Genomic DNA, 56475 nt, shown 5'->3' with positions numbered 1-56475 from the left:
GTTGTCGATGAGCTCGACCTCCTCACCGCAGACCGGGAGGAACACGTCGACCGACGGCACCCGCGCCGGCGACCAGTCCCGCACGGTCCGGCGGTGGCTCGCGAGGTCGACCCGGCGGCGGAAGGTGGAGGTGCGCAGCGCCAGCAGCTGCTCACCGACGAAGGCGATCAGCGGGACCAGGAAGACGATGGTCCAGTAGGTGTTCTGCGCCATTCCGTAAAGGCTGATCGCGACACCGATCATGGCGATCGCCTGCGCCCAGAAAAGCCATCGGTGCTGACCTCCGGCGAGGTATTCGTCGCGTTCGGAATCCGACGGCGGGGTGAGCCAGCCCATCGTTCCCTGCCACGCGTCCGCCCGGATGACCGAGGCCGTTCTTTCGCCGTCGATCTGAAGTGTCACGAATATCACCAACAGTGTTTCTCTGGAAAGCGCCGATTCGATGTCGAAGCTTTCCAAGAACGCTGCTCCCGCGCATCGGAGAGCGGGACGGCGATACGGTGCCGGAACGGGGGAGGGCGGATAACGGATTCGAGATGTTCCCGGGTGCGGGGGAGCGCCCGAGAAATGGCGTGGAATGAACGCTTGACCGATTTTCGTGAATGCGGAGCGGGTCACCGCCGATCACGGGGAGTGAGAATCGCCGTGTGACCCGCCCCACGCATCACCGTGGCGTGAATCGCACATTCCCGGAGCCGGCTGCAAAGGCCGTCACTCCATTCGCCGGAATCGCGCGGCGCCGGGTTACCCGGTAAGCACCGGCCGGCAATGCGATCCAGCGGTCACGTCGACCGGCACCGCCGCCGTGACGGTGAGCCCGGCGGCGGCGCGCCGGGTCGGCACCGAGCCGGACGCGTGATCCAATCCGGTCACCGGCGGCGCTCGCGGGACTCGCCGCGCCGAGCAGGACGCCGAGCACCGTCTCGATCACGTCGGCCGCGGACTGCGCGCCCCAGCCGTGCTGTAGTCGCCGCCGGACGGGTCCCACGCCTCCCCGGCGAACGTGCCGCCCTGGTCGAGCAGCCGAGGTCTCGGGGCAGCGACGCGCTGCAGCCGCCGCCGACCGGCTGCTGCCCATTGCTGTCGGGAGTGCGGCGCGGGCAATAGGCGGCGTCTGAGGGAGACGAGGCGAGCCGGCGGCGGTTGGGTGGCCGGGCGGCTGGGCGGGTGAGCCGGCCGCGGCGGGGCGGGCGGGTCGGCGGCGGCTGGGCGGGCGGTTGGTGGGGACTTCGGACGATGTGGCGTGGGAACGTATGCAGGAAATTTGCAGGTTGTGTCATCGAGGGTCAGCTGCCGATATGCTGGCGGCCAACGATTCGCACTGACGAGGGAGAAAGCTCGGTGCGTACGACCGTGCACGACGTCGCGGACGCCGCGGGGGTGTCGGTGTCCACCGTGTCGCGGGCTCTCACGGGTGGGAGTGTCAGCCCGGCCACGCGGGCGACGGTGATGGCCGCCGCGGAGCGTCTCGGCTACCGGCCGAACCGGACGGCGCGCGGGCTGATCACCGGGCGGACCGGCAACTACGGGCTGATCGTTCCGGACCTGCGGAATCCGTTCTTCGCCGACATCGCGAAGGGGGTGAGCGCGCGGGCCCGGGCCGTCGACTGCGGCGTGTTCATCACCGACACCGACGAGGACGTGTCGGCCGAGCTGGAGGCGCTGGCCACGCTGGGCCGGAACACCGACGGCGTGCTGCTGTGCTCGCCCCGCGCCACCGACGCCGAGCTGCTCGAGGCCGCCGACCCGGACACGACCGTGCTGGTGCACCGGCAGGTTCCGGGCATGCTGTCGATCGCCGCCGACATCGCGGCCGGCACCCGCCAGGCGATGGATCATCTGCGGGCGCTGGGTCACCGCCAGATCGCGTTCCTGGCCGGCCCGGACGAGTCGTGGGCCGGGCACCAGCGGCTGTCCGCGCTCGGCGACTACGAGATCCTGCGCTTCGGTTCGGTGGCGCCGACGTTCGAGGGCGGCGTGCTCGCCGGTGACCTGGTGCTGGCGAGCCCGGCCACGGCGGTGCTGGCCTACAACGACCTCGTCGCGATGGGCCTGCTGCACCGGCTCGCGGCGCGGGGTGTGTCCGTTCCCGATCAGATGAGTGTGGTCGGCTACGACGACATCAGCCTCGCCGCGATGAGCCATCCGCCGCTCACCACGGTCGCCGTTCCGAAGGGCAGGGCGGGTGCGGCGGCCTTGGAGCTTCTCCTGCGCCGGGTGGGTGGCGCCGGCAAACCCGCAGCATCCGTACGGGAACGCGAGGTCACCCTCCCGACCGGCCTGGTCGTCCGCGGATCGTCGGGCGTGGCCCAGGGTTGACGACGGGCAGATCGGCTCGCTGAGGCGACTCTTCGTTTCGTGTCTTGTGTGGAGTGTTGTGTATACGCAACACTATGGGAGTGGCAGACAAGACAGCCGTGCACAATCGGCTCGCGGTCGTCCGGGCGGAACGGGGCATCTCCCGGGCCGAGCTGGCGCGGGTCGTCGGCGTGAACCCGCAGACCATCGGGTTCATCGAGCGCGGCGACTACGGGCCGTCGCTCGAGGTGGCGCTGCGGATCTGCGGCCACTTCGGGCTGCCGATCGAGGCGGTGTTCGCGCTGACGCCGTTCACTCCGATGTCCGCCCAGCTCTACGGCGACAAGACGCGCCGTGACACGCAGACGGGAGAGCAGAGATGACCAGCCGGCAGGAGCTCCGCGCCGAGATGGACGCCCGCATCCAGCAGCAGCGGGAGGCGCCCCTGCCGGGCTGGCTGGCCAGCCGTCCCCGCCGCCGGCTGCTGGCCGTGGTGCCGCCGGTCGCGGTGCTGGCCTGCGGGATCGTGACGGCGACCCGGCCGGACGACACGCTCGGCACGGTCCTGCTCGCCCTCACCGCCGTGCTCGCCGCCGCCGGGATCCTGACGCTGCGCCGGGCGAGCCGGCTGCTCGACGCCGTCCCGGACCGGCTGCTCGACGAACGGGAGATCGGCGAGCGCAACGCCGCCCACCGGGTCGCGCACGGGGTGACCGTCGGGCTGTTCGCCGTGCTGTTCCTGCTCGCCGTCGCCGACGGGCTGGCGGGCAGGTCGAGCGGGTCCGAGCTGATCCCGGGCGACAACTGGATCCAGGTGATGGTGACCGGCATGCTGGTCGCCACGATGATCCCGGCCGCGGTCATCACGTGGCGCCGCCCCGACCCGATCGGCCCCGAGGACTACTAGGGGGTCGGGCCAGGCGTTCCACTTGCGCTTCTCCCGGGAACGCCCGCCCCCGCCGGCCCTAGCGTGCCGACTTCAGGTCCAATCCGCACCCCAACTCAACACGCGACCGCCACACCACCGCCGCGTGTTGACTTCGGGTCCAATCCGCACCCCAACTCAACACGCGACCGCCACACCACCGCCGCGTGTTGACTTCAGGTCCGGTCCGCGCCCCAACTCAACACGCGATCACCGCGGCCGGCGGGGCGCCGTGCAGCACGCGACCCCGGGCGCGGGCCTCGGACAGCTCGGTGGGCAGATCGGGGTCGGCCGGCACGTCGCGGGAGAACTCGCCGTGACCGAGATACAGCTCCACGGCGGGCGCGCGGGACGGCCGGCCCGCCACCGCGGACGTCACCACGTGCAGGTCGATCGGGTCGCTCAGCAGCTCACGCAGCGCCGCCGCCTGCGCGTCGGTGACCCCGCCGTCGACGATCGCGAGCAGGTCGACGTCGCTGCGGCCGGGCCGGAAACGACCGGTCGCCAGCGAGCCGTGGAGGATCACCGACCGCGCCGAAGCACCCAGCACGGAGGCGATGGTGGAGGCGACGGTGGAAGCGAGCGCGAGCATCGCCCCAGGCTAGGTGACGGCGCCGAGCTGCCAGGGGACGAACTCGTCGCGGCCCAGATCCAGATCCTCGCTCACCGTCGGCCTGCCGGACGCCACCTCCAGCACCGCCTCGAAGATCCGGGTGCCGACCTCCTCGACGGTCGCGTCGCCGGTGGCGATCGGGCCCGCGTTCAGGTCCATGTCCTCGCGCATCCGCTCGTACATCCCGGTGTTGGTGGCGACCTTCAGGGTCGGGACCGGCTTGGTGCCGAGGACCGAGCCGCGCCCGGTCGTGAAGCAGACCACGGTGGCCCCGCCGGCGACCAGGCCGGTCACCGACACCGGGTCGTAGCCGGGGGTGTCCATGAAGGTGAAGCCGGAGGCGGTGACGCGCTCGGCGTACTCGTAGACCGCGGTCAGTTCGGCGGTCCCGCCCTTCGCGACCGCGCCGAGGGACTTCTCCAGGATGGTGGTGAGGCCGCCCGCCTTGTTGCCGGGCGACGGGTTGTTGTCGAGGGTGCCGCCGCCGGCCTCCACGTATTCGTGCCACCACGCGATCCGGTCCAGCAGCCGGCGCCCGACGTCCTCGGTGACCGCCCGCCGGGTCAGCAGGTGCTCGGCGCCGAACACCTCCGGCGTCTCGGCCAGGATCGTGGTCGCGCCCTGCGCCACTAGCAGGTCGGAGGCGTACCCGAGGGCCGGGTTCGCGGTGATCCCCGAATAGCCGTCCGAGCCGCCGCAGTTGAGCCCGAGCACGAGACGCGACGCGGGGATCGGCACGCGGCGTCGCTCGTCCAGCCGCTCGATCAGGGCGCGGACCGCCGTGACGCCGGCCCGCACGGTCGCCCGCACGCCGCCCTGCTCCTGAATGATCAGGCGTTCGACCAGGGTGTCGGCCGGCGCCGGCAGGTCGTCGAGGAGCGCGTCGACGGCCAGCATCTCGCAGCCGAGCCCGACGGCCAGGATGGCGCCGACGTTGGGGTGGGTGGCGTATCCGCGCAGCGTCCTCCGCAGGATCCGGCCGCCCTCGCTGGCCGGCACCATGCCGCACCCGGAGTCGTGGGTCAGTGCCACCACGCCGTCGACGTTCGGCCAGGCGTCCATGATCGGTCCGCGGAACTGGTCGGCGATCATGCGGGCGGTCGACGCCGAGCAGTTGACCGAGGTCACGATGCCCACATAGTTGCGGGTTCCGGCGGCGCCTCCGGCGCGTTCAAACCCGTCAAAGGTACGGGGGACCGAGGCGCGCGGCGGCCGGATCCGCTCGGTGCCGAACTCGTAGGTCTGGCGCACCGCGTCCATCGCCAGGTTGTGCGTGTGCACGTGGTCGCCCGGGTTCACCGGCACGGTGGCCCGGCCGATGGTCTGGCCGTATTTGCGGATCGCGGAGCCGGGGGACTTCGCCCGTACGGAGATCTTGTGGCCCTGGGGGATCGCGGCCGTGACCGGAACTGATAGCGCGCCGTGCGTCAGGGTGAGACCCGGCGGCAGGTCGCGCAGGGCGACCGCCACGTCGTCGTCGGGGTGGAGCAGCAGCGCGTGCTCGGCGAGCGGCGAGGCGGTCACGCGGCACCGGCCTCGGAGATGGCGGGCACGGCGCCGGCGTGGGGCGGCGAGGCTGGGGCGGTGCCGGCTTGAGGCGGAGAGGCCGGGGCGGTGCCGGCTCGAGGCGGAGAGGCCGGGGCGGCGCCGGGCTTCGGGTAGGCGGCTCGGGGCAGGTCGTAGGCCAGGTCGCGGGCTGTCTCGAGGGCCTCGTCGAGGTCGAGGCGGTGCTCGGCGACGAGGCGGGCGAGGTGGCCGGCGTCGATGCGGCGGGCCAGGTCGTGGCGGGCCGGGATGGAGAGGAAGGCGCGGGTGTCGTCGACGAAGCCGGCCGTGTTGGCGAATCCGGCGGTGTCGGTGACGGCCTCGCGGAAGCGGCGCATGCCGTCGGGGGTGTCGAGGAACCACCACGGCGCGCCCAGCAGCATGGCCGGGTAGACGCCGGCGAGGGGCGCGAGCTCGCGGCTGAACGCGGTCTCGTCGACGGTGAAGACGATGACGCGCAGGTTCGGGTGGTGTCCGAAAGCGTTCAGCAGTGGCCGCAGCGGACGGGCGTAGGGGGTGTGTACCGGGATGTCGTAGCCCACGTCCGGCCCGCGGGCCGCCAGGACGGCCGGGTCGTGGTCGCGCAGCACGCCCGGGTGGATCTGCATGGTGAGGCCGTCCTCGGTGGACATCCGGGCCATCTCGAACAGCATGTGGGCGAGGAAGGCGGCCGCCTCGGCATCGGTGATCGTCCGGTCGAGCGCGGCCCGGAAGAGCCGGCGGGCGTCGGCGATGTCGAGCGGGGTCGTGTCGGCGCTCAGGTGGCCGTGGTCGGTGGCCCGGGCGCCGGCGGCCTTGAAGACGGCCCGCCGCTCCTCCAATGCCGTGATATATCCGTCATAGGCGGTGATGTCGCCGAGTTTCCGCAGCTCATCCGGCCATCCGGGCTTCGCGACGTCGAGCAGCGCGTCGGGGCGGAACGTCGGCACGATCCGCTCGCCCCACCCCTTCCCGGCCAGCTCGCGGTGCTCGGCCAGGGACGCCGTCGCGGCGTCCGTCGTCGAGATGATCTCGATGCGGAACGCGTCGAGGAGGGCGAGCGGGCGGAACCGGGGCTCGGCGAGTTTCGCGCAGAGCCGGTCGTAGATGTCGTCGGCGGTTTCGGCGCTCAGTTTCGTGGGGATGCCGAAGACCTCGGCGAGCTCGTGCTCCAGCCAGAAGCGGGTCGGCGTGCCGCGGAAGAGCCGCCAGTGCGCGGCGAACGTCCGCCAGATCGCGCGCGGATCGGTCTCCACCGGCCGGCCGTCGCGGCGGGGGACGCCGAGCGCGTCGTGCGGCACGCCGCGGGAGAGCAGCATGCGTACGAGGTAGTGGTCCGGCGTGACGAACAGCGCGGCCGGGTCGGCGAACGGCTCGTCGGCGGCGAAGACCGCGGCGTCGACGTGACCGTGCATCGAGACGATCGGCAGGTCACGGGTGCTCGCGAAGATCTCCCGGGCGAGCGGGCGCAGCACCGGGTCGGCGGGGAGGGCGCGGTCGGGGTGCAGGGGGCTGTCGGACATGGTCTCTTCCCCGGCTCTGGAATTTGTGGGAACGTTTGCAGGCGCATCATCACACGGGCCCGGCGGGCGCGTCCACCATGGAAGGGAGCCTCGTCATCGAAGGGCAGCTCAGGCCGGTACGGGTCCTGCAGATCGGCGCCGGCAACTTCCTCCGAGCCTTCGCCGACTGGATGATCCAGAAGGGCAACGCATCGGGGGTTCTCGATCACGGGGTCGTCGTGTTCAAGGTGACATCCTCCCCGTCGGTGGTGTCGGCCGAGCCCTTCCGGGTCGTCCTCGACGGGGTACGCGACGGCGAGCCCTTCACCGAGATCACCGAGGTCGACGTGATCCAGGAGGCGGTGGACGCGTACGCCGACTGGGAGCGGTGCCTCGCCGTGATGCGGGGACCGGACCTGCGGCTGGTCGTCTCGAACACGACCGAGGCCGGGATCGTCTACGACCAGGGGGACGACCCGCGCGCCACGCCGCCGGAGACGTTCCCGGCGAAGATGGCGGCGCTGCTGTTCGAGCGGTGGCGGCACTACGGCGGGGATCCGGAGCGGGGGCTGCTGTTCCTGCCCTGCGAGCTGACCGAGAACAACGGGCAGGTGCTGCGCTCGGCCGTGCTGCGGCACGCGTCCGCCCTGGACCCGGCGTTCGCCTCGTGGGTCGGGACCGCCTGCCGGTTCTACGACACGATCGTCGACCGGATCGTGCCGGGGCGGGACGGATCGGACATCCGCGGGGAGAGCTACGCGCTCTGGGCCGTGGAGGGGGACACGGTCCTGCGTGAGGAGTTCCCGCTGGATCGGGCCGGGTTGCCGTTCGCCTTCGTACCCGACATCGGGGTCTTCCGGGAGAAGAAGGTGCGCATCCTGAACGGGTCGCACACCGCTCTCGCCGCCGTCGGCCCGCTGCTGGGATGCACGACGGTGAGCGGCGCGGTCCGGCACCCGATCGCCGGCGAATATCTGCGCAGGCTGCTCGACACCGAGGTGCTGCCGACACTGCCCGCCGACGCCCCGGCGTTCGCGGCCGCCACCGTGGAACGCTTCGGCAACCCGGCGCTCGAGCACCGGCTCGCCGACATCGCGCTGAACGCGCTGTCCAAGTGGCACACCCGCAACCTGCCGGTCGTGCTCGATCGGTGGGAGGCGGGGGAGACCGCGCCGCTGACCGTCTTCGCCCTCGCGTGCCTGCTGCTCGGGCAGGAGGGCGAGTTCGGCGACGGCTATCCGGTGCGGGACTCGTCCGAGCCGTCGTTCCTGGCCGGGCATCCCCGGCTCGCCGCCGAGGTGGCCGGGCACATGCGCGCCATCCGCGAGGCCGGGCCGGTCGCGGCCCTGGAGAAGGTGATCCGGTGAAGATCCTCGAAGGCCATCCCGTCATCCCGGTCGTCGTGCTCGACGACGCCGCGCACGCGGCCGGCCTCGGTCGTGCTCTCGTCGAGGGCGGCGTTCCCATCGCAGAGATCACTTTGCGTACGCCGGCGGCCCTCGACGCGATAGCCACCATGGCGCGGAACCGTGACCTGCTGGTCGGGGCGGGGACCGTGCTCACCCCGGAGCAGGCCACCCTCGCCGCCGAGGCGGGCGCCCGCTTCGCCGTGTGCCCGGGACTGTCCCGCCCGGTGGTGGAGCGGTGCCGGATGCTCGGGTTGCCCGTACTCCCGGGGGTCGCCACCGCGACGGAGGTCCTGGCCGCACTCGAGAGCGGCCTGGAGGCCGTCAAGTTCTTCCCGGCCTCCACCTCGGGAGGCGCGCCGGCCGTCGCCGCGCTCGGCGCCGTCTTCCCGGACGTGCGCTTCGTGCCGACCGGCGGGATCACCGCGGCCGGCGCCGGCGACTATCTCGCGCTGCCCTCGGTCCTCGCGGTCGGCGGCTCCTGGATGGTGCCGCGCGCCGTGCTCGCCTCCGGCGATCTCGATCAGATCCGGTCGCTGATCGGAGGGGTGCGTGACGTCGCTGCCGCTGCGGGACGCTGACACCTGCCGATACGACCTGGTCAGCCTCGGCGAGGTGATGCTTCGCCTCGATCCGGGCGAGGGCCGGGTACGGACGACGCGGACGTTCCGGGTCTCCGAGGGCGGCGGCGAGTACAACGTGGCCCGCGCCCTGCGCCGCGTCTTCGGCATGCGGACCGCGGTCGTCACGGCGCTCGCCGACAACGAGGTGGGTCGGCTCGTCGAGGACTGCATGCTGACCGGCGGGGTGGACACCTCACTCGTGCGCTGGGTGCCCTACGACGGGGTGGGCCGGTCGGTCCGCAACGGCCTCAACTTCACCGAGCGCGGGTTCGGGGTGCGCGGCGCCCTCGGGGTGTCCGATCGTGGTCATTCGGCGGCGTCCCAGATGGCCCCCGGCGACGTCGACTGGGACCATCTCTTCGGCGTGCTCGGGGTCCGCTGGTTCCACACCGGCGGGATCTTCGCGGCGCTGTCGGCGTCGGCGCGTGCCGTGGTGGGGGAGGCGGTCGAGGCGGCGCGGAGGCACGGGACGATAGTGTCCTATGACGTGAATTATCGGCCCAGTCTGGACAACGGTTCGCTGGGGTTGCCGGATGTCGACGTCGCGATCGGCGTTCCCGATGTCCGGAAATTTCCGGACTTGTCGGTTGCGGCGACCACCACCCGTCGCGTCCTCAGCGCCAGCCGCAACGATTTCGGCGCCGTGGCCTGGTCGCCCGCCACCGGCGTGGTGCGGGCGACCGAGCGAACCGGCCTGGAGGTCCTCGACCGCGTGGGCTCCGGCGACTCCTTCGCCTCCGGCCTGATCTACGGCCTGCTGACCGGCCGCCCGCTCGAGATCGCCCTCGAATACGGCGCGGCCCACGGCGCCCTGGCCATGACCACCCCGGGCGACACCTCCATGGCCACCGCAGCCGAGGTGATGGCCCTCGCCGGGGGCGCCGGAGCCGCGGTCCGGCGGTGACGCCCTATGCGCGGGGCCGCAGCCACCCCACCGTGATCAGCGCGAGCGCCGCCGCATACGTACCCATGACCAGCACCCCGTGCCCCGGCACCGTCGTCCCGGCGGCGTCCAGCCCGATCAGCAGGTCGGAGATCAGGAACAGCACGCCACCGGCCGCCACCAGGCGATTCACTCCGGCCGCGGCCGCCGCCATCGAGGTCAGCGCCAGGCTGTAGAGCAGCACCGGCACGCGCAGCGCGCCCAGCTCGTCCCCGAGCACCACATTGGCCGGCACCCAGAGCAGCGCGAAGACGGCCACCGGCACCGGCCGCGGCCGGGCCCGCTTCAGGAACGCCACGATCAGGCAGATCTGGGCGCCCAGGAAGAACCCCATCCCGATCAGAAAGGCAACTTCTCCGGGTACGAGCAGAGCCACGTCCCCGAGCGTCGCGAACCCGAGCGCCACCACGACCAGATCGGGCTTACGGTGCTGGAGGAGGTGCCCGATCAGCAGTGGCGCGAGCAGCGGCTTGGCGATCCACTGGAGCCAGGTGATACCGGCCGCCACCGCCACGATCTCGACGGTCGCGGCCATGACGAACAGGGTCAGTGGCAGGCTGCGCGTGGCGGCGCCGGTCGGCCGATCGGTCATGGTGCTCACGCGGCCGGCTGCCAGCCGGGACGGCCGAGGACGTAGCCGGCCCGGCTCCGCCACGTCCGTGCCGACTTCACGTCGCGCCAGATGGCGGCGTACTCATGGGTGGCGACCTTCAAGGGGTTATAGGTGTCGATGTTGGTGGTCAGGCCGAATCGGACACGCTCGCCCTCCGGCTCGAACGTGCCGAACAGCCGGTCCCAGATGATCAGGATGCCGCCGTAGTTGCGGTCCAGGTAGGGATCGTTGGAGCCGTGGTGCACCCGGTGGTGCGACGGCGTGTTGAAGAACCACTCGATCGGCCGGGGCAGCCGGTCGACGCGCTCGGTGTGCAGGAAGAACTGGTACGCCAGGCTGATCGACTGCTGCAGGAAGATCATCCACGGCGGGAAGCCGAGCGCCGCGAGCCCGAGCCAGAACGGCAGCGCGGTCATCGGCGTCCAGCTCTGCCGCAGCGCCGTCGAGAAGTTGAAGAACTGGCTCGAATGGTGCACGACGTGCCCGGCCCAGAGCACCCGCACCTCGTGGTGCAGCCGGTGGAACCAGTAGTAGGCCACGTCGTCGGCGAAGAACAGCAGCACCCACACCCACCAGTCGGTGGGGTCCAGCTTGAGTGGGCTCAGCACGTACAGGCCGGCGAACAGCACCGCGGTGAACAGCTTCCACGGCACGCCGATGATCTGGCTGCCGAGGCCCATCGACAGGCTCGTCGCGGTGTCGCGGGCCTCGTAGCCGCGCTCCTCGTCGTCCGGCAGGAACCGGAACGACAGCACTTCCATCACGATGAGCAGCAGGAACGCCGGGACGGCGTAGAGGACGGCGGGGATCATCGGCTTCCGATCTCGTCGGTTTCGGTCACGGGGGCGGGGTTGGCCAGCAGGGCGCGCGCGGCGCGTTCCGCGCCCGCCGCATCGCCCGCGGCGATCAATCGGGAGAGGGTGCGGTGGGCGGCCACGTCCAGCAGTTCATGGGTACGCTCGTCGGCCGGCATCCCGCCGACCGCGAGCTCCCCGCCGGTGAGGCTGTTGAAGGCCAGCAGGTACGCGATGTTCCCGGACGCCTCGACGATCCGCCGCCAGAACGCGAGATCCGCCTCCGCCATGGCGGCCAGGTCGGGCGCCGCCGCCGCGTAGTCGCCGGCGGCCCGCTCGATCGCCTCCCGCCCGTCGGCCGTCGCCCGCACCGCGCACAGCCGGGCCGCGTCCGCGCCGATGCAGGCGCGCATCTCCATGACGTCGCGCCCGAGGGTGGCGACGGGCAGCACGTCGGTGCCGGCGCTGAGCGCGAGGTCGAGCCCGGCGTTGCTGCGCCAGTCGAGGACCCGGGTGGCCCCGCCCTGGCTCACCTTCACGAGGCCGAGCTGCTGCAGCCGGCGCAGCGCCTCCCGCACCGCGTGCCGGTTCACCGCGAACGTGCCGGCCAGGTCACGCTCGCTGGGCAGCGCGTCCCCCGGCGCGTACCGCCCGCGCACGACGGCGTCCCGAAGCCGCCCGAAGACGTGGTCGGAGACCGATTGCCGGGGTGCCGGATCGAAAGTCATGAGCGGCAGTGTGCCCCGTCACACCTCAACCCGTCAACTGGTTGGACCAGTTGCGGTTGCCGGTCTCGCCACGGCGGGTCTCACCGGCCCGAGGGCCTGGATCGGCGACATCCCCGACCCGGCATCCGGCATGATGGGACCGAACTGCCAGCGGCGCGCAGTTGTTCCTGGCCGACACCCACTGGTACACCGTCGGCGAACCCGACGACGCCGAGATCCAGATCGCCGTCGGTCTGCTCCAGGTGCCCGGCACCAAGCAGGAGGGTCTGGTCGGCGCGGTCGCGGACTACTTCGAGCACCCGGAGCACGACGACCGGGTCGGCGTCTGCCTCACGCTGCGCGGCCGGACCTGGTCCAACGTCGGCCTGTCCTATCGCATCACCGTGCTGTGCCCTCGGCAGCGCGCCCGGCGATAAAGACGCCCCTGCGATCTTGGACGTTCCACCACCGTTTTCGGTGGCGAAACGTCCAAGATCACCAAGCGGGTCACGCAGTTGGTCTCAGTACTCATGCTCTGAGCTTTCAAGTTATCGGCGGCAGAACAGTGCGTTGTCGAACGAGCCGGTAGTAGACGGATGGCATGGTGGGGTCATGCCCGAACGCCAACGTCAATCAGCGGCCTACCTGTCGTCTTCGAGGATTGGTCGGCGCCGAGAGCTATTTCGCACCGCAGAGCTCAACGCGGCGGGCTGGGCCGCCCTTACGGGCTTCTGCGTCTCCGGAGCCGCAGCCGGGTTGACCATCAGCCGTTTCACCGGCATCCCGAACTGGATCACCATGCCCGTCGGCGGCTTCACCGCCTTTGCTGTCGTGCTCGCCGCCGACCGCAGCAAATGGGCCAACATGCACACCACCTACACCTGGACCGACAACCTTGCAGAGGTCGAACGCATCGCCACAGTGCTCCAACGAGTCGGGGTCAGCGTCTTGGTCGTCGTCAACGGCACCGATTGGCCCTCACTGGACTACCGCAACGGCGACCGGCGACACGTCGACCGAGCGTTCCGTGACGCCGGCCTTCCGCCGCCGAGCTGACCAAATTCAGCCCAATTACGAAACCTGACGTTCTCGCTGGGCGCACGTCTCCCAGCGTGCGCGACTCGCGGGCAGATCCGGATACCGCATGCCGGGCGAACCGGGACCCTGCGGCTGGCTAGAGAAACAGTTGAGGCAACGGCGAGTCCGGTTCCAGGCTTTGCCCCTCCCGTATTGACCCATTCACAGAGCCGGCCGGGATCGGCGGGAAGATTTCTTCATCGCCTTCGCGACTGGTGACGATGGAGTAGCCATTCGAGGTGGCGATCGGTGTGGCGCCGATCGGCGACGTCACCCCTTGAACCAGACGGTCGATGTGTGCCTTCATCATGTCGGGAAACTCGGAGAGATTCATCGAGCAAATCGGCCCGGCGGTCGCCGGTGGCTGGATCGGCGACCGACCACAGCAGGAGCCGGGCATCGCCGCCAAAGAGGTGAGGTTCCCGCACTGACGGGAACTCGTCCAGCAAGGACGGCAGCGCGACAAGCGCGGTTGCCAGCGCGGGAATTTGGCACGCCACATGGCCGATGACATCCTGCCGTTGGGCAGATCCTTGTACCGAACCAGGATGCCGGATCACGCAACGTAAACCGGACACCACGACTTGAGATGACACCAGTACCACATCGGCGTGGAGAGCGTGAATCACGAGTCGGCGAGAGCCCCTGGTAATGCTTACCGCATCATCATCCGATGACCTACTACTGGGACCTTGAGATGGGACCGCTTCGTCCAGTGCTGGCCCGGATCGGGCGGCGGGAAGGACTGGCCCTCGCGATACGGGTAATCGGTTGGACTGTCGAGCGCATGGAGCCGATCAAGACGGTTGCTGCACGTGACTGGATCACCACAGCGATGGTCGCCGGGCGCGAGGCGGTGGCCGCAGGCAGAGAACGCCCCGAATTCCCGGTCGAACTCGTCTCGTCGTTCGGAGAGGTTCAGGCCGACGCAGACGACGAAGCTGGGGTCCACAGCGTTCTCACCGCGCTCATTGCCTGCGAAGAGGCGCCCGCGGGTCTGAGTGGCGAGGTGGTTTACGGCATTCTCGACTTCTGCTATCAGGCCATCCGAGATCGTGAAGAATTGCCCGAGTGGAACCCGGAAACAGAGTCCAGCAACTGGCGTTGCACGGAAGCGATCGCCTTCGAAAAGCGATGCATCAGAGAAGCCCGAGCGACCTCTATCTGAGGCGGATCCCTAAACAAGTGCGCACTCTCATCGGCACGGTCGCGAGTTGATCTCGACTACGTTCCGGAGGCCATGAAGGCTGCCAGGATGTAGTTCGGGTGTCGGTCGAGGTTCTTGCGGGCGCGGTCGTATCGGATGGTGGTGCGTGGGTCGGCGTGACGGGCGGCGATCTGGACGTCGCGGAGGCTGACGCCGGCGTCGAGCATGGTGGTGACGAAGGTGTGCCCTCTCTTCGCAGAGGGCGTGTGCAGTGGCGTCGTGTTGCTAAACGAGCAGGCTCGCCGGAACCCCCGGGTTCGCCAGGGACATTGGCCGCTGTGTTGCGTTTCCAGCCTCTTCGAGTGATGCAGTTCACGGACGGCTGTTGCGCGAAGTCGGTTGATAGCTTGATCGACATGACGTTGAGCCGTGCGCTGGACGCGTTCCGCCTTGAGGCCGAGAGTCTTTCTCGGGCGGTGGCAGGTTTGTCCGAGGAGGAATGGCACCTCCCGACGAGGTGTGAGCCGTGGACGGTCCGGGAGCTGTTGGGTCATGTCCGGGTGGTGATTGCCTGGCTGCCGGGCATGCTGACTGCTGCCGAGCCTGCGAGGGCCGAGGTCTCCGCGATCGACTACTACCGGCCGGACGACCGTTTCGCCGGGACGACCAATGCGGCCCGGATCGGTTTGGCGCAGGATCATGCGGCCGGGTTGGGTGGCGGTGCCGCGCTTGTCGCGGATTTCACCGCGACATGGCAGTTGGTGGATCGGCAGTGCCGCGCTGAGCGGGAGGATCGGGTGGTGCGCACTCGGCATGGGGACGCGATGTTGCTGTCGCAGTTCCTGCTCACTCGGGTGGTCGAGATCGCCGTCCACGGTCTCGACATCGCCGACGCGCTGGGGCAAGCACCTTGGCTGACTCGGCAGGCCGGAGACGTCGTGATGGAGCTGCAACTCGGCTCGGATTGGATGAATGCGATCCGCGAGCTGGGTTGGGACCGACTTACCTTTCTGCGTAAGGCAACCGGACGGCAGTCGCTCGGATCGGCGGATGCTGCGCGGGTGGAACAGCTCGGCATCCGGTGGCTCACGCTGGCATGAGGGCGAGTCGGTCAGCGCTGCGGTGGTCATCTGCACGGCCCGATGACGGCTGTCCGTCCGGCGGGCAGGTGGGTCACACGGCTGTTGCCGCTGGCGATCTCGCGGAGCCGGACAGTCTCATCGTGTTGCGCAGCGAGGCGAGCGAGCGCCTGGCCGCGAAAGTCGGTGAGGTTCGCGATCGTTCGATCGGCCTCGGCCAACCGTGGGCTAGGTACCTCGACCTGTCTCGAAACGGCACAGCCGTGCTGACCGATACGGCCCATCGTGTCATCGATGCGAAGCATTGGCCGATGACCTCGAGAATGTCGCACTGCCGTGGTTCAGCACGACACGTGACCCGCACGCGTTGCAAGACGCTGTACCGGACGGGCTCCTGCGACCGCGGGCCTGCGCCCAGGACCTGCTCGAGTTCCTGATCAGTCAGAACCTCACGCTCGAGGCCGATATGCTGATCCGCCGCTACCTGTCCAGCAGTCCTACGCACCGGGCCTCCTTCGAAGAGGGGCGCCGACTCGCCCGTTCCGGCCAGCGCCCGGCCTGGCACAGTTCGCCGGCATTAGGCTGGAGTTGCGAGGTCCTTGGCCTGACCGCCACCCTTTGACCGCCGCGTGATCCCCCACCACGTGAATCCATAGCGGCGCGCGAGCCGCCCAGCCCATACTTTCAGCGGATCAGATCAGTCGCGAGCGGGTAACGCAATGCGCAAATGCCTGATCAGGCCTGCCTCACGACCACCTGCCCGATCTGTGCAAGAAACTCCTGAATGCTAGGCGCGACCATCTTGAATTCGTCGAACCAGGAGGCCGTGGTCGACCTCCACACTCGCCCACTCCCCGTTACCGCGAACAGGTGACCTCCGCCGTCACTTCCAAACACGAGCGCCGGCCACTCGTCGTCGATCCGAACAGCTCCGTACTCCTGGAAGTGCTCAGCGACTGTCGAAGCCGAGTGGATGAAGTATCCGTTGCTGAGGTCAGGCAAGGACGCCTCGTGGACCACCCAGTAGAGCGTGGTCAGGTCGGAGGGGATCGGGGTGAGGTCGATCAGCGAGTCTGTCGCCGCATGGCTCTCATCCGTCGCGAGGGTGACGGCATTCTCCCCAGGAGGGTATCCGTGCTTCTCCGAGAACGACGCCATGAGAACTTCAAGTGTCGCCGAAGTCTGTTCACACCAGCCAACTAACCACTCCGCATCGAGCCGCTTGCCAGACACATTCATCCCTTCGATGCGGGCACGGCGCCCACCAAGATTCGTAAGATCGTAGTGAAGAGTTGGGGCCATTGTTCCGAGGCTTTGCCTCCCTGACGCGGCGCACTCTCATCGGCAAAGGAGTGCGTTCGCGTTGGGGCCGGCGCAGCAGGCCACATGCCACGCAAAGGCAAACAGCCGGTCTTGCGATCCCGCCTCCGGGACTACCGCAGACAAACCCGAGTCAACTTCCGCAGCTGCGCGCCGGCTCGCACCGTGGAACTGCAACGAGAAGGAACACGGGCTCGGATCCACCGGCTCGCGCCGCTCTCCCGCTCCACGACAGCCTTCCCATCCAGCACGGGGACGCGGCACCTCGGGAGCCTCGGCGGCCGGCACCGGGAGCGCGCCGCCCCGGCAGGCGCGGGTCCAGCAGACGTAGCACCGCGCCGATGACCACCGCCATCACGACGACCATGCCCAAGTTGATCAGGACGGTCGACAGGCCAAGATCGGAAACATCCGTCAGGGGCATCAAACCACCCCACAGTCAAGCAGCCACGGACGATGCCGCCGCCGGCAACCCCGAACTCCAGCAAAGATCGCGAATGGCGGCTGCCCGTCCGGGGTCTCCAGCACGGCGGCGAGCATCGACAGCTGGAAATGTTTTCGTAATAATGTTAACGAATACGCGTCTCGTGTCACCCCTCGCAGCAGATCGGACCACTCGTACGAGAGGACGTTCTCAGTGACAACGAATGCAGGTTTCGCGGACCGAGCGCTGCGCAGCCGCCGGCGCCTCCTGGTCCTCCTCACCGCGGCCGTCACCGCACTCGCCGGCAGCGTGGTCGTCCAGCAGCAGCCCGCACACGCCGCGTGGAACCTCGTGTGGGCCGACGAGTTCAACGGGTCCGGCGCGCCCAGCAGCGCCAACTGGAACTACAACGTCGGCAACGGCCTCAACCCCGGCCTCAACGCCTTCGACGGCTGGGGCAACGGCGAGTGGGAGTGGTACCGCCCCGAGAACTGCACCCAGTCCGGCGGCAACCTCGTGATGCGCGCCAACTGGCTCACTACGCCCATCACGGTCAACGGCCGCAACTTCTACCAGACGTCCTGCCGCATGACGACGGACACGAAGCGGTCCTTCCAGTACGGTCGCATCGAGGCCCGCATGGCGCTCCCCACCGCCGCCGGCTCGTGGCCGGCTTTCTGGATGCTCGGTGACTCGTGCGACGAGACGTCCACCAGCGCCTACAACCCCGCGCAGACCTACTACGACCGCCTGCCCACCAACTGGGCCAGTTGCGGCGAGGTCGACATCATGGAACACGCGAACGCCAACGCGACCGTGACGAACAACATCTTCTGGGACCTCCGGACCGGCGTGTTCCCGTGGACCGCCGGTCAGAACGCCAACTATGTCGCGAACCCCGCCGTCAACAACGCCGCGGCCTTCCACGTCTACGCGATCGAATGGACAGCCGCGCAGATCCGCTGGTACATCGACGGTGTGCAAACGCACGTGATCGACACGACACCGGCGACCCTGGAGGAGTTCCGCAAGCCGTTCCACATCATCTTCAACCTGGCGCTGGGCGGCACATATCCCGGGCAGAACCCTGTGCAGAGTCAGTTCCCGCTCACCGCGTCGATCGACTACGTGCGCTACTACCAGGATGGCGGAAGCGCCGGCGGACCCGCGACGCAGGTCAACGGGCCGAGCGGCAAGTGCGTGGACGTGGCCGGAAACGACACGGGTGGCAATGGCGCGGCCGTGCAGTTGTGGACCTGCCAGGGACCTTCCGTGTCGAAGGATCAGCAGTGGAGTTGGGCCGGCCAGACCCTGCGGACGTTGGGCCGGTGCCTCGACGTCGCCGGCGCCGGCACGACCAACGGCACGAAGGTGCAGCTCTGGGACTGCAACGGCAGCGGCGCACAGAACTGGGTCCAGGAAGGTAACCGGTTGCGCAACCCGAACTCCAACAAGTGCCTGGACTCCCCGGGAGGCTCGACAGCGGACGGCGCCCGACTGCAGATCTGGGACTGCAACGGATCGGCCGCACAGTACTTCGTCAAGGCCGCGTGACGAGGCTTCGGCCTGGTGGAGCCGAACGAGCAACGACGAGCCTGAGGGCTCCGCAAGGCTCGGGATCTGGTCGAATATCGGGGTCTGGGTCGCGCTGGAGGAGGGTGAGCCGGATGATGCTCGCACCACCGGGCTCGGTCAGATCCAGCCTCGTCGGCGGGCCATCCTCGCCGCCTCGTGGCGGTTGGCGGCTCCCAGCTTGCCGGCCGCCGAGGAGAGGTAGTTGCGGACGGTGCCCGCGGACAGTGACGCCCGGCGGGCTATCTCCTCGACCGGGGCGCCCGAGGCGGCCAGCTGGAGCACGTCGGCTTCCCGGGCGGTCAGTGGGCTGTCGCCGGCGCTGATGGCCTCGGCCGCGAGCTGCGGGTCGACGTAGCGGCCTCCGGCGTGGACGGTGCGGACCACCATGGCCAGGTCGTCGGCGGAGACGGTTTTGGGGAGGAAGCCGCGGACGCCGGCGGCGAGGGCCTGCTTCAGGTGGCCGGGCCGGCCGTGGCTGGTGACGATCATCGTGCGGCAGGCGGGGACCTCGGTACGGAGGCGGGCTGCCACGGTGACGCCGTCGAGGTCGGGCATCTGGAGGTCGACCACTGCGACGTCCGGTTCGAGGGCGCGGGCCGCGGCTATCGCTTCGGCGCCGGTGGCGGCCTGGCCCACGACGACGAGGTCGTCCTCGAGGGCGAGCAGGGCGGCGAGGGCGCCGCGGATCAGATGCTCGTCGTCGGCGAGAAGGATGCGGATCACGAGGCGGCCTCCAGGAGGATGCGGATCACGAGGCGGCCTCCAGGAGGATGCGGATCACGAGGCGGCCCCTGGAAGGAGGAACATGCGGCTCACGCGGCTGCCTCCAGGCGCACGATCACCCGGAACCGGTCCGGTGCCAGCGTCTCGGCCTCGACGGTGCCGCCCGAGGACGCGGCCCTCTCCGACAGGCCGGTCAGGCCGTTGCCGAAGGACACCGGGCCGCCGGAGGCGCCGTCGTTCACGACGCTCAACGTCACCATGCCGTCGGAGGAACGGTCCAGCTCGATCGTGCACTCCGAGGCCCTGCTGTGCCGCAGCACGTTCGTGGTCGTCTCGCGGATCGCCCAGCCCAGGGTGGTCCGGGCGCGCCGGCCCAGGCCGCTGCCGTCGCCGATGACGCGGCAGGTGATGCCGGCGGCGTCCAGGAGCGAGCGGGCGCCGGCCAGTTCCTCGTCGAGGCGGGCCGTGCGCAGGCCGCTCACCACGGCGCGCAGTTCGGTGAGCGAGTCCTGGGCGATCCGGCGCACTTCGAGCATCTCCGCGACGGCCTCGGGGCGGCCGCGCTTGCCGAGCTGGGCGGCGAGCTCGGCCTTGACGGCGACGACCGAGAGGGTACGGCCGGCCACGTCGTGCAGGTCGCGGGCGAAGCGCAGCCGCTCCTCGGCGACCGCCAGTTCCGCCTTCACGTGCTGAGCGTCGTCGAGCTGCCAGATGATGTCCAGTGTCCACACCGTCCACCGCTCGGTCACGAGCCCGGCCAGCGGCAGCAGCAACAGCGGCAGGGATCGGACGTCCGGGCCGGCCGCGACGAGCCACGCCAGCAGCCCGAGGGTGATCGTCACCGGGGTGCCGGTCATCGGGTCGAGCGCGACCAGCAGGGCGGAGAACACCGTGATCACGACGATCGCCCAGGACTCGCCGCCGGTGACCGGGGCGGCCGCCGCCAGGGTCGCGGCGGTCAGCGCGGCGACGACCACGATGCGCCACCGGGGTTTCGGGCCCTTGCCGAGGCGGTGGTCGAGCGCCTGGTGGAGCAGCAGCACCGCGGCGACCGCCTGCACACCCGAGAGGACGGCGGCGAGCACCGCGAGGTTGCCCGCCGCCGCGTCGACCTGGCCGGTGACCGAGAGCGGCACCATCCCGAAGAGCAGGTAGAGCGACCCGCGCATGGTGACGTCGACCCGGGCGGCGCGGGACGTGGGCATCATGGGGACAACCTATCGGCGCGGGTCCCAGAGGAACCTGCGGCGGACCACCAGCAGGCCGGCGACGATCCACGCGACCGTGATGGCGGCCGGGACCAGCGCCTCCCCGAGCACCGCGACGAACCCGGCCGGATCCGCCTCACCCGTCGTCCCGAGCCAGCCGAGCCGCATCAGATCGACGATCGGGCTCAGCGGCATCGCCCTCAGCACCGCTGTCACCGCGGCCGGGGCGTCGTCGAGCACCGGGTGCAGCATCGACGCGAACAGGCAGCCGAGCAGCACCGGCAGCGTGGTGACCTGGGCCGACTCGGCGGTCCGGGTGAAGACGGCCGACACCGCCGCGAGCAGGACGAAGACGATGACACCGCCCAGAGCGCCGAGCAGGAGCAAGGGTACGTTGACCGGGACCGGCAAGCCGACCAGGAGCGCGCCACCGACCACGAAGGCGGCCATCTGCCCGAGCGCCACCGCCACCATCGGGGCCGCGATGCCGGTCAGGATCGCGGCGTCGCTCAGCTCGCCGGCGCGCAGCCGTTTGAGGACCCGCTCCTCGCGCCGGGCCACATAGGTGGTGACCAGGTTGTAGTAGACGGCCGCGAGCAGCACGTACCCGAGCAGCGACGTCACCACGAGCGCGGCCGACGACGTGCCGCCCGCCTCGGCCATCCCGGAACCGGAGATGGCGAGGGCCAGGATCACCGGCATGGCCAGGGCGCTGAACATCGCGGTCCGGTTGCGGCCGAACAGCCTCAGCTCGGCCGCGCCCACCGATCGGATCTTCATGAGGGCACCTTCTCGGTGTCGGCGACGGCCAGGAACGCCTCCTCGAGCGAGGCCTGACGGGCGTCGAGGCCGGCCAGTTCCACGTCGTGGCGGCGCGCCCAGATGAGGAGCTCGGTCAGCGTGAGTTGCAGATCTCGGGTACGGAGAGCCACGTGCTCCGCCCGTACCCCAGGCTCTGGAACTTGATCTTGAAGTCCCGGAAGGTCGGGCAATCGCACGCCGGCGGGCAGGTGGAACGAGATCCGCGCCGGATGCCGGGCGACCACCTCGGCCGTCGAACCGGACGTGACGATCTCCCCGTCGTGCATGATCGCGATCCGGTCGGCGAGTTCCTGCGCCTCGTCGAGGTAGTGCGTCGTGAGCAGCACCGTCACGCCGCCGGCGAGCAGCCCGCGCACCATCTGCCACGCGTTGCGCCGACTCTCCGGATCAAGACCGGTCGTCGGCTCGTCGAGCAGCAGCACCGACGGCCGCCCCATCACCGCCAGCGCCAGATCCAGCCGGCGCCGCTCACCACCGGACAACTGACGGACGAACACCTGCTCACGATGCCGCAACTGCACCATCTCGAGCGCCTCCGCGACCGGCCGCGGATCGGTCAGAGTGCCCGCCCACATGGCGGCGGATTCGGTCACGGTGAGATCGGGCGGCAGGCCGCCCTCCTGCAGCATGATGCCGAGGCGGGGCCGGATCGAAGACCTTTCCGTGTACGGGTCGCAGCCCAGAACCCGCACGCTCCCGCCGTCCGGCCTCCCGAAACCGGCGATGAGATCCATCGTCGTCGTCTTGCCGGCCCCGTTCGTGCCGAGCAGCGCGAACAACTCCCCGCTCCGCACCTCGAACGAGATCCCCTTGACGGCCTCGAAGCCGCCGTAGCGCCGTCGCACACTCTCCACCTCGATCATGCCGTCCAGTCTTCGGCCTTTCGGGAGGGGGCGGCAGTGCGCCCGTTCACGAGTTCCGATGACAGATGTCATGTTCTGCCTGAGTGGACAGTGCCGGAGACCGGCCGGTTTGGATAGCGTCTCCGCTCATGCCCCGCGGTACATCGGCCCTCATCGCGTCGATCATCTCAGTCGTCACCGGCCTTCTCGTGAACCTCCTCTCCACCCAGGTGTCGACCGGCTGGATACGTTCATGGCGGTGGGTGCTCACCGTCGTCCTGCTGGCCGTCGTTTTCATCCCGGTCTATGGGTTCCAGCGCCGGGTGCGATCGGTGCGGCGGATCGCGGCCTGTTCGGGAGGCGACGGCCGGGTATTCCTGTTCGGGGTCACGGAGCGCGGGGAACTCCCGCCGCCTCAGCCACGGCGAATGGTCGAGATGGGAGAAACTGAGCACCTCCAGCGAGATCGGCCCGGTGGTCGCCGTCGCCGCCGTCTCCGGCTCACCGAGCTGGCGGGAACTGTACGGCGTCGGCGCGAACGGCAAGGTCGCCCACCGCTGGAAGCGGGACGGGCATCCGTGGCACGACTGGTACCCCGCCCGGTTCGGCGGCACGGCCCGGGACATCGCGCTCACCTCGCCGCTCCGGGGACAGCTGGAGGCGTTCGTCGTGGCAGCGGACGGTGACATCTGGCATCGCTGGTACGTCGACCGGAAGTGGTCGGATTGGGGCTCCCTCGGCCGGCCCGCCGACCGGTCGCCGAGCCAGGCCGTCACGGGCACGAGCTATCAGGAGAAGCACCAGGAGATCTTCGTGATGGGCACCGACGGCGACCTCTCGCACCGCTGGCACTGGCAGGGCAATCCCTGGGATCCGTGGTACAGCAGGTCCGCGCCGCAGGGGACCGTCGTCGACATCGCCGTCGCCGCGCCGGGGCCGGGACGCCTGCATGTGCTCGTCCTGGACGACGAGGGGTCGCTGTGGCAGCGCACCTACCACCCGCAGCACTGGTCGGACTGGGAGCGCGTCGGCTGATCTTCAGAATGTCACGTCCGGCTGCGACAATCCCGCCATGACGACGCGGGTTGCCATGTGGTCCGGGCCCAGGAACATCTCGACCGCCATGATGCGCAGCTTCGGCTCGCGGGCCGACACCGTGGCGGTGGACGAGCCGCTCTACGCGTACTACCTCGCCGCGACCGGAATCGACCACCCCGGGCGGGATCAGGTCCTGGCCAGTCAGCCGCGGCGCTGGCAGGACGTGGCGGCGCAGCTCACCGGGCCGTGCCCGGCGCCCGTGCTCTACCAGAAGCAGATGACCCACCACCTGCTCCCCGAGGTGGGCCGCGACTGGCTCGGATCACTCACCCACGCATTCCTGATCCGCGACCCGGCGCACGTCGTCGCCTCCTACGCCAAGGTCCGCGGCGAACCCACCCTCGACGACCTCGGTTTCCCGCAGCAGATCTCGCTGTTCCGCGAGTTCGGCGGCCCGGTCGTGGACGCCGCCGACGTGCTGCGCGATCCGGCGGCCACGCTGCGGCGCCTCTGCGAGGCGCTCGGCCTCGCCTTCGACGAGGCCATGCTCTCCTGGGCGCCGGGTCCGCGCGAGGAGGACGGCGTGTGGGCCCCTCATTGGTACGCCGCAGTGCACGCTTCCACGGGTTTCGCCGCGTACGACCCCTCGCCGGCCCGGGTGCCGGACCGGCTGCGCCCGCTGGTGGAGGCGGCGCGGCCGTACTACGACGAGATGGCCGCCCACCGCCTCTGACCGGTCAGAGGATCCGGACTCCGTTTGCCGCCGCGTGCTCCTGGTACAGCCGGGCGATCCGGGCCGTCACCGGACCCACCGTCCCGTCGCCGATCTCGCGGCCGTCGATCACCGTGACGGCGGCGATCTCACCCATCGTGCCGGTGCAGAAGACCTCGTCGGCGGTGTACATCTCGGTCAGCGAGATGTCCCGGACGGTCGCCGCGACACCGTGCGCCGGCGCCAGGTCGAGAACCGTCTGGCGGGTGATCCCTTCCGGGCACGCGACGGTCCACGGCGTTATCAGCGCGCCGCCGGTGACGGCGAACAGGTGGGTCGCGTTCGTCTCCGCGACGAATCCGCGCTGATCCAGCATGAGCGCGTCGTCGGCGCCGGCGGCGTTCGCCTCGATCTTGGCGAGGATCGAGTTCAGCAGGTTCGCATGGTGGATCTTCGGGTCGAGGACGTCCGGGCCGGGACGGCGCACACTCGACGTGGCGAGGCGCAGGCCGCTGGTGTCGTACACCGGCGCCTTGAACTCGGCGAGCACCACGAGCGTGGGTCCGGCCTGGTTGAGCCGCGGATCCATGCCGCTCGTGACCTTCACGCCCCGGGTGAGCGTGAGGCGCACGTGCACACCGTCGTACATCTCGTTCGCCCGCAGTGTCGCCACCAGCGCCTCGATGATCGTGTCGTCGTCCGGGATGCCGGTGAACCCGAGCGCGGTCGCCGAGCGCCGCAGGCGGGCCAGGTGCTCGGTCAGCCCGAAGATCGCCCCCTGGTAGAGCCGCAGCCCCTCCCAGACCGCGTCACCACCCTGCACGACCGAGTCGAAAGGCGACAGACCGGGCCGGCTGCGGTGCAGCAACTCCCCGTTGACCCAGTAGTGGATGTCCGCGTTCCGCTCGTCGTACCGCTGCAGCATCGCCTGATCATAATCGGCTCAGCTCATCCGGCCGACCGCGCTGCGCAGCCGCGACAGATCCCGCCGCCGCTGTTCCATGGTGGTCGCCGTGCCGACCAGCAGCAGACCGCCGACCGCGAGCGGCACCCAGCGCGGCACCAGATCCCACACCCGGAAAAGTTCGTGCAGGGCGGTCAGCACCAGCACGATGCCGCCGGTGACGACCGGGGCCTGCAGCCGGGCCCGGGCGCCGGCCAGGAGGACGGCCAGGCCGGCGAGGCCGAGGAGGAGGCGGCGCAGGTATTCCGGGCCGTCGCCGCCGATCACCGCGAGGGTGGGGAGGAATGCCGCGGCCAGGGCCGGGCCGTAGGCGGTCCAGGACGGCAGGCCGGGCCTGCGGTGGCGGGCCAGCCGGCCGGCGGCGAGGGCGGTCGCGGCGGCCGGGAGGGTGTAGATCTCCGGGGTGGCGACGTCGCGGGCGCCGAGGAACAGCCACCAGCCGAGCAGCGCTGCGCCGGCCGCGGCGATGGTGTAGCGGAACCGTTCCGGGCCGGGGTGCAACGCCCGCAGTCCGAGCACCAGCGCCCAGAGGGTGGCGATCAGGGCGGCGCGGCCGAGGGTGCCGGCGATCAGCAGCGCTACCAGGGCGGATGCGTGGGCGACGGCGGCCACGGCGGGCGCTTCCCGGGGGCGGCGGGTGGCGAGCACGGATTCGAGGGCCGCGGCCACGGCCGCCGCGGCGAGGACGCTGAGCGGTCCGGCGCCGGGTCCGAGGTCGGAGATCTGGCTTGATGTGTACGCGACGACAACCGTGGCGACGGACGCCCCCACCCAGCCGGCGACCCTTCCGATCCGGACGCGCCCGGCTGCGCCGCACACCGCCGCCGCGACCGTGACCAGCGCGAACCCGGCCACCATGGCGCCCTGGACGGGTGTCGTCCCGGCGAGTCCGGCCGTCACGAGGGGTACGAAGACGACAGCGGTCCACCCCGCCGGCGACGGCACGACCGCGACCGCCACCAGGCCGAGGAGCCCGGCCACCAGCCCGGCGAGGACTGCCGACGGCCAGGGCGCGCCGGCCACCGCGAAGGCCACCGGCACGACGACGGCGACGACCGGGGCGGCAGCCCACGCGGCGGCGCGACCGCCCGCCGACCGATGGCCGGCCACCGCCGCGGCACCGGCGACGATCAGCAGCGCCATCAGCGTGGACCACCGGGCCGTGGCCGCCTCCGGCACGTCCCCGGACCAGAACGACTCCACCGCCGCATAGGGCTCGAGCAGCACGGCCGACAGTTCCGGCGCCGCCGCATAGACCAGCACGATCACCGGCACCACGGCCGCCACGGCGAACCAGGTCACCGCACTGAGAGTGACGAGAAGCAGGGCGGCCGCCGCGTAGAGTGCCACCGGATCCTCGGACACGAGCGCGAGGACGGGCACGGCGGCGCACAGCAGGAGGGCCACGGCCGAGACCTGCGAGCGGTACCAGGGGACCGCCCGGGCCGCGGCGACCATCGCAACCGCCACGATCAACTGGGCTCTGACCTGCCAGGTCGGCGAGACGTCGAGGGCGAACAGCGTCAGCCACACCACCTGCGGGACGGCCAGCAGGGCTACGGTCACCAGGGTGGCGCCGAAGGGACGTACGAGATAGGCGCCCGCGAAACCGATGAGCGCCACCGCCGCGAAGGCGCCCGCACCGACCGCAGGGTCACCGAGAGCGATGATCACAGCGTGCCCGGCTAGCAGCGCGGACAGGGTGAGACCGAGAATGCGGCGGCGGGTGGCCAGGGCGATCGCGCCTGCGGCGGCGGTCAGGCCCATGATCACGGCGGTCCACCAGGGCAGCCGGAACGCCGCGGGCGCCAGCAGAGCGGTCCCGGCCAGGGCGGTCAGGGCCAGGTCCGTGCGGTGCCGGCGGTGGAGCAGGATTGCGTACGAACAGAGCACCGCGACCGTGGCGGCGAGGAACGTCCAGCCGGGACCGCCGACCCGTTCGCCGGGCGACGCGCCGAACACCGGGAGCGCCGCCTCGACGCTCGCACCGGCGGCGAGCAGTACCGCACCGGCGGCGCCGAGCGCGGGCACCGCGGTCACGAGCAGCGCCGCCGCCCACGGGCCCCGGCCGACCGGCTCGGGCAGGCGGGGACGGAGCACGGCGGCGAGGACGGCGATCACGAGGGCCACCACGGCGAGGCGGAGGACCCCCGGGTCCACCTCTCTCCAGTGGCGAGGATCCGTCCCCAGGCGGAGGGACCAGGCGCCGGCCGTGAGGGCCACGGCGAGGGCGAGCAGGCCGGCCGCCGCGGTCTGGGCCTGCCGGTTGCGGGCGAGGACCGTTCCGGCCGTCGCCACGGCCGTGACCAGCACGAGGGCCCCACCGGCCAGGGCGGCGCCGGTCGCGGTGGCGGCCGTGGACAGGTTCGCGACGGCGATCGCGGCGGAGACGGCGGCGGCCGTGGCGCCGCAGGCGTAGGCGACCAGGGCGAGGCCGGCCGGGGCGAAGCGGCGGCGGTGCAGGACCGCGAGGTTCAGGGCGAGGACCCCGGTCAGCGTCAGCGACCAGGCGATCGGGCCGGCGCCGGCCGAGGCGGCCAGCAGGGGCAGCACCGGCTGGCCGACGAGCAGGGCCGCGATCCGGGGTCCGCGGAGTCCGGTGAGACGTGCGTACCCGAACGCCACCGCCGCGGTGACCGCGCAGACGGCAGCGGCGTACCTCTGTGGATCTTGACCTTGGATCTGGAGGAGATCGACCGCCCAGGCCGCGTAGCCGTCCAGCAGGATCATCAGCAGCCCGACCGCCGCGAGGGTCTCCGCCGCCGAGGTGAGGCCGCGCCGCTTCGCGAACGGGGGCACCGCGAGGACGGCGGCCGTGGCGGTGGCGAGGATGGCGGCGCGGCCGGTGACGCCCACCTGCGCCCAGGCCACGGCCGTGAAGACGGCCGCCGCGACGATGAGCAGCAGGCCGCCGAGGGCGAACAGCACGTTCTGCACGGTCAGCGTGCTGAGCCGGGGCTCGGGAGCCGGCGGAGCAGAGAGTGGGGGAGAAGGGGAGGGCGCCGGCGCGGACTGGGCGGACTGGGCGGCGCTGACCGAGGACGTGACACGGAAGGCGACGGCGTTGCGCCGCGTCGTCGTGTCGGTGATGCGCTGCTGCAGGGACGTGACCTCGGCGCGGGCCCGGTCCAGGTCGCCGCGGAGCGTGGACAGCTCGGCGTCCAGGCGCATCACCTCCAGCGCGTCGGCGTCCGGGGCCCGCCCGCATCCGGGGCAGCCGGTGACGGCCGAGGCCACCGTCCCGCAATGGGGACAGGGATAGCTGGAGGGTGCGCTGGTCACCGTGTGAGTTTCCCGTACGGATGCAAGGTCGTGTCAGGTCAGGAAGAGGACCACCGCGACGACAGTGGTGAACGCGACGATCGTCCATCGCAGCACCGCCGACGGGAGGCGGCGGGCCAGGCGGGCGCCGAAATACCCGCCGATCATCGTGGAGGGTGCGAGAACCGCGACGACGGCCCAGTTGACCGGGCCGAAGACGCTGTAGATCAGGACCGTGGTGGTGCCGACGACGGCGCTGAAGACGTTCTTGAGGGCGCTGATGCGGCGCAGGGGCTCGTCGAGCACCAGCGACAGCAACGCGATCAGCAGCACGCCCATCGCCGCGTTGAAGTAGCCGCCGTAGACGCCGCACGCGAAGACCGCGACCTGCATCGGCAGCATGCCGCGCTGCCGGCCGCCGGCCAGATTCTTCAACCGGTCCTGGAACGCCGTCAGGAACGCGGCCGCGAGCAGCAGGAACGGCACCACCACGTCGAACACGCCGCGCGGGGTGAGCAGCAGGATGGCGCTTCCGCAGAGCGCGCCCGCCACGATCGTGGGCAGGATCGCGACCACCCGCCGGCCCTGCCCCACCAGATCGGGACGGCTGCCCGCGACGCTGGCGGCATAGCCGGGCGCCACCGAGAGCGCGTTGCTGACGTTCGCGGCCACGCCCGGCAGGCCGATGCCGACGAGCAGCGGAAACGTGATCAGGGAGCCGCCGCCCGCGATCGCGTTGACGGCGCCCGCCGCGAGCCCGCCGCCGACGAGGGCCAGCACTTCTCCGATGATCATCGCCTGACCCTACGTGTGTGTCGGCTGAGGCCTGGCGGACGTCTACGATGCTGCGATGACCGCTGTGGCAAGCCTCTCCGCCCGCAAGCCCGCCCGCACCGAGGGCTGGGCGCTGGCCGGTCTCCAGATCGGCTTCGCCGCCTGGTACGCGGTGTGCTTCGCGCTGGCGGTCGACCACGCGTCGCAGTTCTCCGGGTTCTGGTACATCCCGTCGACCGACGACGAGTACACCGCGACCGCGGACGTCTTCGCCGGCTGGGCCTGGGCCGTGCCGGTCATGTGGACGCTGACCATGGCGCCGCTGCTGCTCGGCTTCAGCCTGATCGCCTCGGTGCTGACGCTGATCGTCGGCTACGCGCGCGGGAACCGGAAGCTGCTCGTCGCCCTGATCGCCGGCCTGGTCGTGACCGTCGTGGCGCTCGCGTTCTCCCTCACCCCGGCCGGGATGTCGGTGGCCGGCTGGGTGAGCGACTGAGTCACCACGGCACCACGGCGTAGTTCTTGAGCAGCACGCCGTGGAACGGCTTCCCGGCCTCGCCGCTGACGATCGGGTGCAGGATGCGGGCCGCCGCGTCGACGACGTCGAGCGGGGGACGCCAGCCGGCGGCGGCGCGGCGCTCCCTGCGGTCGGCCGGGTTCTCGTCGGTGATCCAGCCGGTGTCGACGCCGCACATGTGCACCCGGTGCCGGGCCAGGTCGGCCGCCGCCACCCGGGTCAGCATGTTGAGCGCGGCCTTGCTGACCGCTGTGTGCGGATGCCGCGCCGGGCCGGGTCCGTCCTCGCCGAACCAGCCCTCCCGGCCGGTGACGTTCACGATGTAGCGGCGGTGCGGGCCGGGGCCGGTCAGCGCCGGGCGCAGCCGGTCGACCAGCAGGAACGGCGCCACGACGTTGACCAGCTGCACCTCCAGCAGCTCCACCGGGTCGACCTCGCCGATCCGGGCGGTCCAGGAGTTGCTCGATCCGTGCACCACGAGCGCGCCGGTGGCGTCCGTGATGGTCGTGCCGGTCGCCGTCCCGAGAGCGGGCAGGGCCAGGTCGGGGCGGTATCCGGCGACGGTCTCGACAGCGGTCCCGGCGGTCAGCTCCGCGGTGATGAGGGGGCGGTACGCCCAGTCCGGCCGGCGTACCGTCTGGGCCGCGTTGTTGACCAGGATGTCCAGCGGGTCCTGCGACACGCGCTCGGCCAGGTCGAGGACCTGCCGGGGGTCGCGCAGGTCGGCGCCGATGATCCGCAGGGACGGCAGCCAGGCGGCGGCGTCCGGCTCCCGGGCGTACCGGCTCGTCGCGTCGGCCGGGAACCGGGTCACCACCGTCACGGCGGCGCCGCTGCGCAGCAGCTTGAGGGCCACCTGGTAGCCGATCTTCACCCGCCCGCCGGTGACGACGGCCCGGCGTCCGCTGAGATCGGCGCGGGCGTCGCGGTGGTGGCGGTGCTCGCCGGCGCAGCCGGGGCAGAGCGCGTGATAGAAGGCGTCGACGATGCGGAAGCGGTCCCGGCAGGCGTAGCAGCGCCGCTCGCGCCGGGTGCTCGCGGCGGTCGTCGCCACATCGGCTATCGGGGCCGGGACGCCGTCGGGGCGGTCGGTGGCCCCGGTCGCCGTCGCGGCGACGACGGCACGGTCACCCTCGGCGGTCTGCCGGCGCCGATGCGCCCGGCGTTGGCGCTGAGCGTCCTTGAGCAGCCCGTCGACGGCGCGCTGAACCCGCATCCGCACCGGATCGTCGACGGGCAGCGCGCGCACCTCACCGAGCACCCGCAGCGCGGCCTCGACCTCGTCGCTGTCCATCGCCTGCCTTCGCCTCTGTGATGCGAGGGCGGCCGGGCCGGATTCGAACCGGCGTCCTCCGAATGAGCAGTTCGGCGCGTCGACCACTGCGCTACCGGCCACCTCGCGGCGGTGGGCCCGACCGGACTCGAACCGGCATCCTCCGCCGTGATAGGGCGGCGCGACTACCCCTGCGCTACAGGCCCACCGTGGCAGCACCATACCGAAGATCATCAGAGCGTCGCCATCGGATATTCCGAAACGTACGATTTATCAACTTCCTCGAATATCCCGGTTTAAGGGTGCATATGCTCAGCGAGCCGGCAGTCTCGCCGGTTCGACGGGGGAGGAAACGAGTCATGGCACCGCATCGGTCAGGCATCCGGGTTCGATGGAGGGCGCTGCTCGCGGCCCTCGTGGCCACGATCGCCACGCTCGGCGTCACGGTCGCGCCGGCCACGGCCGCCGTGCCGCTCTCGGAATACTATTCGCTGGAATCGTTCAACTTTCCGGGCCACTTCGCGCGGCACGCGAACTACCTCGGCGAGCTGACGACGGTCTCCAGCCGGCTGGACCGTGAGGACGCCACCTGGCTGCTGGTTCCCGGGCTGGCCGGGTCCGGGGTGTCGCTGCGCTCGAAGAACTATCCGAGTTACTACCTGCGGCACTCGGGGTTCCGGCTCCAGATCAGCCGGTCGGACGGCTCCCGGCTCTATCGCGAGGACGCCACCTTCCACGTCCGCCGCGGCAACGCCACGTCCAACCCGGGCTGGGTCTCCTTCGAGTCGTTCAACTTCCCCGGCCGGTTCATCCGCCACGCCGACTATCACCTGTGGCTGCACCCCGACGACGGCTCGCGCCTGTTCAACGAGGACTCGACCTGGTCGGCCCGCCCGCCGCTGGCTTGATCGGCCGTCCCATGAAGCCCCGGAGAGCCCCTGGCCTCCGGGGCATCGCCGTGCTCTCCTCCACTTTCAAGCTATAGCAAAGGGGGGATCTTGCCGCAAGACCCCCGTTGTCCCGCACAATCGCCGGAGCCGACGCGAGAGGACGGTGGGCGGGGTGAGCCGCTACGTCGTGGCATTGGACGAGCTCGACCGGTCGATGGTGGAGATCGCCGGGGGGGAAGGGCGCGCACCTGGGTGAGCTGTCCCGCATCGAGGGATTGCGGGTTCCGCCCGGTTTCTGCGTGACGACCGAGGCCTTCGGGGAACGGGACCGGGACGAGGTCGCGGCGGCGATCGCCGATGCCGTGGTCCCGGGTGTGGCCTATGCGGTGCGGTCCAGCGCGACCGCCGAGGATTCGGCGGGGGCGTCGTTCGCCGGGCAGCACGACTCGTACCTGAACATCGTGGGGAAAGAGGCCGTCCTCGACCACGTCCGGCGCTGCTGGGACTCGCTGTTCACCGAGAGGGCCGTCGCCTATCGGCGGAGCAGAGGCATCGGCGACGAGGCCGTGCGGATGGCCGTGGTCGTCCAGGAGATGGTCGCCGCGGAAGCCGCCGGGATCATGTTCACCGCTCATCCGGTCACCGGGAATCGCCGGGTTGCCTCCATCGACGCCGGGTTCGGGCTGGGGGATGCGCTGGTCTCCGGGCTGGTGAACGCCGACGTCTACGAGGTTCGCGACGACGCGGTGACGCAGAAGAAGATAGTGGACCGTCCGGTTCTGGAAGACCCCGACATCGTACGGCTGGCCGCGCTCGGGCGCCGGATCGAGGCACATTTCGGCGGCCCCCAGGACATCGAGTGGTGCCGGGACGCCGGCGGATTCGCCATTCTCCAGAGCCGGCCGATCACCACGCTGTTCCCCATTCCGGAATCGGGCGACGACACGAATCGGGTGTACGTCTCGGTCGGCCACCAGCAGATGATGACCGAGGCGATGAAACCGCTCGGCATCTCGGTCTGGAAACTGACGTCGCCGGGTCACATGGTGGACGCCGGTGGGCGGCTCTTCGTCGACGTGACCTCGCGACTGAGTGCTGCCCTCGTACACGGGCTGGGAAGATCTGATCCCCTGATCGGCGATGCCCTGCAGAGCATCGTGGACCGGACGGACTTCGTGCCCCTCGCCGAGGACGCGTCGTTCCCGGGCAGCGGCGAGACGCCACCGCTCGACAACGATCCCGGAATCGTCGCCGACCTGATCGCGGCTCGGGAGGCGGCCCTCGAGACATTGAAGCGCGACATCGGTACGAAGACCGGCGCGGAACTGCTCGACTTCTGCATCACGGACATCCGGGAGATGCGGCAGATCCTCTTCGATCCGCGGAACATGCCCGCCATTCTCGCCGGGATGGAAGCCTCCTGGTGGCTCAACGAGCACCTGGAGGAATGGCTCGGGGAGAAGAACGCGGCCGACACCCTGACCCAGTCGGCGCCGGACAACGTGACGTCGGAGATGGGAATGGCGCTGCTCGATGTGGCCGACGTGATCCGGCCGCATCCGGAGGTCGTGGCGCATCTCCGGGACGGCGGGCCCCTGGACGAGCTGCCGGGGATCGCGGGAGGCGGGCAGGCGCACGAGGCCATCGGCCGCTACCTGGACCGCTACGGCATGCGCTGCGTCGGCGAGATCGACATCACCCGGCCGCGGTGGAGTGAGCAGCCGTCCGCCCTCGTCCCGATGATCCTCAGCAACGTGCGCAACGCGGCGCCGGGGGAGCACGCCCGGCGGTTCGAGCAGGGCCGGCGCGAGGCGATGGCGAAGGAGGAGTCGGTGCTGGCGCGGCTGCGGCAGCTGCCGGACGGCGGGGAAGCGAAGGCGGCCGAGACGAAGACGATGATCGACCGGGTACGGACCTTCATCGGCTATCGAGAATATCCGAAATATCATCTTGTCAGCCGGTACTTCGTCTACAAGCAGGCCCTCCTCGGTGAGGCGCGCCGGCTGGTCGAGGCCGGGGTGCTCAAGGACACCGAGGACGTCTTCTTCCTGACGCTCGAGGAGTTCCGGGACGTGGTGATCGCGCAGCGGGCCGACGAGCGGCTCATCGCGGAGCGCAAGGAGGCGTTCACGTCCTATCTCACGCTCACGGCGCCCCGCGTCCTGACGTCCGAGGGCGAGGTTCTCACCGGCGCCTACCGCCGCGACGATCTCCCGGACGGCGCGCTGGCCGGCCTCCCGGTCTCGGCCGGGGTCGTCGAGGGCCGGGCCCGCGTCGCGCACGACATGGCCGAGGCGGATCTGGAGCCGGGCGACATCCTGGTGACCGCCTACACCGACCCGAGCTGGACCCCGGCGTTCGTCGGCATCGCCGGCCTGGTCACCGAGGTCGGCGGCCTGATGACGCACGGCGCCGTGATCGCCCGCGAGTACGGCCTGCCCGCCGTGGTCGGCGTCGAGAACGCCACCACCCGCATCCCGGACGGCCGGCGCATCCGCCTGCACGGCATGGACGGCTACGTCGAGCTGCTCTGAGGGGACCAGAAGGCCTCGGGCAGGTTCTCGACCTCGTCGGCCGACCGTTCGAGGCCGGCGGCGACCGGCAGCAGCGCGGTCGCCGCCGGATCACCGGCCCCGGCCATCGAGCGCATCACCTCGGCCTGCCGCCGGGCCCGCTCGACGATCACCGTGCCGAACCGCCGGCGGTCGCCCGCGTACGCGTAGGCGTCGAGCAGCAGATGCAGGCGCCGGCCGCGGTCGTCCGGGCGGTCGAAGCCAAGAGCCTCGGCCTGCGCGTAGAGCGGCACCCAGGACAGCGCCGAGAAGGCCAGGTCGAACTCGCGCGTCGACGGCCCGGCCGTGTCCCAGTCGAAGAAGCCGGTGAGCGAGCCGCCGGCCACGACGGCGTTGTAGGGGGCGGCGTCCTGGTGACCCACCACCATGCCGGGCCGCATCGTCGCGCCCGCGAACCACCGCGCCCCGGGAGGCGGCGAGAAATCCTCGGTCAGGTCGTGGAGCCGCCGCAGCCACCGCCCCGTCTGCACCAGCGTCGCGTCGGCGAACGCCCAGGCAGGCCACGGGATCCGGCCGCCGATCGTCTCGCCGGGCAGATACGACAGCATCTCGCGACCCTCGGCGTCGATCCCGAACGCCCGCGGAGCGCCTTCGAAGCCCGCGCTCTCCAGATGGCGCAACAGGGCGTGGACCGCGGGGGTCCACGGCGAGGCCGGCTTGTGGACCACGTCGCCTATCCGTACCGCTCCCGTGGTGTTGCCGCCAGGTAGGACCATCGATATGTCATAGCACCACGGCGGGCGGCGCCGACATCGAATTCCGGACGGTCGCGACCGCGTCGAGGGTCTCCCGCGCCGAGGACCTCAGGGCCGGGATCACCGCGACGGCCGTCGCCGGGTCCGCCCTCTCGAGCCGGTCGGCCACCTCGGCCAGGGATTCGGCGCCCAGGTTGGCGGCGGCCCCCTTGAGCTGGTGGGCGGCCTCGGCGAGGGCGTCCTGGTCCTCCATGGCGAGCGCCTGGCAGATCTCCTCGGCCAGCACCGGGATCTGGGCGGCCAGCCGGCCCAGCAGGCCGGACAGCTTCTCGTCGTCGAGGGCCGGGGCGGCCCGGCGCAGCAGGTCCAGGCGCTGGGTGATCTGGTGGGTCAGCGGGTCGGCGCTGCGGTCCAGGGCGGCGGCGATGTCGGCCGGCATCAGCGGTTTCGCGATGTGGTCGTCCATGCCGGCGGCGAGGCAGCGCGCCCGGTCCTCGGCCATCGCCCCCGCCGTCATCGCGATGATCGGGACCCGGGAGCCGGATCGGCGGATCTCCTCGGTGGCCGTGTAACCGTCCATGATCGGCATGAGGCAATCCATGAAGATCGCCCGATAATTCTTTTCCAGGGCCATGCGTACGGCGGTGAGGCCGTCCGGGGCCACATCGGCGGTGCAGCCGAGCCGGGCCAGCATGCCGAGCGCCACCACCTGGTTGATCTCGTTGTCCTCGACGAGCAGGACGTGACCGCGGTGCCGCGCCGGCGCCGGTGGCGGGGGAGGTGTGGGCGGCGCCTCCCCGGCCGGCGAGAGCGGCACCGTGAAGGCGAAGGTGCTGCCCCGGCCCGGACTGCTCGTCACCGTGATGGCGCCGCCCATGATGTGCACCAGCTCGCGGCAGATCGCCAGGCCGAGCCCGGTGCCGCCGAACCGCCGGGTGGTGCTCGCGTCGGCCTGGGTGAACGGCTCGAAGAGCGTCCGCTGCTTGTCCTCGTCGATCCCGATGCCGGTGTCGGTGACCGCGAACCGCACCCGGTACGGATCGCCGTCCTCCAGCGTGGCGGAGACCGTGACCTGGCCCTCCTCGGTGAACTTCACGGCGTTGCCGACCAGGTTGAACAGCACCTGGCGCAGCTTCCCGGCGTCCCCGCTCAGCGTCCCGGGCAGCCGCGGGTCGCAGGAGGCGGACACGGTGAGCCGCCCGTCGTCCAGCAGCGTCACCACCTCGTCGAGCAGCCGGCCCACCGCGAAGCCGACCCGCTCGGGCAGCACCTTGCCGGCTTCCAGCTTGGAGAAGTCGAGGATGTCGTTGATGACCGTGAGCAGCCCGGCCCCGGCGCCGCGGATGCCCTCGGCGTACCGTCGCTGCTCCTCGTCGAGAGAGGTGTCCAGCAGAAGCCCGGTGAGGCCGATGACGCCGTTCATCGGGGTGCGGATCTCGTGGCTCATCGACGCGAGGAACTGCGACTTCAGCCGGGCCGTCTCGATCGCCTGGTCGCGGGCCTCGGCCAGGGCGAGCTCGGTCTGCCGGCGGGCGGTGATGTCGCGGGCGAAGGCGTGGAACGTCGGCCGCCCGTCCCGGACGATCCGCCAGAGGGTCAGCTCGACCGGGATCTCGGTGCCGTCGCGGTGCATCGCGAACATCTCGGCGGGCTGCTCGAGCAGCGCCTCCCCGTGTCCGGCGAGCAGGCGCTTCAGCACCCCGCCGTACCGGGCCGGGAGGATCGTGCCGAGCACCATGCGGCCGATCACCTCGGTGCGCCGCCGGCCGAAGACGCGCTCGGCCTGCCCGTTGAACTCGGTGATCCAGCCCCGGTCGTTCATGCTGACGAACGGGTCGCGGGCCGCCTCGATGATCATTTGGAGTTGTTCGCGTTCGGTGCGCAGCCGCTGCTCCGCCTCCACCTCGGCGGTGATGTCCTGGACCGCCGCGAAGACGACCTGGCCGTTCTCGCTGTCCATCGGCGCGAGGCTCACCTCGACCAGCAGCTCGGTGCCGTCCTTGCGGACCGCGGTGAGGCGCATGGCCCTGCCCATGTGCCGCGGCGCCGGGTTCGCGAGGTAGCTCCGCCGGTGGGCGACGTGCCGGGCGCGAAGGGCCTCCGGGACCAGCGCCTCGACCGGGGTGCCGATCAGCTCGCTGCGCTCGTACCGGAAGACCAGCAGCGCGCGGGCGTTGGCGAGCACGATCCGGCCGTCCGCGTTCACGCAGATCATCGCCTCGGGGGAGGCGTCCAGCAGGCTCTTGAACTTCCGCTCGGCGAGGCGCACCTCGGTGATCTCGGTGGTGCCGCTGCAGATGGCGACCGGCTCGCCGGACCCGTCGCAGATCGGGAAGAGCGTGGTGACGAAGGTACGGGAGTCGGATTCGTCCTCGAACACCGCCGCTTCGCGGGACCGGAAGACCGTGCGCTCACGACGTACGATCTCGGAAAGCTTCTCCGGGGTGTGGAGATCCCGATCGGCGAGCCCGATGGCGCCACCCGGTTCGAGGCCGTGCATCTGCTCGAAGGCGGTGGACGCGACCAGGTAACGCCCGTCGAGGCCCTTCACCGAGAACGCGGTCGGCGTGTTCCGCATGATCGTGGCGATGCCCTCGCGGTGGCGCAGCTCGGTGCGGGCCACGGCGTCGGCGGCCTCCATCCGCGCGAACCGGGCGCCGGTCAGCAGCCCGACCACGACCACCAGCGCCACGTCGGCGACCACGAGCATGGCGTAGCGGAAGTGGATGCCGTACCAGCCGGCGTTCTGCCCGGCGATCAGCAGCAGGCCGACGGCCGGCAGGACGAGCAGCGAGGACGCGAGCAGCCGGCGGGTGAGCAGCGCGCTCACGGTCCGCCCGAACAGCAGCCGGGCGATGCCGAACTGCCTGCTGGTGGCGAGCGCCGCCAGCGCCAGCCCGAACGACGCGCCGGCCAGCGTGACCGAAGCCACCCAGTGGCCCGGGACGGTCGCGACGGAGGAGGCCTGGAAGACCGCTCCGTAGCAGCCGAGCACGCTGTTCGCCCCGGCCGTCATGGCACAGACCTGACCGGCCGGAGCCGCCCAGGCCCGGGTTGCGGCCGTCAGGATCAACGCTTGGGCGGCCGCGATCAGCAGGAATCCGATCGCCGCCGGATCGGGCTCGACCATCAGGCCGGCCAGGGCGCTCATGAACCCCAGCGCCGGGAAGACCGGACTGCCCCGGCCGCGGGCGATGGCGATCGCGCCGGCCCCGAGCGTGACCAGGCAGACGCCCAGCTCCGGAGCGCCCCACACCAGCGTGGGGAACCCGATGGCCAGAGCCAGGACACCCGCCGCGATCTGGGTGGTCTCCGGCAGGCGTAGATCCGTCGTCATTTCTTTCGCATTAGACACCTTCATCCGGCCCCGGCGAGGGACGATTTCCAGTATCACCAGCCGAAAGCCGAGGGGGCCGTGATGGCCACCGTGCTCGTCGTCGACGACGTCACCGTGAACCGCGATCTGATGAACACCCTGCTCAGCTGCCGTGGTCACGAGGTGCTGGAGGCCCGTGACGGCTTCGACGCGCTGAACGTGGTCCGGGACCGGCACCCCGATCTCGTCGTCTCCGACGTGCTGATGCCCGGCATCGACGGCCTCGAGCTGGTGCACCGGATGCGTACCGGCGGTGACCCGCGCGCCGCCCGCGCGCCGGTCATCTTCTACACCGCCAACTACCTCGACTCGGAGACCCGGCCGTTCGCCGACGCCTACGGGGTGTCCCGGGTCGTGCCGCGCACCACCGATCCGCGCGAGCTGCTCGACGCCGTCGACGCGGTCCTCGAGGACGGGCCGGTCGAGGTGAGCGTCGGCGCCACCGTCGACTTCGACCGGGTGCACAGCAGGGCCGTCAACGCGAAGCTGGTGGAGAAGACGCACGCACTGCTGCACAGCGAGCGGCAGTTCGAGGCGATGGCGACGGCCTCGCCGGTCGGGATCGCGCTGCTCGACGCGAACGGCGACGCGGTCTACGTGAACCCGCGCCTCGAGGAGACCACCGGGTCGGCGTCGCTGTCCGGGTCCGGCTGGCAGGTCTGCCTCGAACCGGAGGCCCGGATCACCGGGCTGCCCGGCGAGGAGCGGCTGTTCCGTACGCATCTGATCCGCGACGACCACGGTGAGCGCTGGCTGCGGGTGCACCTGCGGCCCTTCGACGGCGACCATGACGACGACGCCGGGGGCGCCGTCGTCATGGTCGACGACATCTCCGACGTGGTCGCCGCCGAGAACCGGGTCACTCACGAGATCAAGCGCCGGCAGGAGGAGGCCGCCGGCCACGACGCCGACCGGATGGACTGCCTGCGGCGGATGGCCGGCGGCGTCGCGAGCGACTTCGACGACCTGGTCGGCGGGATGCTGAGCTTCCTCACCGCCGCCCGCTCGTCGATCACCGAGGAGCGGGACGCGGGCCGGATCGCCCCGGCCACCGCGACCGGCCTGCTCGACGATCTCGGCATGGTGGCGAAGCGCGGCGAGCGGGCGGCCGCGCTGACGGCCCGGCTCGTGGCGCTCGGCCGGCAGGAGGCGAACGACCCGTCGGTCGTGGACGTCACCGGTTTCCTGCGGGCGTTCGCCCGGCAGGCTGGCTGCGACGACGTGCGCGTCGACCTGCGCCTCGACGACGACACCCCGCTGGTCTGCATCGACCGGCGCGGGCTCGACCGGCTGCTCCAGGTGCTGTTCCGCAACGCCTGCGAGGCCATGCCCGGCGGTGGCGTGGTGACCCTCTGCTCGTCCGCCGGGCCCGCCGGCACCGTCACGATCGAGATGGTGGACACCGGTCGCGGGATGACCCCGGACGTGCGGCGGCGCGCCTTCGAGCCGTTCTTCACCACGAAGACGGGCAGCCGTACCGCCGGGCTCGGCCTCGCCACCGCCCAGGAGATCGTCCGGCAGGCCGGCGGCTTCCTGCGGCTGGACTCCGGCGAGGGCGGCACCACGGTCCGGATCAGCCTCCCAGCCTGCTGATCACCTCGTCCAGCGTCAGGTCGGCGGCGCTCGCGAGAATCAGGTCGGCGGCGCCGAACCGGGCGTGCTCGGCGTGCGGATTCGGCACGGCCACACATCGCATGCCCGCAGCCCGCGCCGCCGCGACCCCGTGCGCGGTGTCCTCGAACGCGAGCGCCTCCTGCGGCGGCAACCCCAGCCTCTGCAACGCCAGCAGATAGACCGCCGGATCCGGCTTATGCGCCGCCACCTCCTCACCCGTGGCGATCACCTCGAACCGCTCCCGCAGCCCGGCCTGATCCAGCATCGCCCCGACGTGCCACAGCGGCGAACTGCTCGCCACCGCCAGGCGCAGCCCCCGATCACCGGCCCGCCTCAGCCACGCTTCGATGCCCGGCGCCGGCTTCAGAGCATCATTCAACCCCTTCCGGTACGCCTGCCGTCGCGTGTCACTGACGTCCCGGTCGAAGCCGGCCCCGACCGCCGCCGCCAGTGCCGCATACCGTCCCTCGTTCACATCCCCGCCGTGATCGGCGAAGAACCCGGCGGCGTCGAGCTCCAGCCCGTGGCGGCGCCACTCCCAGCGCCAGCTCTCCAACAACGTCGTCTCGGTGTCCATGAGCAGACCGTCGAAATCGAAGACAAGAGCCTTGAAAGTCACGGCCGCCAGTATCCCTGCCCCGCGCCGCGCCCCCGCTCCGGAAGTGCGGCCGGCCGGAGGCGAAGGTCTCCCCGCGGCCGCCCACGGAGCCGACGCCACTGATCGCGCAGGCACCGCCCCCGAAGCCCGCCCCCTCGACGCCCGCACCGCCCCTCGACGCCCGCCCTCTCGACGCCCGCCCCGCCGGCACCGCCGCCCGCAGATCTTGGACGATCGCTCACCCTGCCCGCGCGTTCTTGGACGATCGCCCACCGTGTCCGCGCGTTCTTGGACGATCGCTCACCGTGCCCGCGTGTTCTTGGACGATCGCCCACCGTGTCCGCGCGTTCTTGGACGATGCTCACCCTCTGCGGGATCTTGGACGGATTGGCACCGGAATCGGTGGGGAGGCGTCCAAGATCTGGAAAACGGTGGGGGGTCGTCCAAGATCCGTGCGGGTGCGGGTGCGGGTGTGAGTGCGGTGCGGGTGTGGGCGGCCGGGTGCGGTGCGGGTGTGGGCGGTTGGGGTGCGGCCTTGCCGGTTGCGGCGGCGCGGGTCGGGTGAGGCTGTGCGCGCACGGTCCCCCGGGACGAGGGTGACAGAGCCGGAAACCCGTGGGTGGTTGCGGCCGTCCGAGGATCATGACTGTCATGGGTACGGGTTCCAGGCTGCTGGCCGCCGCGGTGCTGCTCGCGATTCCGGGGTGCGGGTCGCCCGCCACGACGACGGTCGCGCCGCCGGTCGTTCCCTCGTACACATCGGCCTCTGAGCCTGTCGACTGGGTCGAACCCCGGAGCTATGCGTTCACGCTGACCACGGGATGCACCCGCGGCTTCTCCGAGGCGCGCTATCGGGTGGCGGTGCGGGACGGCCGGGTGTCGTCGAGCGTGCCCCTCAACGAGCAGGCGAGTGCGAACGCCACCTTCCAGGCGCCGACGCTCGGCGATCTCGACGAGTGGATCACGTCGGCCGACCTGGAGAACCCGGGGATCCGGCGCGATCGCGACCCGGTCGACGGGCACCCGGTCGCGTTCGGATTCGACCAGAAGGCGATGGCTTACGACGGCGGCATGTGTTTCGCCGTGAGCGACTATTCAGCCTAGGAAGTCGCGCAGCGTGCCGGCCCGCGCCGGGTGGCGCAGCTTCGACATCGTCTTCATCTCGATCTGCCGGATCCGCTCGCGGGTGACGCCGTAGACCTGACCGATCTCGTCCAGGGTGTGCGGCACCCCGTCGCAGAGCCCGAACCGCAGCCGGACCACGCCGGCCTCCCGCTCGGTCAGCGTCGCCAGGATGGTGTCGAGCTCGTCGCGCAGCAGCGTGAAGCTGACCGCGTCGAGCGCCACCACGGCATCGGTGTCCTCGATGAAGTCGCCGAAGTGCGAATCGTTCTCGGTGCCGACGCTCTGGTCCAGCGAGATCGGCTCACGGGCGTGCTGCTGGATCTCCAGGATCTTCTCGGCCGGCAGGTCCATCTCCTTGCCGAGCTCGGCCGGTGTGGCGTCACGACCGAGTTGGATCAGCAGCTCACGTTGCGTGCGGAGCAGCTTGTTGATCACCTCGACCATGTGCACCGGGATCCGGATGGTGCGCCCCTGATCGGCGATGGCCCGGCTGATCGCCTGCTTGATCCACCAGGTCGCGTACGTCGAGAACTTGAAGCCCTTGGTGTAGTCGAACTTCTCGACGGCGCGGATCAGGCCGATGTTGCCCTCTTGGATGAGGTCGAGGAACGGCATGTTGCGGCCGGAGTAGCGCTTCGCGATGCTCACGACGAGCCGCAGGTTGGCCCGGAGCAGGTGGGCCTTGGCGGTCTCGCCGTCCCGCGCCACGAACCGCAGATCGGCGTCGTCCCGGCGCTGGGTGCGGATCAACTCGGTCGCGTAGAGCCCCGCCTCGATGCGTTTCGCGATCGAGACCTCCTGCTCGGCCGTGAGCAGTGGGACCCGGCCGATCTCGCGGAGGTAGGCCTTGACGTTGTCGGTCTGCGGCGAGACCGGCTCGGCGACCTCGGGCTCGTCGTCGTCGAAGGTGTGCGGTGCGGCGATCGTCGTCGTCATGAATCAACTCCGGGTTGGACTCGGAGGCATCGCAAGCATCGGAGAGCGCTGCGGAGAGGCCGTCTGCCTGTGACCATTATAGCTGGTCAGGCACGGTATCCATGCCCGGTGGGAATGGTGGGTGAGGGTCCGGGCGCGCCGCGGCACGCCCGAACCCTCGCCGTCAGTCCGCCGCGTAGCCGGTCAGGTGCACCGAGAACGCCCGGATCGAGCCGGTGTCGGCGTTGAACCGGTCGGCCACGTGGAGGGTCCACGCACCGTCCGCCGGGGAGACACGCAGCGTGCCGAGCGGCTGGTCCGGACGCCACGTCCCGGTGAACGGGGCGTCGGCCGAGACCGCCGCGCTGAACGGGGTGGCGGCCGCGTCGTCGAAGACGGCCTGGCACAAATTGTTGCCGCCGGCGCCGCTGCGGGAGAACAGCGTCGCTGTCTGGCCGCCGGGTGCGGTCAGGGTGGCCACCAGGTCGCCCACGAAGGTGTGGTCCAGGCCCACCGTCGTCGAGGCCGCGGTCGTGGAGCACGCCGTGCCGTCGATCGAGAACCGGACCGACGACGCGTACCCGACGCCGCTCACGTCCACGGTCGCCGAGGCGCCGGTCGGGTCGTTGTCCGGGATGGCGACGGGCGGGCCGGCGTACGCGAAGTCCCGGACCTCCGCCGACGGCCGGCCGGTCGGCACCACGACGGTGCTCGTGGTCGGCGACAGCACGCCGGCGAACGTCGCCTTCGCGGTGAGCGTCACCGGGCGGCCGACCGGATAGCCGGCGGCCAGGCTCAGCGTGTAGTCCCGGGTCTTCGTGGCGCCCGGGGCGATGGTGCCGTACGACCGGGACCGCGGTGTCACGGTGGCCCGGGCGTCGTCGGACGTGACGACGACGCTGACGCCGGTCGCGGTGCCGTCGCCGGCGTTCGTGGCCGGCAGCGTCACGGTGGCCTTCTCGCCCGGTTCCAGATAGGCGTCCCCGTCCCCGGTGGCCGGGGTGATCGCCGGCTCGCCGGTCTCGACGAGCGGCTGGGGTGTCGCGCCGGTGTCGCGCAGCACCAGGTCGGCGCGGATCACGCCGGCGCCGGTGCGGTGGTCGTACCCGGCCGGGGCCAGGTCCAGCGCGGTGCCGGTGAGCGCCGCCCGGATCTCCGGGTTGGTCATCCCCGGGTTGCCGGAGAGGGCCAGTGCCGCGATCGCGGCGGCGTGCGGGGCGGCCGCCGACGTGCCGAAGAACGTCTCGAAGCCGGGGACCGTCGTGGAGACGCCGTCGGCCGCGGTGATCTGCGGCTTGTCCCGGACCACGCCGCCGGTCGCGGTGAAGTTCCCGGGCGTGTACGGGGTGCCGTTCGCCGCGTAGAACATCCGGCGGGGGCCGTCCGAGGTGAACCGTTCCGGTTTCGACTGCCGGGTGTGCACGTTCGGGTACGGCCCGGCCGGGTTCGGCGGGTCGCCCGCCTCCAGGTCGAAGTCGAGTGGCGCGGCGGCCGGGGTGGCGGCGACAGAGAAGGCGTTCTCGGCGGCGCTGTGCCCGCGGGTCACCCCGGGCGTGGCGAAGCCCTTCAGCCCGTCGGCCGAGTCGGCGAACCGGCCCCGGAACGCGGTGAGCTGCAGGTACCGGTCGGCGCCGGCGTACTTCACCACGGCGAGCCGCTGCCCCGCGCCGGTGCCGGTCTGCAGGATCTCGAACGGGTCGTCGTCGCCGTTCTGCACGTCCTGCGAGAAGTTCGTGACGTCGCCCGCGGCGTTGAGCAGGTAGAGGTCGTAGTCGTTGGCGGAGGAGAGGAGGGCGTCGGCCCACCACAGCGTCACGACCCGGCCGGCGCTCCCGGGCGACAGCGGGTTGAACTCCTGCACCGGCGTACCCGGATCGAAGTCGTGGGCGTCGCCGGCGAACTTGCCGACGCCACGGCCGGAGTCGGTGAAGTCGCCCTCCCAGTTGCCCGCCGTGCCGTCGAGGGTGTTCCCCTCATTGCCGGCCGAACTGAAGTAGAACGCGCCGTCCGCGGTGACGGCATTGACCGCCTGCGCGGGCAGACCGTCCTGGAACGGGCTCTCGTGGTAGTAGACGACGTCGTCGACGATGATGTCGCAACCCGCCTCGAACCGCAGCGCCCTGATGTTCTCGGCGAAGCTCGCCTCACTCGTGAAGGCGGTCGCGAAACCCAACCGCGCCTTGGGTACGAGGTCGTGCAGGATCTCCAGCATCGCGGTGCCCTCGTCGCCGTCACCCTCCTGGCCGGGGAGCACGTCGACGTCGGCGGGCAGGTCGCCGCTCGCCTGGGAGTCGACGAGCGAGTCGACGCCGTCGGAGAGCGCGCAGACCTTCACGCCGGTGCCGGTGACCTTGTATCGCGTGCGGGCCGTGTCGGCCGCGTGGGTGCGGTCGCCCTCGGAGGTGACCGAGCCTGCCGCTGTCCGGATGCGGCTCTCGATGCGGGCCGCCTTCTCCGTCTTGGACTCGGCCTTCTTCGCGGCCGGGTTCTGCTGGTGCCCGCTGATCAGGCCGCGCGCCAGGTTGACGCCGCGCACGTCCTTCCATCCGGCGATCGTGGTGAGGCTGCCGAGCGGCGCGTCGACCAGCACGGTGCCGGTCTCCGCCGACGGGAACCGGATGCCGGCGCCGGCGGCCCGGAGCCGGTCCAGCAGGTCGTCGTCCACCGTGGCGGCGTGGACCTCGACCTCGGTCGTACCCTTGGCGGACACCTCGACGCCGGTGTCCAGCTTCGGCAGCGCCCGCTTGTCGCCGCGCTTGCGCAGTTCGATCGCGAGGCGGCTGTCGAGCTTCTTCTCGGTCGCGGACAGGGACTTCTTGAGCTGCTGGAGCGCGGCGATCTGGGCGTAGGCGCGGTCGTCCGGGCCGGCCGGCGCCTGCACAGTCGCGCCATGCGCGCTGAGCGTGGTGAGCGCCACGACGGTGGCGCCGGCCGTGAGGATCGTTGCTGAGCGACGGAGCAGGTGTCTGTTCAATGCGCGAGCCCCCCACTGACATCCATCGATTCGATAGCCATGGATGCTAGTGGGAAGTCGATGTCGTCGGGAACTTTGTCGCCCCGGGGCCGGACCAATGATGTGAACCCGCCCTCCGACCGAACGGACACCATGCGAATCACCTTCCCGGCCGCCGGCCGCGCCTCCACCGCGAGCCCGGGGACGGCGACGCCGTGCCGGTGAGCAGGCGTTCCCTGCGCACCGGGGGTTTCGGCGCCGTCCCGGGAGACCTGCCGAGCTGCGCCGCCGGGGTGTGCCGAGGGCGGCGGGATCGGTGAGCGGGGTGCCGGTGTGAGAGACGGCGTGAGAGGCGGCGGGCGCTGACCGTGGACATCAAGGAGCCGGACGTCCTGGCGCCCCTGGTCGCGCGGGCGGCCGGGGGCGACACCGACGCCACGACCGCGCTGATCCGCGCCACCCAGCGGGACGTCATGCGCTTCCTGTCGTCGATGGCGCCGGCCGGTGACGTGGAGGACCTGACCCAGGAGACGTTCATCCGGGTGGTGCGCGCGCTGCCCGGGTTCGCCGGCCGGTCCACGGTGCGGACCTGGCTGTTCGCGATCGCCCGGCGGGTCGCGGCCGACCACGCCCGGGCCGCCGCCCGCCGCCCGCGGATCACGGTCTTCCCGGACGGCCGGATCCCGGCCGGCGCCGGCCGGTCCCGCTTCGAGGAGCACCACGCGCTGACCGGCCTGATCGCCGGCCTGGCGGAGGAGCGGCGGGAGGCGTTCGTGCTGACGCAGGTGGCCGGGCTCTCGTACGCCGAGGTCGCGGAGATCTGCGCCTGCCCGATCGGCACGGTCCGGTCCCGGGTGGCGCGGGCCCGGGACGATCTGGTGACGGCGTTGCGGGCGGCGCGGGAAGCGGGGTAGCGCTCTGCCTTTCGGCCGAGCCGGGTCCGTCCCGAAGTGGATACGGCGCCGCCGCGGCCTTCCTAGGATCGGCACTCGTGATCATCATGTGGGCGCTGCCGGCCGGGTTCGCGCTGGGTTTCCTGGACTTCGTCTGGATCAAGTACGTGCCGTACCCGTTCGCCGACCTCGGCAACTCGCTCGGGACGTGGGCGGTCGCCGCCTTCCTGCTGACCTACCTGGGTCGCCGGCGGATGGCGGTCTCGGTCGCCGCCGCGATCCTGTGCCTGGTCGTGGCGGTGCCGAGCTACTACCTGGCGGCGGCCCTGATCCAGAACGACGACTGGAGCAACCTGTACAACACCACGGCCGTCCTCTGGATGGGGTCCGGGGTGGTGGCCGGCCTGGTGTTCGGGGCCGGCGGCGTGCTGGCCCGCACCGGCGGCCGGCTGCGGCGCCCGGCGCTGGCGCTGCCCGCCGCCGTGATGTTCGCGGAGAGCGCGATCGAGCTGCTGCGGATCGGCACGCCGAACGCCGACACCGCCGAGCAGTGGGAGTACGCCGCCGTCATGGCCGGTCTGGGCCTGCTGGTGACCGTGCTTCTGGTGCGCGGATGGCGGGAGCGGGCGCTGGTGCTGGCCTGGTCGGCGCCGCTCACGGCCGGCGGCTGGATCCTGCTCACGGTGGCCGGCTTCCGCTGAGGGGAGGGCCGCGGCGCTGCTCATCCGCAGGGGAGCCGGACCGTGACCACGGTGCCGGACGGCTGGTTCTCGGTGAGCCGGATCGTCCCGCCGTGCAGGCGCACGATGGTGTGCGCGAGGCTCAGCCCGAGGCCGCTGCCGGGTGTGCCCTGGTGGCGGACGTTGCTGCCGCGGAAGAACCGGTCGAAGACCCGTTCGCGTTCCTCGGCCGGGGTGCCGATGCCGGTGTCGGCGATGCGGAGCTCGGCCCAGCCCTCCTCGACCCGGCCGTCGTCGACCCGGACCTCGATCCGCACCCGGCCGCCGAGCGGGCTGTAGCGCACCGCGTTGGCGAGCAGGTCGTCGACGACCTGCCGCAGCCGGCACGGGTCGCCGCGGATCCGTACCGGGACCGGCAGCTCGGGGCGCAGCAGCACCCCGGTGTCGGCGGCGTGGTGCCGGGCCGCCGACACCGCGTCGGCGACCAGGGCGGTGAGGTCGAGCGGTTCGAGGGCGAGCCGCAGGTATCCGGAGTCCAGGCCGGCCAGGTCGAGCAGCTTGTTCACCAGCGCCTGCAGAGCGGACGTGTTGCGGGCCACCGAGCGCAGCATCTGGCGGCTGTCGTCGTCGAGGCCGCCGGCCTCCTCCCCGAGCAGGGTGACGTTCGCGGAGATCGAGGTGAGCGGGGTACGCATCTCGTGGCCGACCAGCGCGATGAAGTCGTCCTGGGCGCGGGTGAGCTGGCGGGTCACCTGTTCGGCGCGGCGCAGTGCCAGGTACATGCCGATCTGCGCGGCGACGCCGTCGAGCAGGACGGTGAGCAGTTCCTCGTGCTGCTCGAGGGTGCCGGCGTAGCAGGAGAGCACGCCGAGCAGGGTGTCGCCGTCGCGGACCGGCACGGCCAGCACCGAACGGATGCCGGCGTCGTGCAGCTCGGGCCGGTCGCCGGCGTCCGGCACCCAGAGGGCTCGGCCGGTCTGCCACACCCGGGCGCTGATCTCCGTGCCGAGGACCCGCTCCCCGCCGGAGACGTGCCAGTGGCCCGCCGTGTCCAGCCGGCCGGTCGCCTCGTCGATGAGGAACAGCTCGGCGCACGGCCAGCCGAGCGCCGCGCCGACCGCCCGCAGCACGGCCGGGACCGCCGCGGTCTCGGTCTCCGCGGACCGGAGCGCCTCCTGCACGGCGAGGTGGCAGGCCCGGAACCGTTCGACCCGGCGCATCGCGGTGAGCTCGTGCGCCACCGCGACCGCGCCGATGATCCGGCCGGCCGGGTCCTCGATCGGCTCGGCCGAGGTGGCGAACGTGCGGATCGGCTGGCCGGGCAGCACGCAGAGGATGTCGACGGCCTCGACGTGCTCGCCGTGGAACGCCCGCATGAGCGGGGTCTGCTCCCACGGCAGCGGCCGCATGCCGGCGTCGTGCAGGATGCCCTCGACCGACGGCCCGTACTCGGAGGGCAGCGGCCCGGTGTCCGGCAGCCCCTGGATCTCACGGAGCACCCGGTTCATCACGGCGACCCGGCCGGTCTGGTCGCAGGCGATCACCCCGACCGAGAGGGTGTCGAGCAGTGCCGCCTGGAACGCCATCTCCTCCGGGATCTTCATGGCGGGCGCCGGCTCGTGCAGCAGTTCGGCGATCCCGAGCAGGGTCACCACCTCGTCGTCGGTCCACTGCCGGGTTCCGGTGTCGAGCACGGTCATCGAGCCGAGCAGCCGGTCGTCCTCGTCCCGGATCGGCACGCCGAGGAAGGCACGCACGCCGTACGCGGTCGCCATCGGATGATCGCCGAGACCTTCGCGGGCCATGTCGGCGCACGGCACCGGATGATCCTGCATGACGACGTACTTGCAGACCGAGTACGCGATCGGCGCCCGTCCTTCGGCGCTCAGCTCCGCCGGCAGCCCGTGCGAGCCGGCGAAGAACTCCTCCTCGCGCCCGACCAGGTTGACCGTCGCCATCGGCGTGTTCAGCAGCCGCGCCGCCAGCCGGGCGATGGCGTCCATCGGGATGGGCCGGGCGGGCAGGGTGCGGCGCGCCCGCTGCACTGCCGCCAGCCGGTCCGGATCACCCAGTACCGCATCGTCGACCTTCACCGCGTCTCCCTCGGGGGCGCCGGATTACCCCATTTGCGGCTTTCGAAACCGGTGGGGGTCGAGCCAGGAGATCCGGCGGCGGCGCTTTCCGGGTACGGGCGGAGCACCGCACCCACCGAACAGTGATCGCCGGTCACACGACCGGTGGGTCCCCGGCCCGGTGATCCATCGATAGTCTTGCCCGCATGGAGTGCGTGTCGTGCGGCCTCGACAACGACCCGTCCGCGCAGTTCTGCGCCCGGTGCAACGCGACCCTGACCCGGCGCCCACCCCATCCACCGCCCGCATCGCAGCCCGTGCCGCCGCCGGTCTCCGAGTCGCCCGCGCCCCTGTCGCAGCCGCCGGCCGGGGAGGACACGACCCATCTGCTCGCGCCGCCGCCGGCGTACCCGATGGCCTCGCCCCGCCGCCGGCTCTCGCCGCTGCCGCTGGTGGCGGCCGGGGTGGTCGCGTTGCTGTTGGCGATCGTCGCCGGGGTAGCGCTGGCCGGCCGGGACGACGACCCGGACGAGACCGCGGCGGGTCCGATCGCGACGACGGACGCGCTGCCCTCGCCCGCCGGGCCGTCCTCGCCGCCGCCCGCCTCGGAGCAGCCCGCCTCGAACTCGCCCGTCTCGGATTCACCCTCGCCGGCGTCGTCACCGTCGCCCGCGTCGGCAGCCTCGGCGCAGGAGCAGGCGGCGGTCGTCGACGCGCTGCTGGACCGCAGCGTGGCGAGCCGCACGAAGCTGAACGCCGCGATCGACCGGGTCCGGCGCTGCACCGGCGTGGACGGCGCGCTCGCCGACATGCGCGAGGTCGGCGACGAGCGCGACCAGCAGATCAGCGAGATCAACGCGGCGGATCTGTCGGCGCTCGGCAACGGGGAGGCGCTGCGGTCGGCGCTCAGCACCGCGCTGGGCCACTCGCTCGACGCCGACCAGCACTTCGTCGGCTGGGCGGAACCGGCCGCCGGCGGCGACTGCGGGAACTCGGCGAGCCGCCGCGCCGCCTGGGACCGCGGGCAGTCGTCGTCGAAGCTGGCGCAGGCCGCGAAGAAGGAGTTCCTGGCCGCGTGGAACCCGGTGGCCGGCTCGTTCGGCTACCGCACGCGCACCAACCTCGACATCTAGCAGGGCCGGCTCGACATCTAGAAGGGCCAGTTCGCCGCCACCAGCAGGGTGATCGCGGCGATCGCCTCGGCGGCCGTGCGGGCGTCGCCGGTGGTGTCGGCCAGCCGGGTCAGGGCGCGTTCCATCCGGCTGCGGTTCTCCGGCGTCGGGTTGTTCAGCCCCTCCTCGATGACCGGGATCTCGCGCCGGGCCAGTTCCCGGTCGGGGTGGGATTCGCGGATCGTGGCGAGGTTGCTCTCGACCTGCTCGCGCGGTGAGGGCTCGTAGTTGTTGGTCTGGCTGACGGTGTTCTCGTTGCCGAAGATCTGCTGGCCGCCGCCGAAGTTGGCGGTGCCGAAGCTGAACTGGGGTTCGGGCATGGTCAGGCGCCGTCCTTGGTCCGGTTGGTCTGGTTCACGGTGTTGCGGGTGCCGATGACGGCCTGCCCGCCGTGCATGACGAGGTTGCCGATCGTGAAGTTCTGCACGTTGGCCTCGAACTCGGCGGTGTCCACGCCCTGCTCGCGCAGGTATCCGATGACCGCCTCGGTGACCGTCTTGTCGACGAGCTTGATGTACTTCGTGGCGTCCAGTTGCTGCATCGACTTGCGGATCTTCAGGACGAGGTCGTCGCCCTCCCGGACGTAGACCTTCCGCTGGGCGGCCACGTCGCGGACGCTGAACCGGGCGCCGTAGTCGTAGAAGCGGTACTCGTCGGCGTTGCGGCTGGACCGGGCCATCCGCGAGGACAGGAACAGCGCGTCCCAGCCGGCGCTGATCAGGTACCACGGCCCGCGCAGGTTGTCCTCGACGTAGTGGCGCAGGGTGTCCGACCAGGAGCGGGAGAGCACCCGGTCGGCGCGCAGGTTGTCGGCGATCCGGTATTCGTCGCGCAGCGGCAGCAGCACGTGCGCCACGAACTCGGCGTACAGCAGGCCGCCCTCGACGGCGAGGTGCACGAACGCGGTCACCGAGATCCCGGAGTCCTGGGCCGGCAGGATCGGGGCGCCGTCCCGGCCGGTGATCCGCTTGCCGTTGGCCGGGACGACCACCCGCAGGTAGTGCCGCAGGCCGCCCTGCGGGCACGCCTCGATCGCGTCGATCGTCTCGCTCGACGCGAAGGTGAGCGGTACTCGACTCTGCCGGTCGATCAGCGGGTCGTCGCTGCGCCGGGAGCCGTCCGCGGCCACGTACGCCACGGTGTAGATGTTCGGGATCCGCTCGCCGTCGCGCAGCCGGGTGTCGCGCATGCCGAGGATGGCGGCGTTCACCCGGCGGTTGAGCTCGTGCTGGTCGACCGGGACCCGGTCGCCGGCGTGCTCGCCGCCGTCCGGGCGCAGCGTGATGGCGAACGACCAGCCGTGCTCGAACTCACCGGCGCCGGCGAACGGGTTGGAGTCGTGCACCGCGATGTTGCCGCGCTGCATTCGCGCCACCGTGGCGATCCGCTGCTCCACCCGGTCGTTGCCGGAGCGCGGCGCGACCGCCCGGTTCTGCGGGGCCAGTTCGGTGAACATGATGTTGTAGGCGTACCAGCGGGAAAGGAACAGCGTCCCGGCCATCGCGGCGATCAGCGCGACCGGCAGGAACAGCGAGACGCCGGCGAACCCGGTGACCGCCTGTTCGATCATGTTGGAGGCGGTCGGCGACTCGGCGATCCGGAGCAGGCGCTCGCCCAGCCAGTCCGGGACGGCGTTCATCATCTGACCGAGGATGAACACCACGACGAGCAGCAGGATCAGGCCGGCGAAGCCGAGGCCGGCCACCGTGAGGAACGCGAACCGCAGCACCCGCAGCCGGCTCCCGCGCCCGGCCCGGGCCATCATGATCACCGCGCAGAGAGCCAGCCACCAGAACGTCCACCAGCTGCCCAGGCAGAGGCCGGCCAGCAGGATCGCGGTCACCAGCGCGTACCGGACGATCAGCAGCCGGCGGGCCCGCAGACAGTGCCGGACCACCGGGTCGAGGTCGAACCCGAACGACGGCGGCACCGCCTTGCGCTCGGACTCGAGGACCTCGCCGATCACGGCGTTGGCGTATTCGATGTCCACATAGGCCGCGCTGCACAGGCCGCGGGTGGTCTCGCTGTACTGCTCGGCGGGTGTGTAGGCCGGCATGCTGAGCGGCGTGTCGGGTCGGTCCACCGGTCGACCATATTGGCGGTGATCGCTGGAGCGGCACCCTCCGTACGGATGAAGCTCTTGCCGGTGGATTTCCTTCGTACCCGGGAAGAGCGCAACCACCCACGGGGTGTGTCGGACTCGTCGCCGGGTTGTCATCGGGCTGCGGAACGGCGGCGGCACCGTGGTCGGCATGGAGAAGAGACCGGAACTCTGGCGAAGATCCTGGCCGGCCCTGGTGATCGCCGCGGTGGCCGCCGGCGCCGCGATCCTGCTGCAGTGGCGCGGGTCGCCGATGGCGGCCGTGCTGGTGATGGTGGACGGGCTCATCGTGGCCGGCTATGCGATGGCGCGCAGGCGATCCGCCGGGCCGCGGCGATCCAGCGGGTCGCGACGATCCTCGGGAGGGCTATCGCGCCGGCGGTAACTGCCGATGGGGAAGGTGGCGACGCGTCGACCGAGGGGGAGGCTGCACACGTGGCGCAGTCCGTGCTGAACCGGGAGCAACCGGTCGACGTGGCGGTGATCCGCGCGCAGGACCCGGAGCCTGATCCGGCCCGCCAGGCGTACGTCACCCGGGTCTGGATGGCGTGGATGGCGGCGGCCACGCTGTTCTGTATCGGTCAGGCGTTCACGAGCCGGACCAGCGCTGCCGGCGGCCTCATGACGATGGTGATGCCGCTGATGTTCACGGCCGGCATCGTGACCGGTGTGGTGCTCAACCGGCCGCGGCCGCGCCGGCCGTGGCTCATGCTCGCCAGCGCCGGCCTGGTCACCGTCGTCGGCATGGTGATCTGGTTCGCCGGCATGGAGACCGTCGCGTTCGCCGTCTTCGCCACGGTGTATCCGCTCGAGGCGGCCGCGCTGCTGCTGATCGTCCGGGGCGGCTCGTGGCGGCAGGACCGGGCCGGCATGCTCGACACCGCGATGATCTGTGTCGGTCTCGGGCTGGCCTGCTGGCTGCTGGTGATCACCCCGTTGATGGGCGTCGAGGACGCGATCCCGGGGGATGTGCTGTCGGCGCTGTTCCCGTTCGGTGACGTGCTGCTGCTCGGCGTACTGATCCGGTTCTTCACCCTGCAGGGGATGCGCAACCCGGCGTTCTGGCTGATCAGCGTGGCGGTGCTGATGCAGGCGGTGAGTCACATGGCGTCGCTGCTGCCGCTGATCCTGTCGTTCGAGGCGCCGCAGCTGCGGCCGTTCACCTCGCTGGCCGCGTTCCTGATGGCCGGCGCGGCGATCCACCCGTCGATGCGCGTGCTCACCGGCCGGCCGATGCGCTCGGCCGCGGAGATGACGCTGCCCCGGGTGCTGCTGGTGAACCTGGCCTGCATGGCGGCGCCGGTGCTGCTGCTGGCGCAGGGCTACCTTCAGCACGAGGTCGACTGGAAGGCCGCCGGGATCGGCTGCATCATCCTGTTCGCGCTGGTCACGCTCCGGATGGTGGACCTCGTCGGCGAGGTGCAGGACAAGGCCCGCCAGCTCGAGGCGGTGGCGCACATCGACGCGCTCACGGCGCTGCCGAACCGGCGGGCCTGGGACATGGAGCTGGATCGGCGGATCGCGGCGGCCCGCCGGCACGGCACCCCGGTGGTGGTCGCGATCATCGACCTGGACTACTTCAAGCGGTTCAACGACGAGCACGGCCACCAGGGCGGCGACGAGTTGCTGACCTCGGCCGCGGCGGCCTGGCGCCAGCAGCTGCGCCCGGAGGACCTGCTGGCCCGGTACGGCGGCGAGGAGTTCGGGGCGATCTTCGACCACGCCCGGCTGGCCGACGCCGACGTGATCATCGAGCGGTTGCAGGCGGTCACGCCGGCCGGGCAGACGTTCTCGGCGGGCGCGGCGCAGTGGAACGGCACGGAGTCGGCCGACGAGTTGCTGGCCCGGGCGGACGCGGCCCTCTATGCGGCGAAGCGGGCCGGCCGGGACCGGCTCTACATCTCCAGCACGCGGTAGGGCGCGAGCACCCGGTCGATGCGCCGGGCCAGCCACGGGCCGAGCTCGCCCTCGCCGTCGATGGCCCAGGTCAGCTGGGCGCCGGCGTAGATCGCGTAGACGGTGTCGGCGAGTTCGGCCGGGTCGGCGCCGGTCAGGCCGGCCGCCCGGATCAGCTCGGTCAGGTGCGCGCGCAGCGCCCGGCTCTGCTTCACCGAGTGCTCGCGCAGGTCCTCGTCGGTGAGGTCGAGCTGCAGGAACGCCAGGTTGTTCGCCATGCCCTCGCGGGTCGTGATCGGCGCCGTGAACGCGACCAGGCCGTCGCGCAGCGCCTCGAGAGGGCCGGCGCCGGTGGCCCTGATCTCGTCGAAGACGGTGGTGACCGAGCCGGCCTCGCGGGTGGCGAAAGCGATCAGCAGGCCGCGCTTGGAGCCGTAGCGCTGGGTCAGGGCGGGCGGGGTGAGGCCGGCGCGGCGGGCCACCGCGGCCAGGGTCAGCCCGGCCGGTCCCGACTCGGTGACGGTCTGCGCCACCGCCTCGAAGATCTCGTCGTCGCTGACCGATCGTGGTCGTCCCGTCATGCCGTCATCCTAGGGGACCGCTTTACTTTACGTACGTTCATAAAGTAATTTCCCAGGCATGGCTCTTCTCCTTCTCTGCGCCGCGCAGGCAATGTTGATCATCGATGTGGTGGTGGTCAACGTGGCGATCCCGGCGATCCGCGCCGACCTCGGCATCCCCGACGCGCGCCTGGTTCTCACCTCGATCGCGTACACGCTCACCTTCGGCAGCCTGCTGATCGTTTTCGGGCGGGCCGGGGATCTGCTGGGACGATTGCGGCTTTTCGGGTACGGGCTGACGCTCTTCACGCTCGCTTCGCTCGCCACCGGCTGCGCCCAGACCGAGTGGCAGCTGCTGGCCGCCCGCGCCGTGCAGGGCGTCGGCGCCGCGATGGCCGCCCCGGCCGCCCTCGCCCTGCTCACCACGACGTTTCCGGAGGGCCCGCGGCGCAACCGGGCGCTCGGCTGGTGGGCCGCGGCCGGTTCGGCCGGCGCGATCGGCGGCCAGCTGCTCGGCGGCCTGATCACGAGCACGCTCGGCTGGCGCTGGATCTTCCTGATCAACGTCCCGGTCGGGGTGGCAGCCGTCCTCGCCGCCCGCCGGTACCTGGTGGAGACCCGGGTCCCGCGCCGGGCGCCGCTGGACCTCCGGGGCGCGGCCCTGCTGGTGTCCGGCCTGGCCGCGGCGATCCTCGCGCTCACCGGATGTCCGGTGCTCGCGGTCCCGGCCGCGATCCTGCTCGCCCTCTTCGTCCTGGTGGAGCGGCGCCACCCGGAACCGATCGTGGACGGCCGGCTGGTGAGCCGGGCGACCGTTCTCCTCGCCGTGAACGCGGGGACGCTCGGGGCCGCGCTCTTCTTCACGACCATGTACCTCCAGGTGGTGCTCGGCTACCCGGCCGTGCTGGTCGGCCTCGCCTTCGCGCCGGTCACGCTCGTCGTACTGGTGGTCTCGCCGCGGGCCGCCGCCCTCGTCGACCGCTACGGCACCCGCCCACTGCTGGCCGCCGGCTTCGTGCTGCTCGCCGCGGGAATGCTGCTGCTGGCCCGGATGCCGGCCGGCGGCAGCTATCTCCGCGACGTGCTCGGCCCTCTCCTCCTGCTGGCCGCCGGCAGCGGCCTCTCCTACGCGCCCACCTTCGTCGCCGGCACGGCGGGCGTCCCCGACGAGCGCCAGGGCGTGGCCTCGGGCCTGCTGAACTCGGCCCAGGAACTAGGCTCGGCGGCCGGCCTGGCCCTGCTCGGCGCACTGGCGGCAGCCGCCGCGGCCGGCAACGGGCTGACCCACGGCTATCGGGCCGGCCTGCTGGTGGCGGCCGGGTCGGTGCTCGCCTGCCTGTTCCTGATCCGCGGCCTGCCCAGCCGCAGGCTCGCTCCCTCGCGTGGCTGACGTGCCACCTTCCTCACGCGGCTCTCGTCCCGCGCATCCTGGTCCCGCGCATCCTGGTCCCGCGCGTTCTGGTCCCGCGCGTTCTGGTCCCGCGCGTTCTGGCCCCGCGCGCTTTCGTGCCGCGCGCCCTGCTGGTCCTGGGCGCTCTTCTGCCGCGCGCTCTCGTGCCGCGCGTCCTGGCCCCGCGCGTTCTGGTGCCGTGTGCCCTCGTCCCGCGCGGACCTTTCTCGTGCGGCCGGTGGTTCCGGCCGGCGGTAGCGCGGCGCCC

51 protein-coding genes, 2 tRNA genes and 1 pseudogene (1 of these 54 only partly in view) are annotated in these 56475 nt (G+C 71.3%); 25 read left to right on the top strand and 29 right to left on the bottom strand.

What is annotated here, in order from left to right; translation table 11 throughout:
- Nucleotides 1-402, bottom strand: the start of a protein-coding gene (locus tag AB0G10_RS34715) for a cellulose synthase catalytic subunit (RefSeq protein WP_360931644.1). 1179 nt of this gene lie to the left of the window's left edge; only the first 402 of its 1581 coding nucleotides appear in the window; it begins with the start codon at nt 400-402; its stop codon lies beyond the left edge, outside the window.
- A gap of 939 nt (nt 403-1341) precedes the next feature.
- Here AB0G10_RS34715 and AB0G10_RS34710 point away from each other — a divergent pair.
- The 3 genes from AB0G10_RS34710 to AB0G10_RS34700 all read left to right on the top strand — a co-directional run bounded on the left by AB0G10_RS34710 (nt 1342) and on the right by AB0G10_RS34700 (nt 3205).
- Nucleotides 1342-2319, top strand: a complete 978-nt coding sequence (locus AB0G10_RS34710; RefSeq protein WP_360931641.1) for a LacI family DNA-binding transcriptional regulator — start codon at nt 1342-1344, stop codon at nt 2317-2319.
- Nucleotides 2320-2399: 80 nt separating this feature from the next.
- The gene (locus AB0G10_RS34705; RefSeq protein ID WP_360931638.1) at nt 2400-2681 is read left to right on the top strand and encodes a helix-turn-helix transcriptional regulator; all 282 of its coding nucleotides are present in this window, start codon (nt 2400-2402) and stop codon (nt 2679-2681) included.
- On the top strand, nt 2678-3205 hold the full coding sequence (locus tag AB0G10_RS34700) for a hypothetical protein (protein WP_360931635.1): 528 nt from the start codon (nt 2678-2680) through the stop codon (nt 3203-3205). Before AB0G10_RS34705 ends, AB0G10_RS34700 begins: the two co-directional genes overlap by 4 nt.
- A gap of 217 nt (nt 3206-3422) precedes the next feature.
- Here AB0G10_RS34700 and AB0G10_RS34695 read toward each other — a convergent pair whose 3' ends face one another.
- From AB0G10_RS34695 to uxaC, 3 genes are read right to left on the bottom strand one after another with little or no spacing between them, the layout of a single operon-like run.
- Nucleotides 3423-3815: a nucleotidyltransferase domain-containing protein gene (locus tag AB0G10_RS34695; RefSeq protein ID WP_360931632.1), complete on the bottom strand. Its 393-nt coding sequence runs from the start codon at nt 3813-3815 to the stop codon at nt 3423-3425.
- A gap of 9 nt (nt 3816-3824) precedes the next feature.
- Entirely contained in the window at nt 3825-5360 is a 1536-nt protein-coding gene (locus AB0G10_RS34690) for an altronate dehydratase family protein (RefSeq protein WP_360931629.1), read from the bottom strand.
- Nucleotides 5357-6883: a glucuronate isomerase gene (gene uxaC, locus AB0G10_RS34685; protein ID WP_360931626.1), complete on the bottom strand. Its 1527-nt coding sequence runs from the start codon at nt 6881-6883 to the stop codon at nt 5357-5359. The genes AB0G10_RS34690 and uxaC overlap by 4 nt, the downstream gene beginning before the upstream one ends.
- 77 nt (nt 6884-6960) lie before the next feature.
- Between uxaC and AB0G10_RS34680 the strand changes: the two genes are divergently transcribed.
- From AB0G10_RS34680 to AB0G10_RS34670, 3 genes are read left to right on the top strand one after another with little or no spacing between them, the layout of a single operon-like run.
- Nucleotides 6961-8229: a tagaturonate reductase gene (locus tag AB0G10_RS34680; protein ID WP_360931623.1), complete on the top strand. Its 1269-nt coding sequence runs from the start codon at nt 6961-6963 to the stop codon at nt 8227-8229.
- Nucleotides 8226-8849: a bifunctional 4-hydroxy-2-oxoglutarate aldolase/2-dehydro-3-deoxy-phosphogluconate aldolase gene (eda, locus tag AB0G10_RS34675; protein ID WP_360931620.1), complete on the top strand. Its 624-nt coding sequence runs from the start codon at nt 8226-8228 to the stop codon at nt 8847-8849. The genes AB0G10_RS34680 and eda overlap by 4 nt, the downstream gene beginning before the upstream one ends.
- The gene (locus AB0G10_RS34670) at nt 8821-9795 is read left to right on the top strand and encodes a sugar kinase (protein WP_360931617.1); all 975 of its coding nucleotides are present in this window, start codon (nt 8821-8823) and stop codon (nt 9793-9795) included. The genes eda and AB0G10_RS34670 overlap by 29 nt, the downstream gene beginning before the upstream one ends.
- Before the next feature lie 4 nt (nt 9796-9799).
- Here the strand turns inward: AB0G10_RS34670 and AB0G10_RS34665 are convergent, their stop codons facing one another.
- The 3 genes from AB0G10_RS34665 to AB0G10_RS34655 are packed head-to-tail and all read right to left on the bottom strand — an operon-like array spanning nt 9800 to nt 11969.
- Complete coding sequence (locus AB0G10_RS34665; RefSeq protein WP_360931614.1) at nt 9800-10426, bottom strand: lysoplasmalogenase; 627 nt, start codon at nt 10424-10426, stop codon at nt 9800-9802.
- Between the two features lie 5 nt (nt 10427-10431).
- Nucleotides 10432-11259: a sterol desaturase family protein gene (locus AB0G10_RS34660; RefSeq protein WP_360931611.1), complete on the bottom strand. Its 828-nt coding sequence runs from the start codon at nt 11257-11259 to the stop codon at nt 10432-10434.
- A complete protein-coding gene (locus tag AB0G10_RS34655) occupies nt 11256-11969 on the bottom strand; it encodes a GntR family transcriptional regulator (RefSeq protein WP_360931608.1) in 714 nt (237 codons plus the stop codon). The genes AB0G10_RS34660 and AB0G10_RS34655 overlap by 4 nt, the downstream gene beginning before the upstream one ends.
- Nucleotides 11970-12130: 161 nt before the next feature.
- Between AB0G10_RS34655 and AB0G10_RS34650 the strand changes: the two genes are divergently transcribed.
- A complete protein-coding gene (locus AB0G10_RS34650; protein ID WP_360931605.1) occupies nt 12131-12385 on the top strand; it encodes a hypothetical protein in 255 nt (84 codons plus the stop codon).
- Nucleotides 12386-12560: 175 nt separating this feature from the next.
- Nucleotides 12561-13004 (top strand): hypothetical protein, encoded by a 444-nt coding sequence (locus AB0G10_RS34645; RefSeq protein ID WP_360931602.1) that lies wholly within the window; start codon nt 12561-12563, stop codon nt 13002-13004.
- A 118-nt stretch (nt 13005-13122) separates the two neighbouring features.
- Here the strand turns inward: AB0G10_RS34645 and AB0G10_RS34640 are convergent, their stop codons facing one another.
- Entirely contained in the window at nt 13123-13359 is a 237-nt protein-coding gene (locus tag AB0G10_RS34640; protein WP_360931599.1) for a hypothetical protein, read from the bottom strand.
- A gap of 339 nt (nt 13360-13698) precedes the next feature.
- Between AB0G10_RS34640 and AB0G10_RS34635 the strand changes: the two genes are divergently transcribed.
- Complete coding sequence (locus AB0G10_RS34635) at nt 13699-14193, top strand: hypothetical protein (RefSeq protein WP_360931597.1); 495 nt, start codon at nt 13699-13701, stop codon at nt 14191-14193.
- Between the two features lie 56 nt (nt 14194-14249).
- Here AB0G10_RS34635 and AB0G10_RS34630 read toward each other — a convergent pair whose 3' ends face one another.
- Nucleotides 14250-14399, bottom strand: a complete 150-nt coding sequence (locus tag AB0G10_RS34630; protein WP_360931594.1) for a hypothetical protein — start codon at nt 14397-14399, stop codon at nt 14250-14252.
- Nucleotides 14400-14537: 138 nt separating this feature from the next.
- Between AB0G10_RS34630 and AB0G10_RS34625 the strand changes: the two genes are divergently transcribed.
- Both AB0G10_RS34625 and AB0G10_RS34620 read left to right on the top strand, forming a co-directional pair.
- Nucleotides 14538-15272: a maleylpyruvate isomerase N-terminal domain-containing protein gene (locus tag AB0G10_RS34625; protein WP_360931934.1), complete on the top strand. Its 735-nt coding sequence runs from the start codon at nt 14538-14540 to the stop codon at nt 15270-15272.
- A gap of 283 nt (nt 15273-15555) precedes the next feature.
- Complete coding sequence (locus AB0G10_RS34620; RefSeq protein ID WP_360931591.1) at nt 15556-15873, top strand: hypothetical protein; 318 nt, start codon at nt 15556-15558, stop codon at nt 15871-15873.
- 113 nt (nt 15874-15986) lie between these two features.
- Here AB0G10_RS34620 and AB0G10_RS34615 read toward each other — a convergent pair whose 3' ends face one another.
- Nucleotides 15987-16553 (bottom strand): hypothetical protein, encoded by a 567-nt coding sequence (locus tag AB0G10_RS34615; protein WP_360931588.1) that lies wholly within the window; start codon nt 16551-16553, stop codon nt 15987-15989.
- A gap of 655 nt (nt 16554-17208) precedes the next feature.
- Here AB0G10_RS34615 and AB0G10_RS34610 point away from each other — a divergent pair.
- Nucleotides 17209-18549, top strand: a complete 1341-nt coding sequence (locus AB0G10_RS34610) for a ricin-type beta-trefoil lectin domain protein (protein ID WP_360931585.1) — start codon at nt 17209-17211, stop codon at nt 18547-18549.
- Between the two features lie 138 nt (nt 18550-18687).
- Here the strand turns inward: AB0G10_RS34610 and AB0G10_RS34605 are convergent, their stop codons facing one another.
- The 4 genes from AB0G10_RS34605 to AB0G10_RS34590 all read right to left on the bottom strand — a co-directional run bounded on the left by AB0G10_RS34605 (nt 18688) and on the right by AB0G10_RS34590 (nt 22186).
- Complete coding sequence (locus AB0G10_RS34605; protein ID WP_360931582.1) at nt 18688-19293, bottom strand: response regulator transcription factor; 606 nt, start codon at nt 19291-19293, stop codon at nt 18688-18690.
- A gap of 89 nt (nt 19294-19382) precedes the next feature.
- The gene (locus AB0G10_RS34600; protein WP_360931579.1) at nt 19383-20501 is read right to left on the bottom strand and encodes a histidine kinase; all 1119 of its coding nucleotides are present in this window, start codon (nt 20499-20501) and stop codon (nt 19383-19385) included.
- 9 nt (nt 20502-20510) lie between these two features.
- A complete protein-coding gene (locus AB0G10_RS34595) occupies nt 20511-21281 on the bottom strand; it encodes an ABC transporter permease (RefSeq protein ID WP_360931576.1) in 771 nt (256 codons plus the stop codon).
- Nucleotides 21278-22186, bottom strand: coding sequence for an ABC transporter ATP-binding protein (locus AB0G10_RS34590; RefSeq protein ID WP_360931573.1), 909 nt, complete (start codon nt 22184-22186; stop codon nt 21278-21280). The genes AB0G10_RS34595 and AB0G10_RS34590 overlap by 4 nt, the downstream gene beginning before the upstream one ends.
- Nucleotides 22187-22639: 453 nt before the next feature.
- Between AB0G10_RS34590 and AB0G10_RS34585 the strand changes: the two genes are divergently transcribed.
- The gene (locus AB0G10_RS34585; RefSeq protein WP_360931570.1) at nt 22640-23200 is read left to right on the top strand and encodes a hypothetical protein; all 561 of its coding nucleotides are present in this window, start codon (nt 22640-22642) and stop codon (nt 23198-23200) included.
- Between the two features lie 37 nt (nt 23201-23237).
- Nucleotides 23238-23936: an HAD family hydrolase gene (locus AB0G10_RS34580; protein WP_360931567.1), complete on the top strand. Its 699-nt coding sequence runs from the start codon at nt 23238-23240 to the stop codon at nt 23934-23936.
- Nucleotides 23937-23940: 4 nt separating this feature from the next.
- Here AB0G10_RS34580 and AB0G10_RS34575 read toward each other — a convergent pair whose 3' ends face one another.
- Genes AB0G10_RS34575 through AB0G10_RS34565 form a run of 3 tightly spaced genes read right to left on the bottom strand, consistent with a single transcriptional unit; the run spans nt 23941 to nt 28935 of the window.
- Nucleotides 23941-24840 carry an aminotransferase class IV gene (locus AB0G10_RS34575; RefSeq protein WP_360931564.1) on the bottom strand — a complete coding sequence of 300 codons (900 nt, stop codon included), beginning with the start codon at nt 24838-24840 and terminating at the stop codon, nt 23941-23943.
- 18 nt (nt 24841-24858) lie between these two features.
- Entirely contained in the window at nt 24859-28161 is a 3303-nt protein-coding gene (locus AB0G10_RS34570) for a hypothetical protein (protein WP_360931561.1), read from the bottom strand.
- 33 nt (nt 28162-28194) lie between these two features.
- Entirely contained in the window at nt 28195-28935 is a 741-nt protein-coding gene (locus AB0G10_RS34565) for a sulfite exporter TauE/SafE family protein (protein WP_360931558.1), read from the bottom strand.
- Nucleotides 28936-28990: 55 nt separating this feature from the next.
- Between AB0G10_RS34565 and AB0G10_RS34560 the strand changes: the two genes are divergently transcribed.
- The gene (locus tag AB0G10_RS34560; RefSeq protein ID WP_360931554.1) at nt 28991-29410 is read left to right on the top strand and encodes a hypothetical protein; all 420 of its coding nucleotides are present in this window, start codon (nt 28991-28993) and stop codon (nt 29408-29410) included.
- Nucleotide 29411: 1 nt separating this feature from the next.
- On the opposite strand, the gene AB0G10_RS34555 is transcribed toward AB0G10_RS34560, so the two are convergent.
- The 3 genes from AB0G10_RS34555 to AB0G10_RS34545 all read right to left on the bottom strand — a co-directional run bounded on the left by AB0G10_RS34555 (nt 29412) and on the right by AB0G10_RS34545 (nt 30910).
- Nucleotides 29412-30725, bottom strand: coding sequence for an SDR family NAD(P)-dependent oxidoreductase (locus tag AB0G10_RS34555; RefSeq protein ID WP_360931551.1), 1314 nt, complete (start codon nt 30723-30725; stop codon nt 29412-29414).
- Nucleotides 30726-30753: 28 nt separating this feature from the next.
- Nucleotides 30754-30826: transfer RNA gene (locus AB0G10_RS34550), tRNA-Ser, on the bottom strand.
- Nucleotides 30827-30837: 11 nt separating this feature from the next.
- Nucleotides 30838-30910: transfer RNA gene (locus AB0G10_RS34545), tRNA-Asp, on the bottom strand.
- A gap of 153 nt (nt 30911-31063) precedes the next feature.
- Between AB0G10_RS34545 and AB0G10_RS34540 the strand changes: the two genes are divergently transcribed.
- Both AB0G10_RS34540 and rph read left to right on the top strand, forming a co-directional pair.
- On the top strand, nt 31064-31612 hold the full coding sequence (locus AB0G10_RS34540; protein ID WP_360931548.1) for an AbfB domain-containing protein: 549 nt from the start codon (nt 31064-31066) through the stop codon (nt 31610-31612).
- Between the two features lie 281 nt (nt 31613-31893).
- Entirely contained in the window at nt 31894-34128 is a 2235-nt protein-coding gene (gene rph / locus AB0G10_RS34535) for a rifamycin-inactivating phosphotransferase (protein WP_360931545.1), read from the top strand.
- Here rph and AB0G10_RS34530 read toward each other — a convergent pair.
- Complete coding sequence (locus AB0G10_RS34530; RefSeq protein ID WP_360931542.1) at nt 34110-34883, bottom strand: phosphotransferase; 774 nt, start codon at nt 34881-34883, stop codon at nt 34110-34112. The genes rph and AB0G10_RS34530 overlap by 19 nt on opposite strands.
- 7 nt (nt 34884-34890) lie before the next feature.
- Entirely contained in the window at nt 34891-38199 is a 3309-nt protein-coding gene (locus tag AB0G10_RS34525) for a PAS domain S-box protein (protein WP_360931539.1), read from the bottom strand.
- Between the two features lie 81 nt (nt 38200-38280).
- Here AB0G10_RS34525 and AB0G10_RS34520 point away from each other — a divergent pair, with 81 nt between their 5' ends.
- Nucleotides 38281-39831 (top strand): ATP-binding protein, encoded by a 1551-nt coding sequence (locus tag AB0G10_RS34520; protein ID WP_360931536.1) that lies wholly within the window; start codon nt 38281-38283, stop codon nt 39829-39831.
- Here AB0G10_RS34520 and AB0G10_RS34515 read toward each other — a convergent pair.
- Nucleotides 39812-40471 (bottom strand): HAD-IA family hydrolase, encoded by a 660-nt coding sequence (locus AB0G10_RS34515; RefSeq protein WP_360931533.1) that lies wholly within the window; start codon nt 40469-40471, stop codon nt 39812-39814. The two genes, AB0G10_RS34520 and AB0G10_RS34515, sit on opposite strands and share 20 nt — an antisense overlap.
- A gap of 630 nt (nt 40472-41101) precedes the next feature.
- On the opposite strand from AB0G10_RS34515, the gene AB0G10_RS34510 reads away from it, so the two are divergent.
- Nucleotides 41102-41554 carry a DUF6174 domain-containing protein gene (locus AB0G10_RS34510; RefSeq protein ID WP_360931530.1) on the top strand — a complete coding sequence of 151 codons (453 nt, stop codon included), beginning with the start codon at nt 41102-41104 and terminating at the stop codon, nt 41552-41554.
- Here AB0G10_RS34510 and AB0G10_RS34505 read toward each other — a convergent pair.
- Both AB0G10_RS34505 and AB0G10_RS34500 read right to left on the bottom strand, forming a co-directional pair.
- Nucleotides 41546-42664: pseudogene (locus AB0G10_RS34505) on the bottom strand (RNA polymerase sigma factor); the annotation flags it as partial. The gene AB0G10_RS34510 and the pseudogene AB0G10_RS34505 overlap by 9 nt on opposite strands.
- Nucleotides 42665-42674: 10 nt before the next feature.
- Nucleotides 42675-45464: a S8 family serine peptidase gene (locus tag AB0G10_RS34500; protein WP_360931527.1), complete on the bottom strand. Its 2790-nt coding sequence runs from the start codon at nt 45462-45464 to the stop codon at nt 42675-42677.
- Between the two features lie 353 nt (nt 45465-45817).
- Here AB0G10_RS34500 and AB0G10_RS34495 point away from each other — a divergent pair, with 353 nt between their 5' ends.
- Both AB0G10_RS34495 and AB0G10_RS34490 read left to right on the top strand, forming a co-directional pair.
- Nucleotides 45818-46357 carry a sigma-70 family RNA polymerase sigma factor gene (locus AB0G10_RS34495; RefSeq protein WP_360931931.1) on the top strand — a complete coding sequence of 180 codons (540 nt, stop codon included), beginning with the start codon at nt 45818-45820 and terminating at the stop codon, nt 46355-46357.
- 77 nt (nt 46358-46434) lie between these two features.
- Nucleotides 46435-47037 (top strand): DUF6518 family protein, encoded by a 603-nt coding sequence (locus AB0G10_RS34490; protein ID WP_360931524.1) that lies wholly within the window; start codon nt 46435-46437, stop codon nt 47035-47037.
- 20 nt (nt 47038-47057) lie between these two features.
- Here the strand turns inward: AB0G10_RS34490 and AB0G10_RS34485 are convergent, their stop codons facing one another.
- Entirely contained in the window at nt 47058-49109 is a 2052-nt protein-coding gene (locus tag AB0G10_RS34485) for an ATP-binding protein (RefSeq protein ID WP_360931521.1), read from the bottom strand.
- 185 nt (nt 49110-49294) lie between these two features.
- Between AB0G10_RS34485 and AB0G10_RS34480 the strand changes: the two genes are divergently transcribed.
- On the top strand, nt 49295-50221 hold the full coding sequence (locus AB0G10_RS34480; protein ID WP_360931518.1) for a hypothetical protein: 927 nt from the start codon (nt 49295-49297) through the stop codon (nt 50219-50221).
- Nucleotides 50222-50238: 17 nt separating this feature from the next.
- On the opposite strand, the gene AB0G10_RS34475 is transcribed toward AB0G10_RS34480, so the two are convergent.
- Complete coding sequence (locus AB0G10_RS34475; protein ID WP_360931515.1) at nt 50239-50580, bottom strand: hypothetical protein; 342 nt, start codon at nt 50578-50580, stop codon at nt 50239-50241.
- A 2-nt stretch (nt 50581-50582) separates the two neighbouring features.
- The gene (locus tag AB0G10_RS34470) at nt 50583-52343 is read right to left on the bottom strand and encodes a hypothetical protein (RefSeq protein ID WP_360931512.1); all 1761 of its coding nucleotides are present in this window, start codon (nt 52341-52343) and stop codon (nt 50583-50585) included.
- Between the two features lie 169 nt (nt 52344-52512).
- On the opposite strand from AB0G10_RS34470, the gene AB0G10_RS34465 reads away from it, so the two are divergent.
- Together AB0G10_RS34465 and AB0G10_RS34460 are read left to right on the top strand one after the other, a co-directional pair.
- Complete coding sequence (locus tag AB0G10_RS34465) at nt 52513-52746, top strand: hypothetical protein (protein WP_360931509.1); 234 nt, start codon at nt 52513-52515, stop codon at nt 52744-52746.
- A 50-nt stretch (nt 52747-52796) separates the two neighbouring features.
- Nucleotides 52797-54278, top strand: a complete 1482-nt coding sequence (locus tag AB0G10_RS34460; protein WP_360931506.1) for a GGDEF domain-containing protein — start codon at nt 52797-52799, stop codon at nt 54276-54278.
- Here AB0G10_RS34460 and AB0G10_RS34455 read toward each other — a convergent pair.
- On the bottom strand, nt 54257-54838 hold the full coding sequence (locus AB0G10_RS34455) for a TetR/AcrR family transcriptional regulator (RefSeq protein WP_360931503.1): 582 nt from the start codon (nt 54836-54838) through the stop codon (nt 54257-54259). The genes AB0G10_RS34460 and AB0G10_RS34455 overlap by 22 nt on opposite strands.
- A 58-nt stretch (nt 54839-54896) precedes the next feature.
- On the opposite strand from AB0G10_RS34455, the gene AB0G10_RS34450 reads away from it, so the two are divergent.
- Entirely contained in the window at nt 54897-56207 is a 1311-nt protein-coding gene (locus AB0G10_RS34450) for an MFS transporter (RefSeq protein ID WP_360931500.1), read from the top strand.
- Nucleotides 56208-56475: the final 268 nt, after the last annotated feature.

The organism is Actinoplanes sp. NPDC023714, from assembly GCF_040639855.1.
In the GTDB taxonomy this organism is placed as follows: domain Bacteria; phylum Actinomycetota; class Actinomycetes; order Mycobacteriales; family Micromonosporaceae; genus Actinoplanes.
This window is presented reverse-complemented; position numbering and strand designations above follow the sequence as displayed.

Excerpts from the sequence above, each read along its gene's own strand:
- AB0G10_RS34700 (WP_360931635.1), top strand. The coding sequence starts at position 2,678 with ATGACCAGCCGGCAGGAGCTCCGCGCCGAGATGGACGCCCGCATCCAG.
- AB0G10_RS34695 (WP_360931632.1), bottom strand. The coding sequence starts at position 3,815 with ATGCTCGCGCTCGCTTCCACCGTCGCCTCCACCATCGCCTCCGTGCTG.
- uxaC (WP_360931626.1), bottom strand. The coding sequence starts at position 6,883 with ATGTCCGACAGCCCCCTGCACCCCGACCGCGCCCTCCCCGCCGACCCG.
- AB0G10_RS34680 (WP_360931623.1), top strand. The coding sequence starts at position 6,961 with ATGGAAGGGAGCCTCGTCATCGAAGGGCAGCTCAGGCCGGTACGGGTC.
- AB0G10_RS34665 (WP_360931614.1), bottom strand. The coding sequence starts at position 10,426 with ATGACCGATCGGCCGACCGGCGCCGCCACGCGCAGCCTGCCACTGACC.
- AB0G10_RS34660 (WP_360931611.1), bottom strand. The coding sequence starts at position 11,259 with ATGATCCCCGCCGTCCTCTACGCCGTCCCGGCGTTCCTGCTGCTCATC.
- AB0G10_RS34655 (WP_360931608.1), bottom strand. The coding sequence starts at position 11,969 with ATGACTTTCGATCCGGCACCCCGGCAATCGGTCTCCGACCACGTCTTC.
- AB0G10_RS34645 (WP_360931602.1), top strand. The coding sequence starts at position 12,561 with ATGCCCGAACGCCAACGTCAATCAGCGGCCTACCTGTCGTCTTCGAGG.
- AB0G10_RS34640 (WP_360931599.1), bottom strand. The coding sequence starts at position 13,359 with ATGAATCTCTCCGAGTTTCCCGACATGATGAAGGCACACATCGACCGT.
- AB0G10_RS34635 (WP_360931597.1), top strand. The coding sequence starts at position 13,699 with ATGACCTACTACTGGGACCTTGAGATGGGACCGCTTCGTCCAGTGCTG.
- AB0G10_RS34630 (WP_360931594.1), bottom strand. The coding sequence starts at position 14,399 with ATGCTCGACGCCGGCGTCAGCCTCCGCGACGTCCAGATCGCCGCCCGT.
- AB0G10_RS34625 (WP_360931934.1), top strand. The coding sequence starts at position 14,538 with ATGCAGTTCACGGACGGCTGTTGCGCGAAGTCGGTTGATAGCTTGATC.
- AB0G10_RS34615 (WP_360931588.1), bottom strand. The coding sequence starts at position 16,553 with ATGGCCCCAACTCTTCACTACGATCTTACGAATCTTGGTGGGCGCCGT.
- AB0G10_RS34600 (WP_360931579.1), bottom strand. The coding sequence starts at position 20,501 with ATGATGCCCACGTCCCGCGCCGCCCGGGTCGACGTCACCATGCGCGGG.
- AB0G10_RS34595 (WP_360931576.1), bottom strand. The coding sequence starts at position 21,281 with ATGAAGATCCGATCGGTGGGCGCGGCCGAGCTGAGGCTGTTCGGCCGC.
- AB0G10_RS34590 (WP_360931573.1), bottom strand. The coding sequence starts at position 22,186 with ATGATCGAGGTGGAGAGTGTGCGACGGCGCTACGGCGGCTTCGAGGCC.
- AB0G10_RS34580 (WP_360931567.1), top strand. The coding sequence starts at position 23,238 with ATGACGACGCGGGTTGCCATGTGGTCCGGGCCCAGGAACATCTCGACC.
- AB0G10_RS34575 (WP_360931564.1), bottom strand. The coding sequence starts at position 24,840 with ATGCTGCAGCGGTACGACGAGCGGAACGCGGACATCCACTACTGGGTC.
- AB0G10_RS34565 (WP_360931558.1), bottom strand. The coding sequence starts at position 28,935 with ATGATCATCGGAGAAGTGCTGGCCCTCGTCGGCGGCGGGCTCGCGGCG.
- AB0G10_RS34560 (WP_360931554.1), top strand. The coding sequence starts at position 28,991 with ATGACCGCTGTGGCAAGCCTCTCCGCCCGCAAGCCCGCCCGCACCGAG.
- AB0G10_RS34555 (WP_360931551.1), bottom strand. The coding sequence starts at position 30,725 with ATGGACAGCGACGAGGTCGAGGCCGCGCTGCGGGTGCTCGGTGAGGTG.
- AB0G10_RS34540 (WP_360931548.1), top strand. The coding sequence starts at position 31,064 with ATGGCACCGCATCGGTCAGGCATCCGGGTTCGATGGAGGGCGCTGCTC.
- AB0G10_RS34530 (WP_360931542.1), bottom strand. The coding sequence starts at position 34,883 with ATGGTCCTACCTGGCGGCAACACCACGGGAGCGGTACGGATAGGCGAC.
- AB0G10_RS34525 (WP_360931539.1), bottom strand. The coding sequence starts at position 38,199 with ATGACGACGGATCTACGCCTGCCGGAGACCACCCAGATCGCGGCGGGT.
- AB0G10_RS34520 (WP_360931536.1), top strand. The coding sequence starts at position 38,281 with ATGGCCACCGTGCTCGTCGTCGACGACGTCACCGTGAACCGCGATCTG.
- AB0G10_RS34510 (WP_360931530.1), top strand. The coding sequence starts at position 41,102 with ATGGGTACGGGTTCCAGGCTGCTGGCCGCCGCGGTGCTGCTCGCGATT.
- AB0G10_RS34480 (WP_360931518.1), top strand. The coding sequence starts at position 49,295 with ATGGAGTGCGTGTCGTGCGGCCTCGACAACGACCCGTCCGCGCAGTTC.
- AB0G10_RS34475 (WP_360931515.1), bottom strand. The coding sequence starts at position 50,580 with ATGCCCGAACCCCAGTTCAGCTTCGGCACCGCCAACTTCGGCGGCGGC.
- AB0G10_RS34465 (WP_360931509.1), top strand. The coding sequence starts at position 52,513 with ATGGAGAAGAGACCGGAACTCTGGCGAAGATCCTGGCCGGCCCTGGTG.
- AB0G10_RS34455 (WP_360931503.1), bottom strand. The coding sequence starts at position 54,838 with ATGACGGGACGACCACGATCGGTCAGCGACGACGAGATCTTCGAGGCG.
- AB0G10_RS34450 (WP_360931500.1), top strand. The coding sequence starts at position 54,897 with ATGGCTCTTCTCCTTCTCTGCGCCGCGCAGGCAATGTTGATCATCGAT.